This window comes from Candidatus Methylomirabilota bacterium (assembly GCA_036001065.1).
Classification (GTDB): domain Bacteria; phylum Methylomirabilota; class Methylomirabilia; order Rokubacteriales; family CSP1-6; genus MNEF01.
Window position 1 is genome coordinate 1 of the sequence record DASYUQ010000167.1, and the last position, 47,197, is coordinate 47,197.

Sequence of the window (47,197 nt, forward strand, 5' to 3'; positions counted from 1 at the left end):
CAGCGCCACGGCGATCGCGCCCAATCTCCCGGGGCTCTCGGCGGGGACGGTGGACGTCCAGGTTTATTTACAGACGGGGGCCGCGAGCTTCAGTCTCCTCGGCGGTAACCTCACGCTCACGGTGCGGTGAGGCGCGACAGCACAGATCGGGGCCCTTTCCCCCGGCTAGTGCCGTTCCAACTATTCGCGCCTAGGAAGGCACCGTGTACGTCGTTCGTGGACAGATTTAGTATCAACAAGTTGGAACGGCACTAGGAGCTTACGGCCGACCACTCTCCCCGACGAACGGGAGCGCGCGGTCGCCCCGCCTTCAGGAAGCGAACAACACCGACGTCGCGCCCGTGCCGGGCGGAGCCGACGTGACGCATTCCGCGCGCTCGGTGCCGCCGGCGGCGGAGGCGCCGGTCACGGTGACCGACGCCACGAAGAACCAAGGGGCCCGCGACGCCGAGCTACTTGGCCTTTGCCGCCCAGTCGGGCCGGTACTCGATCCCGACCAGCTTCATCTCGTGCAGCTTCTCGCCCCAGAGCGCCTTCTGCTTCTCCAGACCGCGGCGCTCGGTGATCTTGTCCCACTCGCGCGCGGCGGTGTCGAGAGCCTCCTTGGGCGACTTGCGCTTGGCCAGCGCCTCGGTGATCTCGAACGAGAGCTTGCGCTGGTACTCGTTGGCGCCGGGGATCACCGGGTCGGGCACCACGTGGGGGAAGCTCTTCTCGATGGCATCCAGGTACTCGTCGGCGCCCGGGAAGGCCTTCCGGAACTTCTCGGAGCGGAGGTGGGAGATCCGCCAGGGATCCATGATCGTCTTGGGGTCCATCACGATCTTGAGGCTCTGGTCCGGGTGCGAGATGAACTCCAGGACCTTCATGGTGGCTTCCTTCTTCTGGGAGTAGACGGAAACCGCCATGGCCCGGCCGGGGGTGAGGGGCGGCCGGTGGATGATCTTGCCGTCGATCTCGGCGCCGGGCACGATCCCGAAGCCGGCCTTCCCGATGATCACCGACTCGGCGGGGTTGCCGACGCGCTTGCCGGTGCTCGTCCACGAGTAGAGCATCGGCACCTCGCCCTTGATGAGCATCGTCTTGGGCTCTTCCGATTCGAAGAGGAGCACGCCGGGGGGATAGTACGGCATCGTCCGCACCATCTCCTCCAGCGCCCGGACGGCGGCGGGGCCGTTGATGAGCGGCTTCATGCTGGCGTCGAAGTACATGCCCCCGTACGAGAAGAACCGGGCGCGCCACCAGTGATAGGAGTACCCGCTGCCGCTCGGCTTGTAGGAGGCGCCGGCGCCGAAGAGCTTGCTGTCGCTGCCGTCCCACCCCCAGCCGTGGAAGAACTCCGCGGCATCGTCCCACTGCCGCCAAGTCTTGGGCGGCCGCAGCTCGTAGCCATACTTGGACTTGAACTTCGACCTGTTCTGGGGCCGCTCGAAGGCGACCTTGTTATAGAAGAGCATGTGGATGTCGCCGTCGTACGGCATGCTGACGATCTTCCCGTTGTGCCGGAGCATCAGCTTCTTGTACACGTCCGGGATATCGTCCATGACGAACTCGAGCTTGAGCTTCTGGATCCAGGGCTCCAGCGGCTCGAAGTGGCGCCCGTAGTCCGGCATGTTCGAGGGGCCGAACATGATGAGGTCCCAGGGGCTCTGGCCGCTGTTGAACTCCAGCAGGGTCTTGGCCACGAAGGCGTCGAGCGGGATCACCTCGGTCTCGATCTTGATCCCGAGCTTGTCGTAGAGGTCCTTCTCGACGAGCGAGAGCGAGTACTTCACGTACTCGGCGTTCACCACCGCCCGGATGGTGGTCCCTTCGTAGGGTCGCGCCGCCCCCACGTCGCGCACCGGGAGCACCCCGAGCGCGATAAGGCCGACCAGCGCGCTGGCCACCAACGCCATGGGCAAGAATCGTCTCATGTGAGCCCCCTTTCTTCTCCGACCGCTAGCCCTTCGTCCCGCCGAGCGCCAGCCCTTTGACCAGATATCGCTGCAGCAGGAAGGCCACCGCGAACGCCGGCAGGACGCCCAGCACCACCGAGGCCGACGCCTCGCCGTAGAACGTGTCGGTGCCCCCGCTGGTGAACGTCGTCACCAGCACCATCATGGTCTTGGTCTCGATCCCGGTCAGCACCACTGCGAACAGGAACTCGTTCCAGGTCGCGATGAAGGCGAAGAGGGCCACCACCGCCAGCCCGGGCGCGACGATGGGGACGACGACTGTGAGCAGGGCGCGCAGGCGCGAGCAGCCGTCGATCAGCGCCGCCTCCTCGATCTCGATGGGGAAATCGCGCAGGAACCCCACCATCAGCCACACCGCGAAGGGAATGTAGACGACCGTGTAGACGGTGACCAGGCCCAGGTAGCTGTTGGTGAGCCCGAGCACCTTGTACATGAGGTACACGGGGATGATGAGGGCGATGGCCGGCAGCATGCGCAGCACCAGCAGGACCACGCTGAGGAAGTCGCCGCCGAACCGCCAGCGGGCGATGCTGTAGGCCGTCGGCAGGCTGACCACCAGCGCGGCGAACATGCTGAGCGAGGAGATCAGGAGGCTGTTGGTGAAGTAGCGCGCGCCGCTCGAGTGGGTGAAGAGCCGCTGGTAGTGGGCCAGTGACGGCTCGGCGGGAATCCACACCGGCGGGTAGGCGAAGAAGTCCTCGTTGCCCTTGAGCGAGGTGGTCACGATCCAGAAGAAGGGACCGAGGAAGAAGACGAGGGCCAGGGCCAGGCCGAGGTACGTCAGCCCACTCGCCGCCCAGCGTTGGACGCGATAGCGGTTTACCCGCTGCGCGGAGACTGCCGAGGTCGTGGCAGCGACGGTGCTCATAGGTCGGAGGGGGCGACTTCACAGGCGCGCCCCCCGGGCGCGACGGCCCCCTCCCAGGCCTCCCCCAGCCCAGGTTGCGCCGGCGACGCCGGCGCTCGAGGAAGGGCGCGGGACTCTTGGATTGACACAGGATGTCTCATGCCGCCCTCGCCTCGCGGTGGCGCTGGACTCTGAGGAAGATCAGGGTCAGGATGAGCACCCCCAGGACGATCAGGTACGACAGCGCCGAGGCGTAGCTCATCCGAAAGTCGTTGAAGCCCACCAGGTAGGTGTTGAAGGCCAGCGTCTCGGTGGACCCGCCCGGCCCCCCGTAGGTGAGGATGAAGATCAGGCCGAAGAGCTTGGTCAGGTCGATCATCCGGATCATCACCGCCACGGCCATGGTGAACTTGAGCAGCGGCAGCGTGATGAACCAGAAGCTCTGCCAGGGCGTGGCCCCGTCCGCCTTGCCGGCGTCGTAGAGCTCCTGGGGGATCGACTGTAAGCCGGCGAGCAGGACGAGCATCATGAACGGCGTGTTGTGCCAGATCTCGACCAGCACCACCGCCACCGTGGCGATGAACGGCGAGGAGAACCAGTCGAAGTAGACGTCGATGATGCCGGCCTGCCGTCCAAGGTTGTTGATGGCGCCGTATTTCACGCCGAACATCATCCGCCAGGCCATGGCCGCCATGACCGGCGAGACCATCGGGGGGATGGCCAGGAGCGCGGTGAGGATCGGGCGGGCGCGGATAGGACGGTTGAGGAGGAGCGCGATTCCGAGCCCGAAGAGCAGCTCGAGCGCGAGCGATGGGGCGATGATGACCGCGGTGTTCCAGACCGAACCCCAGAACCGCGCGTCGCGGAACAGGGCCTCCGTGTAGTTCCGGAGGCCGACGAACTCGTAGTCGGGGCCGACCGAGAGGTCGAAGTTCTGCAGCGAGAGATAGAAGGCGTACAGCAGGGGGAAGACGATGACCAGCGCGATCAGAAACAGCGACGGCGAGGCGAACGCCAGCGGCTCCCACTGCTTGCGCTTCAGGGCGAAGGCGGATCCCCGCATGAGCCTCCCTCGGGGCGGCTTCGGGCCCCGCTCGGACGGTGCCGGGAGCAGACCACACGCGCCCGAGACCTGTCAAGCAAGGTCCCGGTTCTCACCCCGTCCAGGCGTACGTGCGCGCGGCCTTCTCGTTCAGCTCCGTCCCCCAGCCCGGAGCGGTGGGGATCTTCATGTGGCCGTCCTTGATCTCCGGCAGCGCCGTGAAGAGCTCGTCGCGGAGGGGGACCGCGTCGGGATCGCTCTCCATGATCTGCACGTTCGAGACGGCGGCGCACAGGTTCAGGTTCTGGAACGCCCTCGTCGGTGCGGATCGCGCAGAAGAGCCAGGGGCGCGGCGGCTTGAAGCCGGTGTCGACGGCGAACGTCTCGATGTGCGTGACCTTCACGCGGAACCTCCGGTGGTGCCGGGAGAACACCATAGGCGCCGGGGCGTGTCAAGGCTTCCTGAACTGGAGGGAGTGCCCTTCGGCGAGCGGTCCATGGGGCTCGAGCGATGTATGTTACGATGTATGCGCAATGGCCCGAATGATCCGCAAGCAAGTTTACATCGTGGCTCACCATGACCGCGTGCTCAAGGAGCGGGCCCGTCAGGACGGCGTCACCGAGGCCGAACTGATCCGTCGAAGCCTCGACCGGCTCGCCGCGGGCCCTGGCCCGGCCCCGGACCCGACGGCGTGGCAGGCGGTCGTGCGGTACGTCGCCCGGCGGCGGAAGCCGGCCAGCCGGGTCACGAGGCGGCGCTGGACGCGGAGCCAGCTCCATGATCGCTGAGGTCCTCATCGACACCAACGTGCTGGTGTACGCCTACGACGGCCGCGAGCCACGGAAGCAGGCCCGGGCGCTGGAGACGCTGGGGCCTCTGGTCGCGACCGGTCGGGGCGTCCTCTCCGCGCAGGTGCTGGGCGAGTGGTACCGTGCCGTCACCCGGAAGCTGCGTCCAGCGCTGAGCTCGGCCGATGCCGCCTCGCAGGCGGCCGCGCTGCTGCGCGCGTGGCGGGTGTTCCCGGTGACGCCGCTCGTCGTCCTCGAGGCCACGCGTGGAGCCCGGGACCACCGCCTGGACTACTGGGATGCCCAGATCTGGGCGACGGCTCGTCTCAACCAGGTCTCTGTGGTGCTCAGCGAGGACTTCGCGGACGGGCGGACCCTCGAAGGTGTGCGGTTCCGCGATCCATTCGCCCGATCTTTCACGTCCGCTGAACTGGGGATCTGACGAAGCCCGGCGCCAGCCGGTGATCTGGACGATCGGGCACGGCACGCGGTCGCTCGACGAGCTCGTCGAGCTGCTGCGCGCCCACGGCGTGACGCAGCTGGTGGACGTCCGCACCATCCCGCGCTCCCGGCGCAATCCGCAGTTCAACCGGGAGACGCTTCCCGAGAGTCTCGGCGCCGCCGGCATCGCGTACGCGCACATGCCGGGGCTGGGCGGGCTGCGCCGCCCGCGTCCCGATTCGGTCAACGGGGGGTGGCGGAACCAGGGCTTTAGGGGCTACGCCGACTACATGCAGACGCCCGAGTTCGCGAAGAACCTGGAAGCGCTCGTCGCCCTGAGCCGTCGCCGGTCCACCGCCATCATGTGCGCGGAGACGGTGCCCTGGCGCTGCCACCGCTCCCTCGTCGCGGACGCGCTGACGGTGCGCGGCCTTCCCGTCGAGCACATCGTGAGCGCCGGGCCGGCCGCGCCCCACGCGCTCACGGCCTGGGCGCAGGTGGAGGGCACGACCCTCACGTATCCGGCGAGCGGTCGCCCGCCGGCCTAGCGCCTCTTTCCTTTGGCCGGCGCCCGGAGTACAAGTTGGGCCCGGCGACTCCGCCGGGAGGAGACCACCGACGTGGCCGGACTGCTGACCGTTGCCGAGCCCCAGGCGCCCGCCGTGGCGACGCGCAGCCGGATGCTCTTCGTGGATGCGCTGCGTGGCGTCGCGCTGATCCTGATGGTGATCAACCACACGTCGCGCTGGTGGATGGACGTCTCCATGGGCTGGGGGCGCTATTACCTGGTCTACGGATCGGTGACGCTGCCGGCGGCGATCTTCCTGTTCCTGGTCGGCTTCTGCCTGCCCATCTCCTTCGGCCACCTGACAGCGGCCGAGCGCTCCGCCCCCTGGCCGGTCCTCGGCAAGTACGTCGGACGGGGTCTGGTGATCATCCTGAACGGCCTTCTCCTGAATCTCCTGGTCTTCCCGGAAGACCCGATCTGGAGCGGCGGCGTGTTACAGACGATCGGCCTCAGCATCATCGTGCTGGCGCCGGCCCTCTGGCTCGGACGCTTCCCGGCGGCACGCTACGGGCTGCTGGCGGTGGCCGCGCTGTTCTATCTCTCGTTCGTCTGGGCGTACGCCGACCTGAGCGCGTGGCTCACCCACCATCCGCTGGTCGCCAAGATCTGGTTCCTCGACTTCGCGCCGTGGCCGTGGATCAGCATGGCGCTGATCGGCCTCGTCGCCGGCTGGCGGTGGCTCGAGGCGCGCGGGCGCGGCGAGCGGGAGGAGCGGCGGTATTTCTGGATCGTCGGCCTGGTGGGCCTCGCCTGCGTCGCCGCCTTCTTCGCCTACGACTGGTGGATGCAGACGAGCCCGCGCGTCTCGTTCAGGCGCGATTTCCTCCTCAACCGTCACTGGATCCCCCGGGGCGCCACCACCCTCTGGGTGCTGGGCATGCTGGGCGGCCTGCTGGCGGCGACGTACTGGCTAATGGAGGTGAAGAAGCGCCCGCTCGCGTGGCTGGTGGTCCTCGGCCAGACCGCGCTGATGCTCTACTTCGTCCATCAACTCATCGTGCTGACCCTGATCAATCAGTACCTGGGTCTGCGCTTCAACCACTGGGGGCTCTACTGGCTGGCCAATGCCGCTCTGATGGTCGCGCTGGTGTACCTGGGCCAGGCCTGGCTGGAGATCAAGCGCGTCGCTCGCCGGCTCCGGCGGTGACCGCGGAGGAGGAGACGATGGCAGGGCTGGAGGGCAACGAACAACCTAGGGAGTCTCGGGCACCACCTGCGGCGGGCGGCGCTCGGGCGCGCGAGCGTCCGAGAGAGCACCCTCATGCCCTGGCCGTTCACGATCTCGCACTCGTGGGTCGTTCGGCTCGTCGGCATCGCCCGCATCTTGGCGACCGTGAGCGCGTGCCGGAAGGTATCGCCCAGCTGCTTCGTTTGCCCGCATCAAATGCGTGTGCGCGCGCCTCCAGGCGCGCGCGAGCCCGTCGAATGGGAGAATTCTTGCGCCGGTCCTCGCGGTGGATGAATAGACCGTCGCTTTTGGCGACCACGACCGCGAGACCGCGTCACGCCGTGCAATTCTGACGCCTGTGGATAACTGTGAAAATGTGGACAAGATGTGGGTGCGTGTTACGCGGAGGTTGCCCGCCGCGTCGTCTTGCCGCACTCGCTCGGCCCCAGCAGGGTCAGGATCGCCCCCTTCTCCACGCCGAAGGTGACCCGCGCGGCCAACCCCGGGCTTACGACACCGCACCGACGCTGGGGAGCTGCCTCCAGAGGGCGGAGAGACGGTCCAGCGCCGGTCCCGGGAGCGGACCTTTCGCCACGCAGGCGGCGGCGTACTCGAGATGCTCGAGGCTCGAGTATCCGAGCAACACCGTGGAGATCCCCTCGGTGCCCACGGCCAGGCGCAGCGACGCCTCCACCAGGCTCTCCACGTGTCCTTCCCGCACGAGCGCGCCGAGCATCTGCGCGCGCCGCACGTCGCTGGCGTAGTCGGGCCCCGAGGCGATCGGCTCCACCTTGGGCGCCGCGATCGGGTGGCGGGCGGGGGAGCCGCTCAGCGCGCCAGCCGCGGCCACGCGGATGGCGATCACTCCCATCCCCTGCGCCTTCGTGCGCCGGAGGAGACCGCGGAAGTCCTGGGCCGGGAACCCCGCGGGCACCTCCAGGCCGGCGCTGGGATTGAGCAGGTTGTAGCAGACCTGCGCCGTGTCCAGCACGCCCGCATCGATCACGCGGTGCAAGGCCTCGGTCTCCCCGAGCGCGGTGATGCCGTAGAAGCGGATCTTGCCCTGCTGCCGGAGCTTGTCGAGCGCGGGGACGACGGCGCCCAGCAACATCCGAGCGTCGATGTCGCCGTCACGTCGCTCGAGCACGATGCGGTTGTGGAGCTGCAGGAGGTCGACCCCCTCGAGACCGAGCCGCTGGAGACTCGCCTCCAGCGAGCGGGCGACGGCGCCGGCGATGTTCTCGACGGGCCCGGGATCCAGGCGGAACTTGGTGCCCACGTACACGGGAGCCTTCACGGCCTTGAGCGCCTGGCCCAGGTGACGCTCGGACAAGCCGTCGCCGTACGAGGGGGCGGTGTCGAAGTAGTTGATGCCGAGCTCGACCGCCCGGGCGACGGCGCGCTCCCGTTCCGCGGGCGTGCCGCGAACCATGAGCCCGCCGACGTTGCCGCAGCCGAAGCCCAGCGCCGAGACCTTGAGGCCCGTCTTTCCGAGAGTTCGATAGTCCATCGCCATCGTCCCTAAGGCTGGAGCAGACCGATCTCGCGCAGGTACCGCCGCACGCCCGGGTGGATCAGCTCGGGGCGCGGCGCCGCCGCCACCGTGTTGGCGGCCGTCGTCTCGCGCGCCTGGGGCAAACGCGCGGCCAGCGCCGCCTGGCCGCGGTGGAGCGCCCGCGCCAGCCGGTGCGCGAGCTCGTCCGGCAGCGTGGGGCGCGCCATGATGAAGCTCCAGGATCCCACCGACACGATCGGCGTGTCCTGACCCGGATAGGAGCCGGCCGGAACCGTCATCACCTTGAGGAAGGGGTGCCTGGCCTGGATGCGCTTGATGCCGTCCGCGTCCGGCGCGATGAAGCGCGCGCCGGCGGGCCCACGGGCGACCAGCGCGAACCCCGGCCAGCCGACGCCGGCGCCCCACAGCGCCGTGACGCGCCCGTCCATCACCAGCTTCGGTCCGTCGGCCGCCTGGTCCAGGAACACCGCCTGGAAGTCCCGCTGCTGGTCGAGGCCGAGCCCGTCCAGGACGTACCGCGCGAGGATGACGAGCCCCGAGCCGCGGGCGCCGAAGGCGACGGGCTGGCCCGTGAGGTTCCCGATCGTGCGCGCCGGCGAGTCGCCGCGAACGACGAACATGCCCGGCGAGGAGTACATGGCGGCGAGGATCAGGAGGTTCGCCGGCGGCCGGCCGATGCTGCTCAGAGCCTCGTGGGCCACCTCGCCCTGCACGAGGGCGATGTCGAGCTGCCCAGCCTCCAGGAGCGGCACGTTCTCGGTGCTCCCCTTGGTGTGGCGTGTCTGGACGTCCAGCGTGGGATCGATCTCGTTGATGCTCGCGGCCACGGCGTTGCCGTACACGGGAAAGCCGCCGCCCGGCGTGGCGGTCCCGAGGCTGACGACGTCCTTCTGGGCCTGAGCGGCGGTGGCGCTCATCTGGCGTACCGTATCACACCACGCCGCCGCCGGGCTCGTCAGCGGCGCGAGGGCCGTCACGCGAGCGTCATCGTCAGGGCCTCGTAGCGCCGGTCCCGGATGTGCCCGGTCAGGCCCCACGACTCCGCGAACCTGATCGCCTCCTCGAACTCCGCGTGCGTGTACGGCTCGAAGAACAGCAGCTCGCCCAGGCCGAAGGTACCGTAGTCGTAGTCGCCGCGCAGCTCCGGCGGCACGTTGCGCACCCACAGGTGCAGATGCTTGCCGGGATGGGCCCGCAGCTCGTCGTCGGCCCGCCGGAGCGCGCGGAAGTACGCCGTGAGGATGCCTGGCTCGAGCCGCTCGTGGACCCAGAAGAGCGTCTTGAACTCCGCCAGCGCCAGCTTGCGCAGCCCGCGTATCTCGGCGATCGGGATCTCGGGGTCCAGCAGCGTGGCGGCCTCGAGCTCGCCGGCCAGCAGCCCCAGCAGGCGGCGTCCCGGCCCGCCGTAGTTGTGGATGACGATCTGATCGCGGGGCAGGACCTTCTCCAGCGTCTGCAGCGTGGTGAAGTGGCTGCCGGCCATGATGCCCACGCCCACCGGAACGCCGCGCAGATCGCTGAGCCGCGCCCGCGCCGATCCCGGCCGCACGTAGATCCCGAAGCGCGCCACGCCGTACACGTCAGGCACGAACTTGCCCATGCCGGCGCCGGCGTTGCAGACGCTTCCCCAGTGACACGCAGAGTTGGCGACCAGGGTGCCCTCGACGAAGGGCTTGTCTTGCGGCCGGGTCTTGTAGGCGTCGCCCCGGTGCCCGCTCACGCGGTGCATGACGTCGTCGAGCAGCTCGGGCTCGAGCCCCTCGGCCTCGAAGTAGCCCTCCTCCAGCGCGATCCACTCCTGGAGCCGCATGAAGTGCGGAACGATCTTGACCCGCGTGCGTTCGGCCTGCCGCGTCATGGCGTGCCCTCCTGAGCCGCGCCAGATCTTATCCTAGTGCCGTTCCGGCACTAGGCGGGGGTTCCCGCGCGGCGGCAAGACGTCGGCCCCAAGAGGTGAGGTGAGCACGAGTGCCTGAGCCGAAGAGTTCCGAACGACCACCCGTCGCGCTGATCACGGGCGCGGGTCGCGGGATCGGGCGCGCGACGGCCGAGGCCTTCGCCCGCGAGGGCTACGCCGTCTCCCTCGCCGAGCTGCGTCCGACGCTGGGCCTGCGCACCGAGCGGGCGCTCCGGAGGGCCGGCGCGACCGCGATGTTCCTTCGAACCGATGTCGCCGATCCCGTGTCGGTCCAGCGGACGGTGCGCGCGGTACTCCGCCGCTGGGGCCGGCTCGACTGTGTGGTGAACAACGCGGGAGTGCTGCGAGCCGGGCCGCTGGCGACCCTACCGCTGCGTGCGCTCGAGCGGACGCTCGCCGTGAACCTTCGCGGTCCCCTGGTCGTCAGCCGTGCGGCGCTTCCCGCGATGCTCCGCCAAGGCACCGGCGCCATCGTCAACGTCGCCTCGCTCCTCGGCAAGACCGGGATGGCCGACTTCGCCGTGTACTGCGCCAGCAAGTTCGGCGTCGTCGGGTTCACCGAGGCGCTCGCCGAAGAGCTCGCCGGCACCGGCGTGCGCGTCTGGGCCGTGTGCCCGGGGCTGGTGGACACCGAGATGGCTCGCCGAGCCGTCGGCGTCAGCGGCCGTCAGCGGGCGGGGCTGATCAGGCCCGAGTCGGTCGCGCGCGTGATCGTTGATCTCGCGACGGGCCACCGGCGCGCCCCCAGGGGCGCAGCGGTCGATGTCACCCGCTGATGAGCTCTTCGCCACCGGGCCAAACTGAGCCCAGGACAGACGCCTGGGCAGGCCCTCACACGGTCTCACGCGACAGAGGCAAGGGCTAACCGGAGCGTTCGGCGTATCGCGTCAGCGCGGGTCTGGAACTGATGCTGGATTAGGGGTTCCAGACGTGTAAAATGTGGGCTCTGATGAAAAGACCGGTCGCCACGAAGCCTAAGGTGGTGCCGCTCTGGCGCGCCCGGGCGCACCGCCCCCCAACCGGCGGATGTGCCAAGTGCGGCAGCACCTACGTCGCGCGCGAGCCGGCGTTCATCCACTGCCGCTTCTGCGGCAGCCTGAGCCGCATCCCGAACGGATCGCTGCTCGACCAGGAGGTCTTCGAGATCCGCTCCGGTCTTCGCCTCGCATCCTAGTCGCCCCCCGACCCCGCACTTCCGTCCGCGGCCCCTTTGACCATGCCGTCGTCTGCCGCCTAGTGCCGTTCCAACTATTCGCGCCTAGGAAGGCACCGTGTACGTCGTTCGTGGACAGATTTAGTATCAACAAGTTGGAACGGCACTAGACTTACCGCATCCATGATCGATTCCATCCATCACCTTCGAGGCGATGCAAACGGGCGGCGGGACGAAAATCTCCTGAGGCGTCAGGATCATCAGAGCGGAGGCGAACATGCGCATTGCATTCATCGGACTGGGAAACATGGGTGGGCCGATGGCCCTGAACTTGATGAAGGCCGGCCACAGCCTCGTCGTTCACGACGTCCGCAAGGAGACGGCGGCGCCTCACCTGGAGCGCGGCGCCACGTGGGCCGACAGCCCGCGGGCCGCCGCGCAGGATGTCGAGCTGATCCTGACGTCGCTCCCGGGCCCCCCGGAGGTGGAAGCCGTCGCGCTCGGGGAAAACGGCATCATCCACGGCGCCGCACCGGGGGCCGTTTACGCCGATCTCTCCACCGGGTCGCCGAGCCTCATCCGCCGCATTCATGCTCTCTTCAAGGCGAAAGGCGTCCACATGCTCGACGCGCCGGTGAGCGGCGGCGTGTGGGGCGCCCGGAGTGGCAAGCTGCAGGTGATGGTCGGCGGCGACGAGAAGCTCTTCCGGCAGATCAAGCCCGCTCTGGAGGCGATCGGCGACAAGGTCGGCCTGATGGGCGGCATCGGCTGCGGGACGATCGCCAAGCTCGTCCACAACATGATCGGGATCTGCACGCGGCAGGTGGTCGCCGAGGCTTTCACCCTGGGCGTCAAGGCCGGGGTGCGTCCGGAGGCGCTGCTGGCCGCCGTCAAGGGCGGGTCGTTCGGTCAGGGACTGCTGCTCACGCAGGTGCTGCCCGAGATCGTCTTCAAGGGCGACTTCGATACCGTCCGCTTCGCGCTGCGCCTGGCCCGCAAGGACCTGGGGCTCGCGACCGAGCTGGCCCGGGAGTGCAACGTGCCGATGGAGATGGCGGCGCTGGCCGAGCAGACTCTGGTGGAGGCCCTGGCCCGTGGCTGGGGCGACAAAGACTTCTCGGCGCCCTTCATGATTCAGGAGGAGCGGGCCGGCGTCCGAGTGCGCACGTAGGACTCACGTTACCGGCTGCCCTCAGATAAGCCACGGGTCGTCGCTCGGCGTCTCCGGCAGTTGGATGGGCGGAGGCTCGGCAGGCTCCACGGACAGAATCGCGAGGTCGAGCTGCTCCAGCTTTTCACGAAGCTCGCCCAGGGCTCCGTCGATTTTGTCGTCGGGCAGGAGCATCGCCTGCGTCTCGACGGTCGCCTGGATCTTGATCCGCCTGAAGGTAGGCATAGTAGGCATCGGGAAACCTCCCCTCCGAATGGGGGAGTCGCATATTCGATGCCTAACCCCTCGGCGGCAGATTGATGGCAATTCAAGGCCTTGCCGGACAAGATCCCATGCGGCGTGCCAGAAAGGCCCAGCGTTCGATGCCATCCCGGCTCTCGGCCGCGTGCCTCCCAGCCGGGTCAGCGGTTTCTGAGCCGCGGGTTCAGCGCGTCGTTGAGGCCTTCGCCCAGGAGGTTGATCGCGAGCACCGTCATCAAGATGGCGACGCCGGGGATCGTGCAGAGCCACCAGGCGCTCCGGAGAAACGTCCGCCCGGCGCCGATCATGAAGCCCCAGCTCATCGTGTTCGGGTCGCCCAGCCCCAGGAAAGAGAGCGCGGACTCGATCAGGATCGCCGTGGCGACGATGAGCGAGCCGGTGACGACGATGGGCGAGAGGCAGTTGGGCAGGATGTGGCGGAAGATCACCCGCGCGTCGCTCATGCCCAGGCCCACACACGCCTGCACGAACTCGCGGCTGCGCATGCCGAGGAACTCGCCGCGGACGAGGCGGGCCACCGGCGGCCAACTCACCACCGCGATGGCGATGACGATGCTCTTGATCGAGGGCGTGATGATCGCCACCAGCAGGATCGCGAAGAGGAACGTGGGGATGGTCTGGAAGAACTCCGTCGCCCGCATGAGGACGTCGTCGACCGAGCCCCCGTAGTAGCCGGCGCAGCCCCCGATCAGTGTGCCGAGGAGGACGGCGACGGCCGTGGCCAGCACGCCGATCATCAGCGACGTCCGCGCGCCGTGCGCGATGCCCGCCGCCACGTCGCGCCCGAGCTGGTCGGTGCCGAAGAGGCGCTCGCCGAAGGGCGCCAGGAAGGGTCGGTCGACCTGGCGGAAGGGGCTTCCCGGGAAGGCGACCGGGGCTGCCGCCGCCACCAGGACGATGAGCGCCAGGAGCGCCGTCCCGAAGATGGCGGCACGGCTCCGCGCGAAGCGGCGCCCGAACGCTCTCATCGCCGCGCTCCCGCCTTCATCCGAGGTGGATCCGCGGATCGAGAAGCGTGTAGGTGAAGTCCACCGCGAGGTTGACGGCGATCACCAGGCAGGTCGAGAGGAGGAAGATCCCCATCAACAGATTGAGGTCGCGGGCGAAGAGCGACTGGAACGCCAGCAGGCCGAGGCCCGGCCAGGCGAAGACCGACTCCACGACGATCGAGCCGCCCAGCAGGCTCCCCACCTGCACGCCGGCCATGGTGACCACCGGGAGGATCGCGTTGCGCAGCACGTGGGCCAGGACGATCCGCCGCTCGCTGAGCCCCTTGGCCCGCGCCGTCGCCACGTAGTCCATCCCCGCCTGCTCCAGGATCGCCGCGCGCATCAGCCGCGTGTAGAGCGCCATGTAGAAGAGCGAGAGCGTGAGCGCCGGTAGCACCAGGTGGTGCGCGATGTCGAGGACGCGCCGCCAGCCCCCGTAGAACGCCGCCACCGTCTCCATCCCGCTGGTGGGAAACCAGCCGAGCCTGAGCGAGAAGACCACGATCAGCATCAGGCCGATCCAGAAGAGCGGTGTCGCGTAGGAGACCAGGGCCAGGACGGAGATGAGCGTGTCGCGCCAGCTGTGCACGCGCACCGTCGCCAGGAGCCCCAGCCCGATGCCGGCGCTCACCGAGAGCACGAGCGCGACGCCCATCAGCAGGAGCGTCGGCCCGAGGCGCGCCAGGATGAGGTCGAGCACCGGCATGCTGTGGCGGAAGGAGAAGCCGAGGTTCAGCGTGAGGACGTTCGTCACGTAGAGGACGAGCTGGGTGCCGAGCGGCCGGTCGAGGCCGAAGCGCGCGCGGAGCTGGGCCATGTACTCCGGCGAGGCGGAGCCGGCCTCGCCGGCCAGCACATCGGCGGCGTCGCCGGGCGCCAGGTGGAGCATGAAGAAGTTCAGGACGACGATCGTGAGCAGGACCGGTACCGCCTGCAACAGGCGCCGCAGGAGGTAGCTGGCGCGGCCGCGCCCCGCGCTCATGCGCCGGGCCGCGGCGCGGGGAGGGCAGGGGGTGGCTCGACCACGAGGCCGGCGGCCATTTGTCGTGTCGCGGCTGGGCTCCATCTGGGGGGCAGGGGCGTGTGCTCGGGCGGCGGGAACGGGTCTCGCCACCCCTTGTTATCCCCGCGCCGCGGCCCCCCGCCCGGGCCACCGGTCATGCTCGGCGTGCCGCTTCTACTTGTCGAGGTACGCCCGATCGAACGTGGTGTAGATGCCGAGCGGACTGACAATGAGGTCCTTGAACTGCTTGTGGTACACGGTGACGAAGTGGAGCTCGTGCACCCACACGATCGGCGCCGCCTCCACCACGAGCTGCTGGAACTCCTTGTAGAGCGCGGCGCGCTTCTTGGGGTTCTGCTCGACCGTCGCCTGGTCCATGAGCTGGTCCGTCCGCGGCGACGACCAGCGGGTCAGGTTCACGAAGACCGTACCCGGCCGGATCTGGTTCGAGTGGTAGAGACGGTGGACGCCGATGACCGGGTCGGCCAGGCCCTGGATCCAGTTGTTGGTGAGCTGGAAGTCGTAGTCGGTGTAGAGGCGGCGCAGCCAGGTGGGCACGTCCTCGTAGCGGAGCGTGGCCTTGATCCCGATCTCGGCCAGCACCTGCTGGACATATTCGCCGAAGCGCTGCCACTCCTCGCCGTAGGGCGTGAGATCGTGGACGATCTCGAAGCGGACGCCGCCGGGGCCGCGCTTGAATCCGGCCTCGTCCAGGAGCTTGTTGGCGACCTCGATCCCGTTGGGCACGTGGTAGCTCTTCACCTCGGGCGTATAGAGGCCGGTGACGGCGAAGTTCGAGCTGATGGGACCGGTGGCCGGCTTGCCGAAGCCGAACCAGACGTTGTCGATGACGAACTGGCGGCTGATCGCGTAGGAGACGGCCTGGCGGACCTTCAGGTTGTCGAAAGGCGCGCGCCTGGTGTTGAAGTCGAGCTCGACGATGGGCGAGGACATCTCGTAGCCGCGCGTGGTGGCCGCGATGTGGGGCAACTTCTCCAGCGTCCGCACGTCGCTGTAGGGGATGGCGCCGAAGCCGCCGAGGTGGGCCTCGCCCTTCTCGATGGCCGCCGTCCGCGTCGCGGAGTCGGCCACGAAGCGGGCGACGATCCGGTCGAGATAGGGCCGCCCCTTCCGCCAATAGTCGGGGTTGCGGTCGAGCCGCATGTACTGCCCGCGCTGCCACTCGACGAACTTGAAGGGCCCGGTGCCGATGGGGGCGTTGGCGTACTTGCTGCTCTTGACGTCGGTGCCCTCGAACAGGTGCCGGGGGACGATCGGCGACTCGTAGCCCGAGAGCGCCATCATCAGGTAGGGCGCGGGATTCTGGAGCTTGAAGACGGCGGTGTGCTCGTCGGGCGTGTCGATGTCGGTGACGTCGCGGAAGGTGAGGGCTCCGCGCGGATGGACCTTCCGGAGCACCTCCAGCACGCTGAACTTCACGTCCGCGCTGGTGAAGGGCTTGCCGTCGTGGAAGCGTATGCCCTTCTGGAGCTTGAAGGTGATGGTCTTGCCGTCGCCGCCGACCTTCCAGGACTCCGCCAGGCCGGGGATGGGCTTCAGATTGAAGTCGTACTCGAGCAGCCCCTCGTATACTTTCGTCGCCACCTGGCCGATCGGGCCGGAGGTCGAGAGGTAGGCGGCCAGCGTGGGCGGCTCGGGCTGCACCAGCATGACGAGGGTGCCGCCGTGCTTCTGGGCCGAGGCGGCGTCGGGCAGGAGGAGGAGCCCCGCGACCGCTGTCAGCAGGGACGCTCGGACCAGTCGGGCGAACATCATGTCGGCACCTCCATCAGGCGATTGTTGCCCGGCGACGCAGGCGTGATATTAGGTCAGCGCGGAGGGCCGGCGCAATGGAGACGACGGAGGGCGAAAGGGCAGGAGGACGGGGCATGACGACCGAGGGCTGGTTCGACGCCGTCACCACCGAGCTGCACGCGCGGAGCCCCTTCCGGCGCTCCGAGTACTTCAAGCGCTTCGCGGACGGCGCGCTGACGCGCGAGCAGGTCTGGGGCCACATCGGGCAGCACTATCTGCTCGTCGCCTGGTTTCCGCGGATCTTCAGCGGCATTCATGCCCGCTGCGACGACCTCGAGGTCCGGAAGGATTGCTCCCGGCACCTCCTGGTCGAAGACTTGGGTTTCTTTCACGGGCAGGTGGGCGGCACGCCCGATCACGACGAGCTCTTCCGGCGCATCGGCGACGACCTCGGGTACGGGCGCGACGTGTACGACCGCCTCGTCCCCGTCCCCGAGATGGCGGCGATCCTCGAGTTCTTCCGGCGCCTGGCCCAGGAGGTCCCCTGGAGCGCGGCGCTGTGCGCCACCGCGTTCCTCGAGGAGGAGGTCGTCGAGATCTCGCGCACGGTCGGCCGCGCCCTCGTGCAGCATTACGGCTGCCGGCCGGAGTGGGGCGGCCTGAACTACGCGGTCCACGAGGCGGTCGAGATGGAAGAGTCCGGCGAGACGACGAAGACGATCCTCGCCCATCTCCGGACCCCGGCGGACCGCGAGGCCGCCGAGAGCGCGATGCGCGAGATGCACCGCCTGCTCGAGGCCTATGCCGAAGGGCTCGCCCGGCGCCATCTATAGGGCTGAGGGCGGGGGAGGGGCGAGGCTAGTGCCGTTCCAACTATTCGCGCCTAGGAAGGCACCGTGTACGTCGTTCGTGGACAGATTTAGTATCAACAAGTTGGAACGGCACTAGACGCGGATCAGCTGTAGACGCCGTACTCGACGCGATGGAGAACCTGGCACGGCGGGAATCGTCTCACCGCGACGAACGAATGCCAAACGATAGCGAACGCCAGCCGGGCTGCGTGGCATTGCGGGGACTCTCCAGATCGCCAGCTCAACGATGCTACCCTCCTCGTCGATCACCTTCTGGCCGGCCCCTCGGGTCCCATCGAGCGCGCGGCACCGAGTGCCACTTGACGTGGACCCTCTTTGGGCCAATCCTCTGGCGCACCAAGCGACTCGCGTGACATCCCACCCTCGGCGCCCGGCCCGGGGCAGGGGAGGACAACATGGGCCCACATCGTCGCGTCGTCCTGGTGCTCGTAGCCGCCCTGCTGACCCTGGCCCCCGGGGCTGCCGGCCAGACGGTCCCTGCCGGCGAGGTGGTCATCGCCTGGCATGTCACCATCGCCCCGGCCTGGTTCGACCCGTCCACCGCCCCGCCCCAGATCACCCCCTTCGGGATGCTGTATGCCCTCCACGATGCCCTGGTCCGCCCGCTGCCGGGACAGAAGGTGGGCAACAGCCTGGCGGAGTCGTGGACGGAGAGCCCGGACGGGCGCGTGTACGAGTTCAAGCTGCGCCGCGGGCTCAAGTTTCACAACGGCGATCCTGTCACCGCCGAGGACGTGAAGTTCAGTTTCGAGCGTTACCAGGGGGCGGGGGCGAAGGAACTGCGATCGCGTGTCCAGCGGGTGGAGATCGTCGACCCTCTGACGGCGCGCTTCCATCTGAAGGAGCCCTGGCCGGACTTCATGACCTTCTACGGGACCACGGCCACGGCCGCCGGGATCGTCGTGCCCAAGAAGTACCTCACGCAGGTCGGGGACGACGGCTTCAGGAAGCATCCGATTGGCGCTGGCCCTTACCGCTTCGTGAGCCACAAGCCCGGCATCGAGGTGGTGCTGGAGGCCTACACGGGGTACTGGCGGAAGGTGCCCAACGTCAAGCGGCTCATCCTGAAATCCGTCCCCGAAACAACCACGCGCGTGGCGATGCTAAAGAACGGCGAGGCCGACCTCGCCAACGCCCTGGACGGCGAGGATGCCGAGAACGCGAGACGGGACCCGCGCCTCCAGCTGATGCCCTCCAAGCATGCGTCCATGTACTGGATCGAGTTCGCCGACCAGTGGGATCCCAAGTCCCCGTGGCACGACAAGCGCCTGCGGCTCGCGGTCAATTACGCACTGGATCGCCAAGCGATCAACGAGGCCGCCTGTCTCGGTTTCTGCCCGCCGGCCGGGGTCATCGTGCCCCGCGTCATGGACTACGCTCTCCAGGCCGCGCCCCTACCCTACGACCCGCGGAAGGCGAAGCAACTGCTCGCGGAGGCCGGCTATCCGAACGGTCTCGACGCCGGGGACTTCGTGCCGATTCCCCCGTTCTTCGCGGTGGCAGAGGCGGCGGTGAACTACCTGAACGCCGTGGGGATCCGGGTGAAGATGCGGCCGATGGAGCGCGCGGCCTTTTACGCCGCCTGGCGTGAGAAGAAGCTGCGCGGGCTGTTCCTCGTTGCCGCGGGGAACTCCGGCAATGCGGCGAGCCGCGTCGAGGCGTTCATGTACTCCAAGGGAAGCTACGCCTACGGGGGCTATCCCGACATCGACGACCTGTTCCAGCAGCAGGCCCGGGAGCGGGATCCGGCCAAGCGCGAAGCCTTGCTCTATCGCATCCAGCAGCTCACGATCGAGCGGGTGATGTTCGCGCCGATCATGGATTACCGCACCCTGAGAGGAGTCGGGCCGCGGCTGGCCGAGCCCGCGCTGGACTCGGTGCATTTGTTCCCCTACCCGGCGTACGAGGACATGCGGCTCAAGGGCCAGTAATGGACTTCGGGATCTTCATGGAGTTCGAGGGGGCACGCCGCGGAGCCCCCCAGAGAAAGCGCGACCGTACTTCGGGGAGGTGTCAGATGGCGCCACGAATCCGACGTCAAGGAACGCTTGTCACCTTCGTTCTCCTCCTCGTCCTGGTCGCCGCGGTGGTCGTTGCCACCCGAGCCGCGGTTCAGGCAGCGGAGACCCCGCGCCGGGGCGGCGTCCTGCTGGCCGTCCTCGGCGCCGACGCGCCGAGCCTCGACCCCCACCAGGAGAGCACCTTCGCCAACATCCAGCTGGTGGCGCCGCTCTACAGCCTCCTGCTGCAGATCGACCCCTACAACTACCCGAAGATCATCGGCGACGCGGCCTCCGAGTGGAAGATCGCGCCCGACGGGCTGACCTACACGTTCAAGATCCGTCAGGGCGTCAAGTTCCACGACGGCTCGCCGCTGACGGCCGCCGACGTCAAGGCGACCTACGACAAGATCGTCTTCCCGCCGCAGGGCGTCCGGAGCATCCGGAAGAACGCATACTCGGCGGTCGAGCGGATCGAGGCCCCCGATCCCAGCACCGCGGTGTTCAAGCTGAAGTTCCCGTCGGCCTCGCTCCTGGACAACCTGGCCTCGCCGTGGAACGTCATCTTCCCGAAGAAGTACCTGGACAAGGACCCGAACTACTTCAAGACGAACGTCGTGGGCTCCGGGCCGTTCAAGCTGAAGAACTACACGCGCGGCGCCGCGTTCGAGGGGGTGCGCAACCCCGACTACTTCGTCAAGGACCGGCCCTACCTCGACGGCTACAAGTTCTTCATCAGCCCGGAGACGTCTGTGCGCGCGGCGGCCATCCGGTCCGGGCGCGCCTACGTCGAGTTCCGCGACCTGCCCAACGCCGAGGTGGAGGCGATCAAGAAGCAGCTCGGCGACAAGGTCGTCGTCCAGCAGACGCCCATGGTCGGCCAGTTCGGGATCACGATGAACAACACGGTGAAGCCGTTCACCGACCCTCGCGTGCGCAAGGCCCTCACGCTCGGCTTCGACCGCTACACGGCCGGCAAGGTGCTCTACCAGCTCACGGGCCTCCGGGACCCCGGGGCCCTGATGCGTCCGGGCACGGAGTGGGCGATGCCGCCGGCCGAGCTCGAGAAGTTCCCGGGCTTCTGGCGAGACGCCGAGAAGAGCCGGGCCGAAGCCAGGCGGCTCCTGGCCGAGGCGGGCTACCCCAACGGCTTCAAGACCGTGCTCAAGAACCGCAACGTGAAGCTGCCCTACCAGGACCTCGCGGTGTTCGTGATCCAGGAGTGGCGGAAGATCGGGATCGAGGTCGACAACCGGCCGATCGAGACCGCCGCCTGGTTCTCCGATCTAAGAGAGGCGAACTTCGAGCTGATCATCGGCCCCACCGTCGAGTTCATGGACGACCCCGACCAGTTCCTCAATCGCTACACCACGGGGGCCCCACAGAACTACGGCCGGTTCTCCGACCCGGCGATCGACGACCTGTTCTCGCGTCAGGCGAGGACCCTCGACCCCGCCGAGCGCAAGAAGCTGGTCAACGAGCTGCAGAAGATCGTCCTCGAGAACGCGTACTACATGCCGGGCCTCTGGTGGACGCGGAACGTCGTGCACTGGGCGAAGGTGAAGAACTACGTGGCCCCGCCCAGCCACTACACGAACCAGAAGCTCCAGGACGTCTGGCTGGCGGAGGACTGAGCGGCGGGGAGGCGACCGCGCCATGCGAACGTACGTCGCCAAGCGACTCCTCTTGGTCGTTCCCACGCTGCTCGGGGCCGCCTCCCTGGTGTTCCTGATCATGCGGGTCATCCCCGGGGACGTGGCGCTCCTGGTCCTGGGCGGCGACCAGGCGGGCCACATCGATTCGAAGCAGCTCGCGGCCGTGCGCCAGCAGCTCGGGCTGGACCAGCCACTGCTGGTGCAGTTCGGCACGTGGCTCTGGGGGGTGCTTCGCCTCGATTTCGGCACCTCGCTGTGGACGGGGCAGCCGGTGGTCGAGGAGCTGCTCATTCGTCTGCCGCTGAGTCTCCAGCTCGCGCTCATGGCGACGATGATCTCCGTGCTCATCGCGATCCCCTTCGGCATGCTCGCCGCCGTCCGCCAGGACACCTGGGTCGATTACCTCATCCGCGTGATCAGCCTCGGGGGGCTGGCCATCCCGTCGTTCTGGGTGGGGATCCTGTGCATCCTGTTCCTCGTCATCTACTTCGGCTGGGGGCCGCCGCTGGAGTACACCCCGCCCTGGGTCGATCCCTGGGCGAACTTCTCGCAGATGGTCTGGCCGGTCGTCACCGTCGGCTATCGGTACGCCGCCGTCACCACCCGCATGACGCGGTCCACGGTGCTCGAGGTGCTGCGGGAGGACTACATCCGCACCGCCTGGGCCAAGGGGCTGCGGGAGCGGGCCGTCGTCATCCGCCACGCGCTGAAGAACGCGATGCTCCCGGTGATCACGCTGATCGGGACGGAGTTCGCCTTCCTCATCGGCGGCCTCGTCGTCACCGAGACGGTGTTCACGCTGAACGGCGTGGGGCGGTTCGTGGTGGACGCCGTCGCCCACCGCGATTACCCCGTCGTGCAGGCCCTGGTGTTCCTCATCGCGTTCGGCTTCGTGATCGTGAACCTCCTCGTCGACCTGACCTACGCGTGGTTCGATCCACGGATCCGGTACCGGTAGAGGTCAATCGTAAGATGGCCGTACATCTCCGCGCACTCCCTGAACTCGGCACCGTTCTAGCGCCAGCGTTGCCGGCGCAACGATTGGAGTTGGTCGCCTGCGCGGCGGCGGGGCCCAGCCCGCGGCCGCCGCTCGGCTCCCGTTATCCTGGGGGGAGGGTTCGGAAGGGGGGCGAAGCCCCCCTCCGAGTGTGATGGCGACCACCGTCCTGACCCACACGGCGGCCTCGGTCCCCCTGGCGCCGCGGCTCACCATCGGTCAGGAGGGGGTGAAGTTCATCCGGACGAAGCCGCTCGGCGCCGTCGGAGCCCTGATCATTTTGATGATGATGGGCGTGGCCGCCTTCGCGGAAGTCCTGGCGCCGTTCGACCCGTACCGGGCCGACTACGGGCTGCAGTTCGCGCGGCCGACCGCGGAGCACTGGTTCGGCACCGACGAGTTCGGCCGCGACGTGCTGAGCCGGATCATGTACGGCGCGCGGATCGCGCTCTTCGTCGGCTTCATCGCGTCGTTCGCGGGCTGCACACTGGGCCTTCTGCTGGGTGTGGTCAGCGCGTACTGGGGCGGGAGGGTGGATCTCCTCCTCGAGCGACTGATGGACATCCTGCTGGCGTTCCCGCAGCTGATCCTCGCGCTGGCCATCGCCTCGATCCTGGGACCGGCGGTCGAGAACGTGGTGATCGCGATCTCCATTCCCATCATCCCGCGCGCGGCGCGGGTGGTGCGGGCCACCGCGCTCGCGGTGAAGGAGAACCCGTATGTTGAGGCCGTCCAGGCCCTGGGCGCCTCGCGGCGCCGCGTCGTCCTCCAGCACATCGTCCCCAACGTCATGGCCCCCTATCTGATCATGCTGACCGCGCAGCTGGGGGGCGCCATCCTGGCCGAGGCGGCCCTGAGCTACCTGGGCCTGGGCACGGCGGAGCCGACGCCCTCGTGGGGGCTGATGCTCTCCGGCTCCGCCCCGTCGTACGCCGAGAAGGCCCCGTGGATCGCCCTGTTCCCCGGCATCGCGATCAGCCTGGGGGTGTTCGGCTTCAACCTCTTCGGCGATTCCTTGCGAGACGCGCTCGACCCGAAGTTGCGGAAGGGATGAGCGGCAAGTGGAGGAGAACATGGACCCCCATCGACGCATCGTAATGGTGCTCATGGCAGCCGTGCTGATCCTGGGCGTGGCCCAAGAAGTCGCCGCTCAGCCGGCCCCTGCGGGAGAGGCGGTGATGGCCTGGCATGTCACCATCGCCCCCACCTGGTTCGACCCGTCCACCGCTCCGCCGCAGATCACGCCCTTCGGGATCCTCTATGCCCTCCACGACGCTCTGGTCCGCCCGCTGCCGGGGCAGAAGATGGGCAACAGCCTGGCGGAGTCGTGGACGGAGAGCCCGGACGGGCGCGTGTACGAGTTCAAGCTGCGCCGCGGACTCAAGTTCCACAACGGCGACCCCGTCACCGCCGAGGACGCGAAGTTCAGCTTCGAGCGCTACCAGGGGGCGGGCGCCAAGGAGCTGCGCGCGCGCGTCCAGCGGGTCGAGGTCCTCGATCCCCTCACGGTGCGCTTCCATCTGAAGGAGCCCTGGCCGGACTTCATGACCTTCTACGGGACCACGGCCACGGCCGCCGGGATCGTCGTCCCCAAGAAATATATGGAGCAGGTCGGTGACGACGGCTTCCGGAAGCATCCCATCGGCGCCGGCCCGTACAAGTTCGTGAGCCATACGCCCGGCGTGGACGTGGTGCTGGAGGCCTACACGGGGTACTGGCGGCGTGTGCCTAATGTCAAGCGGCTGATCATGAAGAGCGTCGCCGAAGGCACCACCCGCCTGGCGATGCTGAAGAAGGGAGAGGCGGACATCGGCTATGCCTTCGATGGCCCCGAGGCGGAGGACGTGAAGCGGGACCCGCGCCTGACGCTCGTCCCCTCGCGGCACGCGTCCATCTATTGGATCGAGTTCGCCGACCAGTGGGATCCCAAGTCCCCCTGGAACGATAAGCGCCTGCGCCTGGCGGTCAATTACGCGCTGAATCGCCAGGCGATCAACGAGGCCGCTTGTGTGGGCCTGTGCCCGCCGGCCGGCGTCATCGTGCCCCGCGTCATGGACTTCGCCTTGCAGGCCGAGCCTTGGCCCTACGACCCCCAAAAGGCCAAGCGGCTGCTCGCCGAGGCCGGCTATCCCAATGGCTTCGACGCCGGGGACTTCGTGCCGATTCCCCCGTTCTTCACGGTGGCGGAGGCCGCGGTGAACTATCTGAACGCGGTGGGGATCCGGGTGAAGATGCGGCCGGTGGAGCGCGCGACCTTCTACGCCGCCTGGCGGGAGAAAAAGCTCCGCGGGCTGTTCCTCACCGCCGTGGGGAACTCGGGCAACGCCGCCAGCCGCGTCGAAGCCTTCATTTACTCCAAGGGCAGCTACGCCTACGGGGGCTATCCCGACATCGACGAGTTGTTCCTGCAGCAGGCGCGGGAGCGGGATCCGGCCAGGCGCGAAGCCCTGCTCCATCGCATCCAGCAGCTCACCATCGACCGGGCGATGTTCGCGCCCATCATGGACCTGCGCGCCCTCATGGGAGTGGGGCCGCGCGTGACCGAGCACACGATCACCTCGATCCCCATGAGCCCGTTCCCCTCCTATGAGGACATGAGGCTCAAGGGGCCCTAGGCGAGTTCGACCACGGTCGACCTGGAGTAAAACCGTCTTTTGATGCTCTTGCACAGGAAGCCCGTCATGCGCTAATCTCCGGACGCTGCCAGGCCATGATGCATCGGTTGACGCTCCTTCAAAAGTTCTCGCTGCTCAGTTTTTTGTGCATTCTCGCGACGACGGTGGCCGTTTGCGTTCCCGGTGTTTTGGTTCTCGGGCGTTACCTCGTGGAGCACGACGCGGCCGTCGTCGGCGCGCTGGCCCGTCTCCTCCTCACGCGCAGCGTCCCCGCCGAAGCCTTCACGCAATCGCCGGCGCCGGATCCCGCGCTCTTCGAAGCGGCCCTGGCGGAGTTCGCCCGCTCGGAACACGTCGCACGTCTCGTCGTGTACGACTCCGAGCGCCGCGTGCTCTGGTCGGATGATGCCTCGCTGATCGGTCGCCGGTTCTCCGGGAACGACGAGGTGGCCGCCGCGTTGCGAGGCGAGATCACCGCGCACATCATCCGCCCTGGCAAGGAGGAGCACCAGGGGACGCTCCGCTTGTTGGAGCGGCTGGAGGAGATCTACGTCCCGGTGCGTTACCAGCGGGATGGACCCGTTATCGGCGTGCTGGAGATCTACCGTGACCCGCCGGCGTTCTTCGCCGCTCTGGATCGTGGGCAGGCCATCGTATGGATCCTGGGCGGAGCCGGCGGCCTCGTTCTCTATCTGGCGCTCTTCATGATCGTGCGGAACGCCTCTCGCGCCCAGGCGCGGCTGGAAGAAGAACTGGCCGCGTACGCGCGGGTGCTCGAGGCCCGGGTGCAGAAGCGAACGCAAGACCTCTCCCGGAAGACCCAGGCTCTCTCGACCCTGTACGCGATCTCCAGCACGCTCGGTCAAAGCTTCGAGATCCGGGAAATCCTGCAACGCGCCCTGGACGAGCTGCTCGCCGCCGGAGGCTTCGACGGCGGCTGGATCCACCTGCTGCCCGGCCAGGCCGGTGACGCTCCCCTCGTCGTCAGCCGGGACGTCTCTGACGATGTCATTCAGCGATTCGGCGCGGGGGCGGCTGCGGTGGCGACGTCGGGGCAGGCCCGGGTCATCGACGCCAACGCGGGGGCCGACGCCGACGAGCGCGGGGGCGCGCGGGCGGATGCGCTTCGCGCGATCTTGGTGGTGCCGATCTGCGTCGGGGACCAGCCGTCGGGAACCCTTAACCTGGCCGGTCGTGCTCTCCATCGCTTCACGTCCGATGACGTCCAGCTCTTCTCCACCCTGGCCCGCCAGATCGGCGCCGCGATCGGGAACGCCCGACTGTACGCGGCGGCCCGTGAGCGGGAGCGCGAAGCGCGAATCCTTTACGAAACCACCCGGCACTTCGGCGAGCAGACCGACCTCGACTCGCTGCTCACCGCCATCGTCGAGGGCGCCGTCACCATCACGCGGGGGTCGTACGGCGGCGTCGGATTTCCGGACGGCGAGGACATCGTCATCCGACGGCTCGTGACCCGCCGCGAGCAGGGCCCCACCGTGATCCGACATAAGATTTCTCAGAGTCTGGCCGGCTTCACCTATGTGTCGGGACAACCTCAGATGGCGAACGACCCCCTCCAGGACCCGCGCCTCAATCGCGAGGTGGCGCGGGCGCTCGGCCTGCGCAGCATTGTCTGCAGCCCGCTGCAGATCCGGGGGCGGGTCATCGGGGTCCTCTTCGTCTGCAACAAGGAGTCGGGGCCTTTTACCGAGCAGGACCTGGTCCTCCTGACCGCGTTCGCGAATCACGCCGCCCTGGCCCTGGAGGACGCGCGGCTGCGGGCGAAAACGCTCCGGCGCGAGCGGGAGGCGTTCATCCTCTACTGCACCAGCGCGCGGCTGCACGCCCAGAGGGACCTGGACGCCCTGCTCACCACGATCGTGGAGGGGGCCATCGAGATCGCCAACGCCACCGCCGGCGGCGTCGCCGAGCGCATGGGAGACGAGATGGTCATGCGGACCGTCGTGGGCCTGCCCCTTCTTCCCGGCGAGACGGAGATCCGGCTGCCCGCGAAGGGCAGCGTGGCCGGCCTGACCTACGACACGGGGGAGCCGGTCATCGTCAACTCCATCAGCGACGACCCGCGCGAGGAGGCCATAGGAGAGATGTCCGCGCAGCGTGGGCTGCGTAATTTCGTCTGCGTCCCCCTCAAGAGCAAGAACGCCACCCTCGGCGTGATCAAGGTGTGCAACAAACGCGAGGAGGCCCCCTTCACGGACGACGACGTGCGGCTGCTCACCACCTTCGCCACCCACGCCGCCATGGCCATCGACAACGCCCGGCTGTTTCAGGAGACGAAGACCACCAAGGAGTATCTGGAGAACCTGATCGAGAGCTCGGTGGACGGCATTGTCACGCTGAGCCCCGGGGGGGCCGTCACCTTCATGAGCCAGGGCGCCCGGCGGATGTTCGGCTACCGGGAGGAGGACGTCCTGAGCACCTCCGCCCGCGTGTACTGGGTCAGGGGCGCCCGCGACTTCCGCGCGTTCCGCCGGCTCCTGGCCGACCGGGGTCGCCTGCAGAGCTACGAGACGGAGCTGCGCACCGCGGCGGGCGGGGTGCTGGCGGTGAACATCTCGGCGTCGCTGCTGCGGAACCCGGCCGGCGAGGTGACCGGGATTCTCGCCGTCGTCAAGGACGTCACGTCCCTGCGGGAGCTCCATGAGCAGATCGTTCGCTCGGAGCGCCTGGCCTCCGCCGGTCTGCTGGCCGCCGGCGTGGCCCACGAGGTGGGAAACCCTCTGACCTGCATCTCCTCCCTCAGCCAGGTTCTGCTCGCGCGCTCCTCCGATCCGGCCATCCAGCGGGGGCTCGAAGACATCCAGGTTCACGTCGGGCGCATCGAAAAAATCGTCCAGGACCTGGCCCACCTGACGCGGCCCGCGCCCCTCAGGATCCGGGAGAGTTCGCTCCCGGAGATCGTCGAGAGCGCGGTGCACCTGGCGCGCCACAACCCTGCCGCTCGCGCCATGAAGATCGAGGCCACTTCCGATCCCGATCTGCCACCCGTCCACGTGGCATCGGATCAACTCCTTCAGGTCTTCCTGAACATCATCCTGAATGCCGCCGACGCCGGCGGTGACCTCAAGATTCGTACCGTCTGGGCCGGCGACGCCGCCCGGGTCATCTTCGAGGACACCGGTCGCGGCATGGGCGCCGAGGAGCTCCGCCGGCTCTTCGATCCCTTCTACTCGACCAAGGACTCGGAAAAGCACATGGGTCTGGGGCTGTTCGTCAGTCACGAGATCGTTCGTCAGCACGGGGGAACCCTCCTGGGGGAGAGCCGACCCGGATCTGGCTCCACGGTGACCGTCACGCTCCCGGTGGAGCGCCTACCGGCGCTGTCGGAGAGATCCCTATGAGCGCTTCCGTCCTGGTCGTTGACGATGAAAAGACCATTTGCGAAACCCTCGCCTGGTGTCTCCAGCAGGAGGGCCATCGGGTCGGCACGGCCGGCAGCGGGGAAGAGGCTCTGCGCCTCATGGAGACCGAGGAGTTCGACGTCATCATCACCGACATCATCATGCCCGGCATCGGCGGTCTCGAGGTGCTGCAGAAGGCCCGCGAGCTCAACCCCCGGGCGGTGGTCATCCTGGTCACGGCCTACGCCACGGTGGAGACGGCGGTGCGGGCGTTGCGCGAGGGAGCGTCCGACTACGTCCTCAAGCCCTTCAAGCTGGACGATCTCAAGTTCCGGGTCCAGCGCCTGCTGGAGTACCGCACGGCGTTCCAGGAGAGCGGTCTCTTCCGGCGCACCGTCGAGCACGCGGTGCCCGAAAAGAGCCTGCTGGGGGAGAGCGCGGCGATGCGCGGTGTGCGGGCCCAGGTGGCCAAGATCAGCCCGACGCCCAGCAATGTCCTCATCACCGGGGAGAGCGGAACGGGCAAGGAGCTGGCCGCCCGCGCCCTCCACGCGGCCAGCCCTCGCCACGCGCAGCCTTTCGTTCCCATCAACTGCGGGGCGATTCCGGAGGCCCTGCTCGAGAGTCAACTGTTCGGGCATTTGCGAGGGGCCTTCACCACCGCGGTGCAGGCCAGTCCGGGCCTGTTCGCCGCGGCCGATCGTGGCACGATCTTCCTCGACGAGATCGGGGACCTGCCGCTCCATTTACAGGTAAAGCTCCTGCGGGTGATCGAGGAGAAGCAGGTCTGGGCCGTCGGCAGCACCAAGCCCGTCCTGATCGACGTCCGAATCATCGCCAGCACGAATCGAGATCTCGTCAAGGCGATCGAGGGCGGGGGGTTCCGGGAAGACCTCTTCTACCGCCTGAACGTCGTCCACATCGCCCTGCCTCCCCTCCGGGAACGGCGGGAGGACATCCCGATCCTTGTCGAGCACTTCATCCACGCCCTGAACTTGAAGCTGTCCACGAAATTCCTGGGCGTGGACCGGGACGTCCTCGGCGTCCTGATGAACCATCCCTGGAAGGGCAACGTTCGGGAGCTGGAGCACGTGCTGGAAAGCGCGATGATCCTCGGCGAGGGCGAGGTGGTGTCGGTGCGCGATCTCCCGCACTACCTGGTGACGGCCACCGAGGGGTCCACCGTGAGCTGCGCGCTCCGGGACGTGACCCGCCGCGTCGAGCGCCAGCACATTCTCGCCGTTCTCGCCCAGACCCAGTTCGACAAGAAGGAGGCGGCTCGGCTGCTGGGCATCAGCCTGGCCTCACTCTATCGCAAGATCGGCGAGCTCGCGATTCAGACGAACGAGAATTAGCCACAGTCCCTTTCTCAGTCCTTAGAATTCCACCGCCTCGGCCACACCCTGCCTGCCCGGTAGCGCGATCTCCCGCACTACCTCGTGACTGCGACCGAAGAAGAGACGGCTCGGTTTTCAGCCGCTCTTCCTGACCGACACTGATAAGGCCGATCTGGTGGACGGATGCGACGCCTCAGGCCAACCTCCTGCAGACGCTCACGTAGTCTCGCTGCTCTTGGCAAGCGGCCGGAAACCGCAGCGCTCGCGACCGCGGGCGCTGCGGTATGTTTCCGGCGGTCCGCGCGCGCTTCTCACCTTCGAGAAGGAGCCGCGCGTGTTTCTCACAGACGGGAATGTCACCAGGCGGCTGATGCTCCAGCGCCCACGTAACTCCCCGTTTTCGCGTCAACCCCATCTTTCGGAGACCGTGGCACGCTCACTGCTGCTACCCGGTCCCCTAAGCGCTCGCCAGCCGTTGCTGAGCCAAGCGATCACACAAAGGGAGTCTTTCTGGGCAAACGCGCCTGACATGCGTTTGGTGTGGCTGGGGACGCGTGGCGTTCGGGAGTCATAAGCGTGCTTGAGATCGGTGAGAGGACGCTCGCGTTGCTCACGGGGACGAGGGCGGCCAGACTCAGTCAGCGTGAAAAGGAGACAGCGCGATGCTGATTCGCCGGAGCAACAAGCTCGCAGAGATCGCCAGAAGAAATCGCCAGGAGATCGTCAAGGCGCGGCTGAGCCGGCGCGACCTGTTCAAGATGGGGATCATCACGAGCTCGGGCTACCTGGTGCACAAGAGCGGCCTGAGTGCCTGGGCGAGCTGTAATGCAGGCGAATGCGAGCCGGGCTGCAGCCCGCCCACTCTGGCCTTCATGGACCCCCTGCCGTTCCCGCCGATCTTGCCGGAACGCGACCCGGCGACCGACCCAGGGTTCACGTTCTCGCCGCCGACTGCGGTGCCCAATCGCAACATCAACCCGGCGACGGGTATTCCGTTCGAAGGTCGCACGCAGGTCCATCAGTTCCGCGACCGGTTCCCCGCCGAGAAGTTCCACATCACCCGCATGCGGCCCAACTTCAACACCAGGTTCAGCGACAATGCGACGAACCTTGCCCGAATCGGGCCTAATCTTACGTGGGGGTTCAACCTGGGCGGCGCGGCGTCCTCTGACGTCGGGCTCTCGCCTGGCCCCTTGATCGTGGCCCGCTATGGGGACCCGACCTTGGTCCGCCGTTTCAACGAGCTCTCCTTTGATACCAGGGGCTTCGGGGTGCCCGAGGTCTCGACGCACTTTCACAACTTCCACTCCGGGCCGGACAGCGATGGCGGCCCCTGTGACCCGGGCACGGGGGGGTTCAGCACGGACCCGCTGCAACAAGGGCGGTTCTTCTTCATCGGGCAGTTCTACGACTATTACCAGACAATGCAGCAGGCCGGGTTCGATACGCCTCAGTTCAATGGCCTCAACGTAGGCGGGACATTCGGGGACATCAGGGAGACCCTGACCACGACGTGGTTCCACGACCACCGCGTCGACCACACGGCCGAGAACGTCTACAAGGGCCTGGCCGGGATGGAATTCCTGTTCAACGCCTTCGACACCGGCGATGAGACGACGGGGTTCCGGCTGCCCAGCTTCTTCCCGTACCCGCGGTTCGACCTTCCGTTGATCTTTGCCGACAAGCTGTTCACCCCGGAAGGGGAGCTCTGCTTCGACACCTTCGGGTTCGACGGCCTCGTCGGAGACAAGTTCCTCGTCAACGGGAAGCTCCAGCCGTTCATGAACGTCGAGCGGCGCCGGTACCGCTTCCGTCTGCTGGACGCCGGGCCGTCCCGGTTCTACCAGTTCTTCCTCACCAACCCCGCCAGCCTGAGCCAGCAGATCCCGTACTGGGCCATCACGACGACCGACGGCAACTTCCTGACCGACCCCATCCGGGTCCAGAGCGTGCGCCTGAGCGTCGCCGAACGGGTGGACATCATCATCGACTTCGAAGAGATCTTCCAGGCCACCAAGGGGGCCCGAACGATTCGCCTGGAGAACCGCCTGGAGCAGGTGAACGGGCGGGCGCCCACGGACAAGATCCTCCCCGCCGGCCAGGGGAACTTCTTGTTGGAGTTCCGGATCGTCGGCAACACCCCGGCGCCGGACAATAGCAAGAGTCCGCAGCAAATGATCGACGATGCTCGAGCCGCCGGCAAAGCTTGCACGTTCTTTCCGATTTGCATCCCGCCGCGGCCGACCGACAACGCCCCCGACCAGGAAGACAGGATCCGGGTCACGCGCACGTTCCGATTCGAGCGGGGCAACGGGCAGTGGCAGATCAACGGGCAGTTCGTCGATTGCACGCGGTTTCGGTTCGCGGTCCAGCGGAACACGGCCGAGCGGTGGATTTTACAGAACAACTCCGGCGGCTGGCAGCATCCCATTCACATCCACATGGAGGAGTTCCAGACCGTCCGGCGCAACAACCGGATCATCCAGCTCGGCGACATCGAGTTCGGCCGGAAGGACGTCCTCCGGCTGGGGTTCAACGAGCAGGTCGAGCTGCTCTTCCGGTTCCGCGACTTCCGGGGCGGCTACCCCATGCACTGTCACAACACGGTCCACGAGGACCACGCCATGATGCTGCTGTTCAATGTTGCCGATGAGGGGGACACCATCCCCATACCGTGAGGAAAGAGCCGAACAATCGGGAGAGGGACGGTAGCGAGATTGCAGACCGAGAAGAGGAGAAGAAAGTCATGCCAGCGATGACACGGCGGGTGGGATTGACCACGCTGGGTTTGGCGACCGTCGTCGCCGGCGTCGCGGCGCGGTCGGAGAGTAAGAGTCCAGAAAACCGGGGCCAGGAGCCCGTGCGACAAAAACTATCTCCACGGGAGCGGATCCAGCAACATCACCTGCCCAACGTCGAGGTCATCACCCACGAGGGTAAGAAGGTCCGTTTCTATGACGACCTGGTCAAGGACAAAAAGGTCGCCATCAACTTCATGTACACGAAATGCACCGACGGCACGTGCCCGATCACCACGGCGAACCTCGTCAGGGTTCAGAAGTTGCTCAAAGATAGGGTGGGGCGCGACATCTTCTTTTACTCCGTGACGCTCACGCCGGAGCACGACACCCCGGAGGTGCTGAAGCGATACACCAAGGCTTACGGCGTGGGGCCGGGATGGTTGTTCCTGACCGGCAAGCCCGACGACATCGAGCGGTTGCGGCGAGCTCTCGGCTTTGCCTATAAAGATCCCGCCGAAGATGCCGACAAGACGAACCATGTCGGTATGGTGCGGTTCGGCACCGAGCCGCTGATGATCTGGGGGGCTGCGCCGGGAATGGCGAACCCCGAACATCTGCTGCGAGTCCTGCTCTGGGAGATGGACAGGCCGCTGCCCGGCCAAGGGCGTCCGTCCCCGGTGGTGTGAGCGACCGTATCCGGGATAATCTCATTCGTGAGGTAGAGGGATGGGCGCGAAGCGTCGAGCCGCGGGGACCGATGGCGTGAAGGGAGAAGCGAATATGAGAAGGAAGCTCCTGACAAGCAAAGGCTTGTTGATTGCGCTGCTGCTCGTGGCGCTGGCGGCGTCGGCGCCGACAGGTGCCGGGGCTCAAACCACGCTGAGGGAAATTCCTCTCGACACGAGCTCGTCCTCCACGACCATGGCCACGGCCGTGGACGTCGCGGCGGCGACGACTGGCGGCAGGGGGGGTCCTGAGTCCGTCGCCTTCGATGGCACCTTCGTCTGGGTGGCGCGGCAATTCGCCGACAGCGTGACGAGGGTGCGGGCGAGCGATGGCGTCATTGCGGGGACGGTCGCCGTCGGCCAGCGCCCCGTCGCGGTCAGGTTCGACGCGTCCGGGGTGTGGGTCGCCAACCTTGTGGGCAACACGGTGACGAAGCTGCGGGCCAGCGACGGCGCGGTCCTCGGCACGTTCGCGGTCGGCGCCGGCCCGGGAGGCATCGCGGTCGACGGCGGCGGCGGCGTCTGGGTGGCGAACCGTAACGACGGCACCGTGACGAAGCTGCGGGCGACCAACGGAAGCAAGCTCGGGACCTTCGCCGTCGGCAAGCGGCCGCTGGGCATGGCGTCGGATGGCCCCAATGTCTGGGTGGCGAATAACCAGAGCAAGACGGTGATGAAGCTGCGGGCGAGCGACGGCGTCGTCCTCGCCACCATTCCCGTCGGCGACGGTCCTTTCGGGGTGGCCTTCGACGGCGCGAACATCTGGGTCACGAACTTCTTCGACGGCACCGTGACGAAGCTGCGGGCGAGCGACGGGCTCCAGCTCGGCGTCTTCCCTGTGGGCGACGGGGCCGCCGGCGTCACCTACGACGGCGTGAGCGTCTGGGTGGCGTGCAACGGCACCAACACGGTCGTGAGGCTCAGCCCGAGCACCGGCGCCGTGCTCGCGACCCACCGGGTGGCGATTGGCCCCTTCGGGGTCGTCTGGGACGGCGCGGCGATCTGGGTGGCCAACTTCGGCAGCGATTCGCTCTCGACGTCACGGTAGCCCGGAACCCGGCGTCCCACCGGCTCCGTACCGTGAGAGGAGGTCGCCGCCGATACTGAGCGCGTGGACGACGCGCCTCCTCGTCAGTCGGGGGCCCGCCAGATGCGAGCGGCATCTGGCGGGCCCCGGCGCGTTTCCTGCCAGCGACTCCCTGACGCCGGTCAGATCGCCTTCGAGGAGCAGCGTGACGACTTCACGAACGGCATCTTCCTGTTCAGCGGCGGCGAGTTCATCACCATCGTCGACGACAGCGGGCCGGTGAGCTTCGCCTTCAACCCGCAGCTGAACAACGCCGGAGTGGTCACCTTCACCGCCTTCCTCGACAGTGGCGAGTCGGGCGTGTTCACCGGTAGCGGGGGGCCGCTGGCGACGGTGGCCGACAGCTCGGGTCCGTTCAGCTTCTTCGACTTTTTCGGTCCCTCGATCAACGACAGCGGAGTCGTGGCCTTCGGCGCCTCGCTCGACACCGGCGAGTCGGGCATTTTCGTGGGGCCGGATCCGGTCGCCGACCGGGTGATCGTGACGGGAGACAGGCTGGGCGGCTCGACCGTCACCGGCGCCTTCATCTGCAGCGAGGGCCTGAACAACGTGGGTCAGATCGTCTTCCTGGCCCAACTGGACGACGGCCGGACCGCGATCGTCGTCGCGACGCCGACCGGCGTAGAGCGCTAGCACCTCGAGCCGATGCGCGCGGGACAAGCCGGACGGAGTGCGCATGCGCCAGAGTAGAATCAGATCGCGCATTGTTTATCAGCGGAGGGTCATCATGTTTCACTTGCGCCTTTGCCGCCTCCTGGTGGTGAGCATGCTGGAACTGAGCCTGATGGTCTCGCCGTCATGGGCCCAGGTCGCACCTAGTTTTCGAGGTCTGGGGCAGTTTGCGAGCGGAATCCCGTCGAGTTTTGCCTACGACGTATCCGGGGACGGCTCGATCGTCGTCGGCGATCTGTGGCTCAACAACGGCGAACATCACGCCTTCCGCTGGGGCGCCGCCGAGGGGGTGCAACTCCTCCCCAACGACGCCGTCGCCGAGGCGGCCTCGTTCGACGGCTCGGTGATCGTCGGGCAGGCGTACTGGCCTGACACTGACAGCCAGGCCGCCTTCCGCTGGACGGCAGGGGAGGGGATGCAGAGGTTGCCGCTGCTCGACGCGCACGACGTCTCGGCGGATGGCAACGTGGTGGTGGCTTTCGCCTTGCGGTGGACGGCGCCGGGCACTGTAGAGAATCTCGGCGGCGGCCATGTCCTTTCCGCTGAGGGCGTCTCGGCGGAGGGTCAGGTGGTGGTGGGATGGTTCGTGACCGACATCGTCGACCGATTCGGCAACCAGGTGCATGCCTTCCGGTGGACTCCTGCGACGGGCATCAAGGACCTGGGCACGCTGCGCGACGGCACCGAAAGTATCGCCGAGGGCATTTCCGCCAACGGCTCGGTCGTGGTCGGTCAGGCGCGGGACAAAGACATGTTCTGGCATGCCTTCCGCTGGACCGCCACCACGGGGATGCAGGATCTGAGGACGCTCGGGGGAACGATGAGCGCCGCCTCCGCCACGTCAGCCGACGGTTCGGTGATCGTGGGGAGGTCGCTCATCACCAGTGCGCTCGGGTCGGAGCGCGCCTTCCGCTGGACGACCAAGAATCAGATGCAGGACCTCAGGCGTGAGTTGCTGAACGCCGGTGTGACGGCGGTGCAGAACTGGGTCTTGATCACGGCCACCAGTGTTTCCGCCGACGGCACCGTGATCGTGGGCTACGGGCGGAACCCCAACAAGCAGTGGGAGGCGTTTCGCGCCGTCCTGCCCGTCCCTCGGTGACGGTGGCGTCTCCGCCGACGCGGCAGGGGTAACAGCCCGCGGGTAAGCGCTTCCACGCCGGCGTGATCCTGTATCTCGGCCGCCGCGTCGTGCCGTTCGGAAAGAACCTCCACGCGGTGCCGATGGCGGCGCTGTGGGAGTGGTGAGGCCTCCCTATCTCTCTAGGCGACCCAGTCGGCCAGGAAGACGTTGAGCTCGCGCGGCGCCGCCGCGTTGCGGCTGCCGCAGAAGACGAGCCGGCTCCCGTCCCGGGAGAACATCGGGAACGAGGCGAAGCCGTCCGCGTAGGTCACCCGCTCGAGCCCGGAGCCGTCCACGTTGACGAGGTAGAGCGCGAACGAGCGTCCCCCAGGGTCGTGGATGTTGGTCGAGAAGATGATCTGCTGAGAGTTCGGGTGCATGAAGGGGGCGAAGCTGGCGGCGCCGAGGCGCGTGACCTGCGTGACCCCGGTGCCGTCCGCCTTCATCAGGAAGATCTCCAGCCGCCGAGGTCGCACGAGCGTCAGCCGGAGCAGCGCCCGGTATTCCTCCAGCTCGGTCCTGGCCTCGGGGCGCCCGGCCCGGAAGACGATGAAGCGCCCGTCCCAGGAAAAGAAGGGGCCGCCGTCGTAACCGGGCCGGTCGGTGAGGCGCCGCGCGTTCGAGCCGTCGGCGTCCATGAGATAGAGATCGAGGTCGCCCTGCCGCAACGACGTGAAGACGATACGGCGGCCGTCGGGCGACACGGCGCCCTCGGCGTCGTAGCCTTCGTTGTCGGTCAGCCGCGTGAGATTCCCGCCGGGCTTGAGACTTTTCTCCTCGAGGTCTGCGGAGAAGATGTCGTAGCTGGGATAGATCGGCCACACGTAGCCGCCCGAGCGGTCGGGCGTCGGCGGGCACTCGGACCCGGCCAGATGGGTGGAGGCGTAGATGATCCGCTTGCCGTCGGGGAAGAAGAACGCGCAGGTCGTGCGCCCCTTGCCGGTGGAGACCAGCCGCACGTCGCTCCCGTCGTCGCGCATGGTGAAGATCTGATCGCACCCGAAGGGGGGGCGGGTGGACTGGAAGACGAGGCGCGTGCCGGTCCAGTCGAAGTACGCCTCGGCGTTCTGTCCGCCGAAGGTGAGCTGGTGGAGGTTGGCCAGCCGCCGTTCGCGCGGGTCGGTCGTCGGGACTGCCTGCGCCCGCGCGAGGCGCGCCCGGACGGACTCGACGAGCGCGGAGGCCGCGCCCGCGAGCCCCAGCTTGAGCACGGCCCTCCGGTCGAGGGCCCAGCGCAGCACTACCGGCGCTCCTCGAGCACCGCGTGGACTTGCTGCTCCCGTCCATCGCGGACGACGACGACCTCCACGCGATCGCCCGGCCGCCGGCTGCGCAGGGCGAACGTCAGGTCGTCCAGCGTCTTCACCTCCACGCCCGCGAACCTCACGATGATGTCGCCGGCCCGGACCCCAGCCTTGTCGGCCGGGCTGCCCGGGCGCACGCCGGTGATCCTCACGCCCGGCCGCTCCGCCTCTCCGAAGTCGGGGACCACGCCGAAGACGGGGCCATAGCCGCCGCCGCGGCCGCTCCTCGCCGGCGCCTCGATCTTCACGTAAGCCGGCGGGCTCGGCTGGGCGGCGACGGCGGCCACGACGCGGGCGGCAAAGGCGGTGACGGCCTCGAGCCCCTTGGGGTTGAGCTTCTCCCACGTATCCGTCGGGCGGTGATAGTCGCCGTGGGCGCCCGTGAAGACGAAGAGCACCGGCGCGCCCGACGTGTAGAAGGCGGTGTGGTCGGAGGGCGCGAAGGGGTCGCCGCGAAGCTCGGGCGTCAACCCGAGCCCCTGGGCGGCGTCGGCGACCACCTGGCGGAGCCCGCTCCCGCTGTCGACGCCGCCGACGTAGAGCTTGCCGTCGCGCAGGCGCCCCACCATGTCGAGATTCACCATCAGGACGGTCTTGTCCAGGCCTACCGCCGGATGCTTCACGTAGTGCGTGGAGCCGAGAAGGCCCATCTCCTCGCCGGCGAAGGCGACGAAGACGAGCGTGCGGGGCGCCCCGCCGGCCGCCGCGAAGGCTCTGGCGAGCCCCATCACCGCCGCGGTGCCCGAGGCGTTGTCGTCGGCGCCCGGGTGGACCACGCCGATCTGATCGGGAGCCAGCGAGCCCTCGCCCCCGCGGCCGAGATGGTCATAGTGGGCGCCGATCACGATCGCTTCCTGGCGGAGGTTGGGATCGGTTCCCAGCAGGATCCCCACCACGTTGGCCGTCGTGCCGCGCTCGCGGACGAGGCTCATCTGTAAACGGACTTTCACGCCGGCCAGCGCGAACGAGCGCGGCGTCAGGCTCTGGTCGATCGCGGCCGCGAGGTCGGCGAGGTGCTTGCCCGACGGCGCCAGCAGCGCATCCGCTACCGCGCGGGTGACGGAGGCGGCGAGGATGCCCCACGGCTGGCTCACGCCGCGGAGCGGCGGGAGCTCGTCACGCTCTCCCGCTGGGTGGCGCACCAAGAGAATCGCCCGCGCCCCGTGCTCGCGGGCGTTGATGATCTTGTGCCGGCGCTCGGAGTAGTGGTACGCGTCCGGGCGCCGGAACGGGCTCCCGGGATCCCGCGCGCGCGGCTCCTGCGTCATCGCGACGACGACCTTGCCGCGCACGTCGGGGCCGGCGTAGTCGTCGTAGTGCAGCTCGGGGGCGGTGATGCCGTACCCGACGAAGACGATTTCGCCCGTCGCGTCGCCGTCGTCGGACACCGCCAGCGGGATGAAGTCGCGGCCGACGGCCAGCGACCTGAGCTTGGAATCGGGGGCGGGCTTGGGGTCAGCGGCGGGCTTTGGGTCGAGGACGGTCAGCGCGTTGACCGCGCCGAGCCGCGTTCCCGTGGGCACCTGGAACGATTGCAGGTAGCTTCCCGTATCGCCGCCGGGCCGGAGCCCCGCCTCCTGGAAGACGCGGCCGATGTGGCGCGCCGCCCGGTCCGCTCCCGGCGTCCCCGAGGCCCGCCCCTCCATCTCCGGCGCCGACAGGACGCGGACCTGATCGATGAGCCAGTCGGGGGCGGGAACGGTGGGGGCAGCGGCGTGAGTGAGGCCAGAGGCCGGCGCGAGGAAGGCCAGCACGATGAGAACGGCGAGCAACAGGAGGGAAGCGCGGCGCATGTCTCAGCCATTCTAGCACTGCCTGATGATGCTATCATTGTGATAGCATCCTGGTTCGGAGGACGTCATGCCCCAGCTCTTGGTTCGTGATCTCGACGACCGCACCATCAGGCGGCTGAAAGCCCGGGCACGACACCACGGCCGCTCGCTGCAGAAAGAGGCGAAGACCGTGCTCGAAGAGGCGGCGGCGTCTCTCACGATGGCCGAAGCCCGGCGCCTGGCGGAGCGATGGCGGCGCCGCCTCGGCCGGCGACGATTCGGCGACAGTGCTGCACTCGTCCGCGCGGACCGCCGGCGGTGACGCGCCTCGTCGTCGATGCGAGCGTTGCCGTCAAATGGTTTCTTCCCGAAGAGCATTCCATTAACGCCCACCGATTGCTCAGCGAGGACTACCAGCTGCTGGCACCGGATCTCTTGTGGGTAGAGGTGGGGAACGCGCTTTGGAAAAGGCACCGCCGGGGCCAGCTGGCGCGGGGTGACGCGCGGGGCATTCTCCGCGACCTGCGCCGGCTGCCCCTGGCCATTCATCCCTCAGGCCCGCTGATCGGAATGGCGCTGGATCTTGCGATCCGCCGGGGCCAGACCGTGTACGACAGCCTGTACCTTGCCGTCGCCATCGCACGGCGATGCGCCATGGTGACGGCCGACGATAACCTGTATCAAGTCGTGAAGGATGGTCCGCTTTCGCGCCACCTCGTGTGGGTGGAAGATATCTGACCATCGAGATCATGCGTTGGGTGGGAGAGGAGCTTTCGCGCGACACCTATACGTCAACGTGATGGACCAGGACTACCCCGCCTGGAAGGTCACGACCGAGCCGAAGCTCCGCGACATCAACCGCCACGTTGAAAGGGACGAGATGGAGGCGGCGTACGCCCACGCGCACGCCGCGGGGCTCTGGCGCTTCGATCGGCGCTGGCGCTCGGGCGTCGATCGCCTCTGGACGCGCCTCTGCGAGGGACAGCCCTGGCTCTGACGTAGCTCTCTCCGCCAAGATCGCCGGCATGCCGAAACTTCTGGGTGCCGTGTCAGATCGCCCCACCCGCGTAGCACGAACCCTTGGATATCGAGTCGTTAGCCGTGGCACGTCCCTTGAACGACGCTCGTCACGGATGACCAGCACGCCTCGAGCGTTTGAGGAAGGGTCCGACAACCACGTGCAGACGGTCGTGCTCACCCTCAAGTGAGCCCCCAACCGTCTCGGGAGCTCCGGTCACCGGCGCGTCGCCCGCAACGGCTCCACCGAGCAGCCGTGCTGGCCGCCGCAATGCTCCTTACGCTCGGCTGCGCCAGCCACGGCCGGCCGGCCGCCATCGACCCGACAGGGAAGGACTTCGCCGCGCTGCTCGACTCCGACCAGGCACGACTCCTGCTCGCCGATCTCCTGGCGCGAGGGTCCGCCGATCCGCGCCTCGCCGCCCTGGCCCCGCCCGTCGTCAGCGCCGATCTCGTCCCAGACCGGCCAAGTCCGACGCTCGATCCGGGTTGGCTCCCCGACCAGGCGTGGCTTCGCGAGCGGGCGCTGGAGGTCTCCACGGACTTCGCGGCCCTCGCCTTCGCCCATGCGGTAGGGGCGGACGAGAGAAGCCGCGCCGTGCAGGCCGCCTTCGATCGCTCGCTGCACGACGGGGCAGCCCGCTCCGAGGAGGTCCTGCGTCAGCCCGGAGCCTTCCCGTACACGGTGCTGTTCGCACCCTCCTGGCTCTACCGTAGCCACCCCGCCAACGGAGCCGACTTCGCGCGCCAGCGCCGGCTTCTCGATCGGCTGGGGATCGCCAGCCGGCTGATCGCGACCGCCGAGAGTGGCTCGGTCGAGGACAACGCCGCGGCGGTTGCCGCCGCCGTGCGCGAGGCGGGGCAACGGCGGGAAGCCGTGATCCTGGTCAGCGCCAGCAAGTCGGGGGCGGAAGTCGCGCTGGCGCTCTCTCGCCTGCTCACGCCGGCAGAGGCGGCCAGCGTCGCCGGCTGGCTGAACGTGGCGGGCGCGCTGCACGGCACGCCGCTCGCAGACGCCGCCCTGCGCCCGCCCGCCTCGTGGATCGCCCGCTTCGCCTTCTGGGTCACCGGCTGGAACTGGGCCGGGCTGACCTCCATGGCGACGGGGCCGAGCCGGAGGCGCTTGGAGGGCGCCCGCCTGCCGGACTCGATCGCCGTCATCAACCTGGTGGCCGTACCCGTCTCTGGCAGCGTCGGCGCCAAGGTCGTCTTGGGCTACAAGATCCTCCGTAGTCGCGGCCCGAACGATGGCGTGGTACTGCTGACGGACACCGTCTGGCCGGGGGGAGCCAATATCGTCGCTCTCGGCGCCGATCACCTGTTCGCCGCCGGGCAGGAAGACGCGCACGGCATGGCCCTGTTGCGGGCGACGGAGTTTGCCGTGCGGCTCCACGGCGCCAGGTCCGATCTCCGGCCGAGGGCCGAGAGGTCGGGGACGCCAGCAGAAGGCGACAGCGGCGGGGACCTCGACCCGCCGCGGCCGCAGGAGTTGGCCCCAATCCGAAAATAGATCGAGCAGTCGGCGATGGTACGATAAGGCGCGCTGAGATCCACTGGTATGAAACGCCTGGCCGCACGTTATGTCCTGTGTCTCGACGACTGCGGCTACCCCGAGTCCCTCGCGGTAGGTAAGGTCTATCACCGACTCGCGGATCGAGAAGGCGCCCGCAGCGGCCTCATCAGGGTCGTGGACGAAACCGGCGAGGATTACCTCTCCTCCGCGAAAGCCAAGGTGCTGTAGTCCGCCGTCGCGTCGCCCTCGAGCTCGGCGCCCTCGCGGTCCTCGCGACGCTCTTCCTCGTGCTGGTCCCGGAGCGGCCGATCTTCGTCGATCTCGGGCTCGCGTTGCTGGCCCTGGGCCTGGTCGCGCTGACCGCGAGAGACACGCGCGAGCGTGTCTGGGGCGCGCCGTTCCTGTCGGCGGCCGACCGCGTCCGCCATTCGACGCGTCATCTCCTGATCGGCACGGCCGCGGTCGCGCTGCTCTTCGCTGCCTGGCGGATCGCGCTCGGCGGGCAACTCCTGAAGCCGACCCTCTTCGCGGCGCTCGTCGCCTTCGTGCCGTGGGCGCTCCTCCAGCAAGCGCTCTTCCAGTTCTACCTGCTCGGGCGCGTGCGTGCGCTCCTGCCGGGCTCGCCGCGCCTCGTCGTGGCGTCGGTCAACGGGCTCTTCTTCGGCGCCGTGCACTTGCCGGCGTGGGACCTGACGCTGGTGACCATCGTCGCCGGCAGCGTGTGGAGTTGGTACTACCTTCGCGATCGCTCCCTCCTCCCCATCGCGCTCTCCCACGCCGTGCTGGGAGCGACCTACTTCTACTGGGTCCACGGCCAGGACCTCGTGCAGCGATGGCTCGGCGCGCTGTGAGACTACTCAGCCGCTACGCGGACCTCGCTGACACTCCTCTTCCCAGATTCGGTGGCATCGGCCGTGGAACCTGAAGATCCGGCCGTCCGGGAATCGGTAGGCGACCTGCGCGCCCAGCTCATCGCATGCCGCGCACCTGGCCACGCCGATGGCGGTATCCGCGTTGATGTGCCCCGTCGGCGACTTCGGCCAGCCTGGCTCCGTCGTGAGTGGGGCTATCGCGCGCGGCAAGGTGCCGGCGTCGAGCCGTTCACGGATCCTCTGGGTGACGGTGTTCTTATCCATGTTGCGTTCCCTCGATCCTCGGCTTGTCGCGTTTCGTCATCCTGCGCACGAGCTCATTGATGCGGCGGACGGCGGTTCGAACGCTGGCGGCGGCTTCATTGGTCGCGTCGCCGGGCGCGGGCGTCGCCGGGCGATCGGCGCCGCCGAGGAGCACCCCGAGTGGGTTGTTGATCTTGTCGCCGAGGTAATCGCTCAGCTCCTTCAACCGATTCAGCTCCGCCATCGGCACCGCGACGTCGGTGCGCTCGGCGAGCGCGTGGCGTTCGGCGTCGAGCCGGGTGAGGATCTCGTCGAGCGCGTGCACGTTGGACGAGATGGTGTCGCGTACGCCCGCGTGCCGTTCCGCGTCGAGCGACGAAAGCACGACCTGGTGATAGCGGCGCGCGAACTCCAGGTCGTCGCGCAGCCGCACGAGGGCCTCCCGGTACTCTGTGCTGACGACGCGATTGACGAGCGCGTCGATCTCCTTCGCCACCTGGTCGGGCGGCACGTGCTTGGCGTCGAGGTAGGCCGTGGCCCCGAGGTCCATGCCCAGCTCCTGAGCCCGGTCTCCGATGAAGACGCTGCTGTAAAAGATGAACGGTAGGCGCGCCCAGCGTCCGTCGCGGCGGAGAGCGCGACACAACTGGAAGCCGTCCATCCTCGGCATCTTGACGTCCGACACGACGGCCGCCACCGCCTGGCCCTCCAGGAGCTCGAGGGCGGCCGCGCCGTTGGGCGCCGTAAGGACTTCGTGGCCGGCCTTGCCGAGGAGGGCTGTCAGCAGACGTCGACGGGCCAGGGAATCATCGACGACGAGAACGCGCATGATTTGATCGTCCTCTAACGCGCACCGCCGAGTCAAACTTTCCCGTGCGCCGCTTTCACCAATGCCGATCACGGCTTACGCGCTCCAAAGCTCCCGGAGCCTCGCCCAAGGGTTCGCTCACCTCCTGGTCGACTCGCGACATTCGTGCGACTATCGGCCGCGTCGCATCCCCTCAAACGCCCCAGGGAGGCTGCCATGGACTTCGGCGTGGTGATGTTCCCGACCGACTACGCGATCCGTCCCGACCAGCTCGGCCGGGCCCTGGAGGAGCGAGGCTTCGAGTCGGTCTGGTTCCCGGAGCATACGCACATCCCGGCGAGCCGCCGCAGCCCGTGGCCGGGAGGCGCCAACCTGCCCAAGGAGTACTGGTCCGGGTACGATCCGTTCGTCGCCCTCACCGTCGCCGCGACGGCCACCACCCGGCTCCGCCTGGGAACCGGGATCTGCCTGGTGGTCGAGCGCGACCCCATCATCACCGCGAAGGAAGTGGCCAGCGTCGATCGGCTCTCCGGCGGCCGGTTCCTCTTCGGCATCGGCGGCGGCTGGAACGCCGAGGAGATGGAGAACCACGGCACCGAGTTCAAGAAGCGGTGGCGGGTGCTGCGCGAGCGGGTCTCGGCGATGAAGGAGATCTGGACCAAGGAAGAAGCGGAGTTCCACGGCGAGTTCGTGAGGTTCGACAAGATCTGGTCGCACCCGAAGCCCGTGCAGAAGCCCCACCCGCCGATCATCATGGGCGGCGACGGGCCCACGACCTTCGACCGTGTCATCGAGTTCGCCGACGGCTGGATGCCGATCGCCCGTCCCGGCCGGAACCCCGCCGAGAAGATCCCGGCGCTCCGTCAGCGAGCCGAGAAGGCGGGCCGGGACCCCAAGTCGATCTCGGTGACGATCTTCTTCGCCAGGCCGGATCGGGCCACCGTCGATGCGCTGCGGGCCGCGGGGGTCGATCGGGCCATCTTCGGCGTCCCGTCGGAGGGCCGCGAGAAGGTCCTGCCGCTGCTGGACTCCTACATGCCGCTCTTGCGGTGAATAGCGGTTGGCGTCAGTGGCCATGAGCCATCAGTGGCGGACGCGAATAGTCCGGTTGACGTCGGTTGCGCTCTTCGTTCTCGCCTGGCAGGCGGCCAGCGCCTTGAACGTGCGACAGCAGTACCTGAACCCGATCCTCTTTCCCTCGCCGCTGGACATGATCCGGGCGGCGTACGACGAGGCCGTCCAGGGCATCCTGTGGCGCGACATCGCGGCGAGTCTGGCCCGCGTCTTCCAGGGGTTCGCGATAGGCGCGGTCGTCGCGGTTCCCCTCGGCTGCGCCACCGGCTACTTTCGGCGGCTGGAGGACTGGGTGGACCCGATCGTGGAGCTGTTCCGCCCGATCCCCCCGCTGGCGCTCCTTCCCCTGTTCATCATCTGGCTGGGGATCGGCGAGGTGTCCAAAGTTCTCTTAATCGCCTTCGCCACGTTCTTCCCGATCTTCCTCAATACCACTGAGGGCGTGAAATCCACGGACCCCCTGCATCTTCGCGCCGCTCTCTCCCTGGGGGCGAACCGCTGGCAGATCTTCACGAACGTCGCGGCGTGGTCGGCCCTGCCCGGGATCATCGTCGGGCTCCGGCTCGGCTTCGCCCTGGGATTTTTCGTGCTGGTCGCCGCGGAGCTGATCGCCGCGGACAGCGGCCTCGGCTATCGCATCCAGGAATCGAGGAACTATTTCCTCGTTGACCGGATGTTCGTGGGGGCTGCGGTGATCGGAGTCCTCGGATTCGGTTTCAATCTGGCCCTGCGGCGCCTGGAGGACCTCCTCCTCCGCTGGCGGAGCACGATCGTCCAGGCCCAGATCTAGGGGTGCCGGGTTAAAGAGGCGCGCCAACGGCGCAGCATGGGCGTGCCGAATGTTGGGGGCTTGGGGGCCATTTCGGGGCCCCCATGTGACTAAATGGCCCACAAGCTGGAGGTCATCGGGGTCCGGAAAGTCTTCCAACCGGAGGACGGGCGGGCGCCGGTCGTGGCCCTGGAACGCTTCGACCTCGCCGTGGAGGACGGTGAGTTCGTGTGTCTGCTGGGTCCGAGCGGCTGCGGCAAGTCCACGCTCCTGAACATCGTGGCCGGCTTCCTCAGGCCCACCGAGGGCCGGGTGAGCCTCGATGGGACAGAGGTGAGAGGCCCGGGGCGGGATCGAGGCGTCGTCTTTCAGGAGCACGCGCTCTTCCCGTGGTTCCGGGTGGGGCAGAACGTCGAGTTCGGCTTGAAGATGGCGGGGGTGCCACGAAGAGACCGCGCGCGGATCGCCGACCGGTACCTGGACCTGGTCGGCCTCCGGCCGTTTCGCCGGGCATTCCCCAAGGAGCTCTCCGGTGGGATGAAGCAGCGGGTCGCGATCGCCCGGGCCCTCGCCAACGATCCGAAAATTCTCCTGATGGACGAACCGTTCGGCGCGCTGGACGCTCAGACCCGCCGGCTCATGCAGGACGAGCTCACCAAGATCTGGGCGGCCACCGGCAAGACCATCCTCTTCGTGACCCACGCGATCGAGGAATCGCTCCTGCTGGCCGATCGGGTCGTGGTGATGTCGCCGCGGCCGGGTGGCGTCAAGGCGGTGCTGGCCGTCCCGCTGGCCCGGCCCCGTTCGGACGTGGCGCGCGACTTCGTCGCCCTGAAGGCCGAGATCCAGGAACTCTTACGGGACGGTTAGGGGGAGGGGACCATGGAATACCGAAGGCACGACCGGCGGAGCATGCTGCGGGCAGGAGCCCTGACGGGGCTTCTCGCGGTGGGCGTTCTCTCTACCGGGCTCGCCGCGGCCGCGGCGCCCGAACGGAAGAGCCTCGACGTCCACACGGCGCGTGACGCGCAGCTCGCGTCCCAGCTCGTGATCGGCCAGACGAAGGGCTTCTTCCGTGAGCACGGGCTCGAGGTCCAGATCAAGTACTTCACGGCGGGCTCGGAGATCCCGCCGGGCATGGCCGCCGGCAGCATCGTGATGGCCTCGGCCGGCGCGCCGAACGCGATCTCGCTGGCCGCCAGCAACTTCCCGATGCGGGTCATCGCCCAGATCGCGGACATCGCCGGAGCCCAGGGAGTCGTCGTCCGTGCCCAGGCCGGGATCCGAGTCCCCAAGGACCTCGAGGGTAAGCGCATGGGGATCGTAAAGGCGGGGCCGGCGCTCGACCTGTTCGGCCGGTTCAGTCGGACCTACGGCGTCGACCAGAGCAAGATCACGATGGCCAACATGCTGCCGCCGGACCTGCTCACCGCGTTCGTCAAGGGCGACATCGACGCCTATGCCGTCTGGGAGCCCTATCTCACGCGGGGTGAGCAAGTCGGCGGCAAGCTCCTGCACACCGGGACCCAGTCGTACATCCCCGGCGCGGAGGGGCCCAAGCGGATCTTCTCGATGGCCTGCGTGCTCTTCACGCTCGAGAGCTTTCTCAAGGAGAACCCCAACACCACCGTCGCCCTGCTCCGTGGTCTGAGACAGGCGCAGCAGTTCCTGGACGACCCGGCCAACGCCGAGGCGGTCCTCGACATCCTCAGCGCGCCGTTGAACATCCCGAAGGCCGATCTCCGGAAGATCATGGGACGAAACCGATACCAGCTCCAGATCGATCAGGCGCTGCTGGACTCCATGGATGGTCAGACGGAGTTTTTGCACAGCATCGGGTTCCTTCGCGGCGCGCCCAAGGCCCGGACCTACGTGGAGCCACGCTTCCTTCGCGAGGTCGACCCGGCGCTGGTGAAGATCGACTAACCCCGATCCGAAATAAGCTCGCAGGTGAAAGCGGCACATGGCCGCGAACATGGGCGGTGTTCAGGAGATGGTTCGACCGCAGCCAGCGTCTCTATAGGAGGACGTGGGTGCGCACGTACCCACGCTGGCCACGG

Annotated in this window: 43 protein-coding genes and 1 pseudogene; 30 read left to right on the forward strand and 14 right to left on the reverse strand. The window is 67.9% G+C overall.

Annotated features, from left to right (window positions below; all coding sequences use genetic code 11):
• Window positions 1-452 precede the first annotated feature (452 nt).
• The 4 genes and pseudogenes from VGV13_16030 to VGV13_16045 form a co-directional block, all read right to left on the reverse strand.
• Complete coding sequence (locus VGV13_16030) at window positions 453-1,916, reverse strand: extracellular solute-binding protein (protein HEV8642600.1); 1,464 nt, start codon at window positions 1,914-1,916, stop codon at window positions 453-455.
• A 25-nt stretch (window positions 1,917-1,941) separates the two neighbouring features.
• The gene (locus VGV13_16035; protein HEV8642601.1) at window positions 1,942-2,826 is read right to left on the reverse strand and encodes a carbohydrate ABC transporter permease; all 885 of its coding nucleotides are present in this window, start codon (window positions 2,824-2,826) and stop codon (window positions 1,942-1,944) included.
• 136 nt (window positions 2,827-2,962) lie between these two features.
• Window positions 2,963-3,868, reverse strand: coding sequence for a sugar ABC transporter permease (locus VGV13_16040; protein HEV8642602.1), 906 nt, complete (start codon window positions 3,866-3,868; stop codon window positions 2,963-2,965).
• 91 nt (window positions 3,869-3,959) lie between these two features.
• Window positions 3,960-4,157 (reverse strand): annotated as a pseudogene (locus VGV13_16045) (enolase C-terminal domain-like protein).
• Window positions 4,158-4,381: 224 nt separating this feature from the next.
• Here VGV13_16045 and VGV13_16050 point away from each other — a divergent pair.
• From VGV13_16050 to VGV13_16065, 4 genes are all read left to right on the forward strand, one after another.
• Window positions 4,382-4,636, forward strand: a complete 255-nt coding sequence (locus VGV13_16050; GenBank protein ID HEV8642603.1) for a hypothetical protein — start codon at window positions 4,382-4,384, stop codon at window positions 4,634-4,636.
• Window positions 4,626-5,078 carry a PIN domain-containing protein gene (locus VGV13_16055; protein HEV8642604.1) on the forward strand — a complete coding sequence of 151 codons (453 nt, stop codon included), beginning with the start codon at window positions 4,626-4,628 and terminating at the stop codon, window positions 5,076-5,078. The genes VGV13_16050 and VGV13_16055 overlap by 11 nt, the downstream gene beginning before the upstream one ends.
• A gap of 19 nt (window positions 5,079-5,097) precedes the next feature.
• Window positions 5,098-5,625: a DUF488 domain-containing protein gene (locus VGV13_16060; protein HEV8642605.1), complete on the forward strand. Its 528-nt coding sequence runs from the start codon at window positions 5,098-5,100 to the stop codon at window positions 5,623-5,625.
• A 72-nt stretch (window positions 5,626-5,697) separates the two neighbouring features.
• Window positions 5,698-6,792, forward strand: a complete 1,095-nt coding sequence (locus VGV13_16065; protein HEV8642606.1) for a heparan-alpha-glucosaminide N-acetyltransferase domain-containing protein — start codon at window positions 5,698-5,700, stop codon at window positions 6,790-6,792.
• A 529-nt stretch (window positions 6,793-7,321) separates the two neighbouring features.
• Here VGV13_16065 and VGV13_16070 read toward each other — a convergent pair.
• The 3 genes from VGV13_16070 to VGV13_16080 are packed head-to-tail and all read right to left on the reverse strand — an operon-like array spanning window position 7,322 to window position 10,187.
• Window positions 7,322-8,323 carry an aldo/keto reductase gene (locus VGV13_16070; GenBank protein HEV8642607.1) on the reverse strand — a complete coding sequence of 334 codons (1,002 nt, stop codon included), beginning with the start codon at window positions 8,321-8,323 and terminating at the stop codon, window positions 7,322-7,324.
• 11 nt (window positions 8,324-8,334) lie between these two features.
• Window positions 8,335-9,246 carry a TAXI family TRAP transporter solute-binding subunit gene (locus VGV13_16075; protein HEV8642608.1) on the reverse strand — a complete coding sequence of 304 codons (912 nt, stop codon included), beginning with the start codon at window positions 9,244-9,246 and terminating at the stop codon, window positions 8,335-8,337.
• Between the two features lie 56 nt (window positions 9,247-9,302).
• On the reverse strand, window positions 9,303-10,187 hold the full coding sequence (locus VGV13_16080) for a hypothetical protein (GenBank protein ID HEV8642609.1): 885 nt from the start codon (window positions 10,185-10,187) through the stop codon (window positions 9,303-9,305).
• A 110-nt stretch (window positions 10,188-10,297) separates the two neighbouring features.
• Between VGV13_16080 and VGV13_16085 the strand changes: the two genes are divergently transcribed.
• The 3 genes from VGV13_16085 to VGV13_16095 all read left to right on the forward strand — a co-directional run bounded on the left by VGV13_16085 (window position 10,298) and on the right by VGV13_16095 (window position 12,571).
• On the forward strand, window positions 10,298-11,023 hold the full coding sequence (locus VGV13_16085; GenBank protein HEV8642610.1) for an SDR family oxidoreductase: 726 nt from the start codon (window positions 10,298-10,300) through the stop codon (window positions 11,021-11,023).
• 173 nt (window positions 11,024-11,196) lie between these two features.
• Complete coding sequence (locus VGV13_16090) at window positions 11,197-11,421, forward strand: hypothetical protein (protein HEV8642611.1); 225 nt, start codon at window positions 11,197-11,199, stop codon at window positions 11,419-11,421.
• Window positions 11,422-11,677: 256 nt separating this feature from the next.
• Window positions 11,678-12,571: an NAD(P)-dependent oxidoreductase gene (locus tag VGV13_16095; protein HEV8642612.1), complete on the forward strand. Its 894-nt coding sequence runs from the start codon at window positions 11,678-11,680 to the stop codon at window positions 12,569-12,571.
• Between the two features lie 21 nt (window positions 12,572-12,592).
• On the opposite strand, the gene VGV13_16100 is transcribed toward VGV13_16095, so the two are convergent.
• From VGV13_16100 to VGV13_16115, 4 genes are all read right to left on the reverse strand, one after another.
• On the reverse strand, window positions 12,593-12,796 hold the full coding sequence (locus VGV13_16100; protein HEV8642613.1) for a hypothetical protein: 204 nt from the start codon (window positions 12,794-12,796) through the stop codon (window positions 12,593-12,595).
• A gap of 176 nt (window positions 12,797-12,972) precedes the next feature.
• Window positions 12,973-13,800: an ABC transporter permease gene (locus VGV13_16105; GenBank protein ID HEV8642614.1), complete on the reverse strand. Its 828-nt coding sequence runs from the start codon at window positions 13,798-13,800 to the stop codon at window positions 12,973-12,975.
• Window positions 13,801-13,816: 16 nt separating this feature from the next.
• Window positions 13,817-14,803 (reverse strand): ABC transporter permease, encoded by a 987-nt coding sequence (locus tag VGV13_16110; protein ID HEV8642615.1) that lies wholly within the window; start codon window positions 14,801-14,803, stop codon window positions 13,817-13,819.
• Between the two features lie 195 nt (window positions 14,804-14,998).
• Window positions 14,999-16,600 (reverse strand): ABC transporter substrate-binding protein, encoded by a 1,602-nt coding sequence (locus tag VGV13_16115; protein HEV8642616.1) that lies wholly within the window; start codon window positions 16,598-16,600, stop codon window positions 14,999-15,001.
• A 113-nt stretch (window positions 16,601-16,713) separates the two neighbouring features.
• On the opposite strand from VGV13_16115, the gene VGV13_16120 reads away from it, so the two are divergent.
• From VGV13_16120 to VGV13_16180, 13 genes are all read left to right on the forward strand, one after another.
• Complete coding sequence (locus VGV13_16120; GenBank protein HEV8642617.1) at window positions 16,714-17,412, forward strand: iron-containing redox enzyme family protein; 699 nt, start codon at window positions 16,714-16,716, stop codon at window positions 17,410-17,412.
• Between the two features lie 434 nt (window positions 17,413-17,846).
• Window positions 17,847-19,382, forward strand: coding sequence for an ABC transporter substrate-binding protein (locus tag VGV13_16125; protein ID HEV8642618.1), 1,536 nt, complete (start codon window positions 17,847-17,849; stop codon window positions 19,380-19,382).
• Window positions 19,383-19,468: 86 nt separating this feature from the next.
• Window positions 19,469-21,085, forward strand: coding sequence for an ABC transporter substrate-binding protein (locus tag VGV13_16130; protein HEV8642619.1), 1,617 nt, complete (start codon window positions 19,469-19,471; stop codon window positions 21,083-21,085).
• 22 nt (window positions 21,086-21,107) lie between these two features.
• Window positions 21,108-22,064 (forward strand): ABC transporter permease, encoded by a 957-nt coding sequence (locus VGV13_16135; GenBank protein ID HEV8642620.1) that lies wholly within the window; start codon window positions 21,108-21,110, stop codon window positions 22,062-22,064.
• 193 nt (window positions 22,065-22,257) lie between these two features.
• The gene (locus tag VGV13_16140; protein ID HEV8642621.1) at window positions 22,258-23,157 is read left to right on the forward strand and encodes an ABC transporter permease; all 900 of its coding nucleotides are present in this window, start codon (window positions 22,258-22,260) and stop codon (window positions 23,155-23,157) included.
• A 19-nt stretch (window positions 23,158-23,176) separates the two neighbouring features.
• Entirely contained in the window at window positions 23,177-24,718 is a 1,542-nt protein-coding gene (locus VGV13_16145) for an ABC transporter substrate-binding protein (GenBank protein HEV8642622.1), read from the forward strand.
• A 107-nt stretch (window positions 24,719-24,825) separates the two neighbouring features.
• Window positions 24,826-28,080, forward strand: coding sequence for a GAF domain-containing protein (locus tag VGV13_16150; protein ID HEV8642623.1), 3,255 nt, complete (start codon window positions 24,826-24,828; stop codon window positions 28,078-28,080).
• A complete protein-coding gene (locus VGV13_16155; GenBank protein ID HEV8642624.1) occupies window positions 28,077-29,435 on the forward strand; it encodes a sigma-54 dependent transcriptional regulator in 1,359 nt (452 codons plus the stop codon). The genes VGV13_16150 and VGV13_16155 overlap by 4 nt, the downstream gene beginning before the upstream one ends.
• Before the next feature lie 644 nt (window positions 29,436-30,079).
• Complete coding sequence (locus VGV13_16160; GenBank protein ID HEV8642625.1) at window positions 30,080-32,095, forward strand: multicopper oxidase domain-containing protein; 2,016 nt, start codon at window positions 30,080-30,082, stop codon at window positions 32,093-32,095.
• Window positions 32,096-32,163: 68 nt separating this feature from the next.
• A complete protein-coding gene (locus VGV13_16165) occupies window positions 32,164-32,844 on the forward strand; it encodes an SCO family protein (protein HEV8642626.1) in 681 nt (226 codons plus the stop codon).
• 94 nt (window positions 32,845-32,938) lie between these two features.
• Window positions 32,939-33,931 carry a YncE family protein gene (locus VGV13_16170; protein HEV8642627.1) on the forward strand — a complete coding sequence of 331 codons (993 nt, stop codon included), beginning with the start codon at window positions 32,939-32,941 and terminating at the stop codon, window positions 33,929-33,931.
• Window positions 33,932-34,033: 102 nt separating this feature from the next.
• Window positions 34,034-34,603 (forward strand): choice-of-anchor tandem repeat NxxGxxAF-containing protein, encoded by a 570-nt coding sequence (locus VGV13_16175; GenBank protein ID HEV8642628.1) that lies wholly within the window; start codon window positions 34,034-34,036, stop codon window positions 34,601-34,603.
• 94 nt (window positions 34,604-34,697) lie between these two features.
• Window positions 34,698-35,744, forward strand: coding sequence for a PEP-CTERM sorting domain-containing protein (locus VGV13_16180; GenBank protein ID HEV8642629.1), 1,047 nt, complete (start codon window positions 34,698-34,700; stop codon window positions 35,742-35,744).
• A gap of 161 nt (window positions 35,745-35,905) precedes the next feature.
• Here the strand turns inward: VGV13_16180 and VGV13_16185 are convergent, their stop codons facing one another.
• Window positions 35,906-37,006 (reverse strand): hypothetical protein, encoded by a 1,101-nt coding sequence (locus VGV13_16185; protein ID HEV8642630.1) that lies wholly within the window; start codon window positions 37,004-37,006, stop codon window positions 35,906-35,908.
• The gene (locus tag VGV13_16190) at window positions 37,006-38,862 is read right to left on the reverse strand and encodes a M20/M25/M40 family metallo-hydrolase (protein HEV8642631.1); all 1,857 of its coding nucleotides are present in this window, start codon (window positions 38,860-38,862) and stop codon (window positions 37,006-37,008) included. Before VGV13_16190 ends, VGV13_16185 begins: the two co-directional genes overlap by 1 nt.
• A 67-nt stretch (window positions 38,863-38,929) precedes the next feature.
• Here VGV13_16190 and VGV13_16195 point away from each other — a divergent pair, with 67 nt between their 5' ends.
• The 6 genes from VGV13_16195 (at window position 38,930) to VGV13_16220 (ending at window position 42,222) form a co-directional block, all read left to right on the forward strand.
• On the forward strand, window positions 38,930-39,163 hold the full coding sequence (locus tag VGV13_16195; protein HEV8642632.1) for a hypothetical protein: 234 nt from the start codon (window positions 38,930-38,932) through the stop codon (window positions 39,161-39,163).
• Window positions 39,160-39,579, forward strand: coding sequence for a type II toxin-antitoxin system VapC family toxin (locus tag VGV13_16200; GenBank protein ID HEV8642633.1), 420 nt, complete (start codon window positions 39,160-39,162; stop codon window positions 39,577-39,579). The genes VGV13_16195 and VGV13_16200 overlap by 4 nt, the downstream gene beginning before the upstream one ends.
• Window positions 39,580-39,640: 61 nt before the next feature.
• Entirely contained in the window at window positions 39,641-39,838 is a 198-nt protein-coding gene (locus VGV13_16205; GenBank protein ID HEV8642634.1) for a hypothetical protein, read from the forward strand.
• Window positions 39,839-40,114: 276 nt separating this feature from the next.
• Window positions 40,115-41,368 carry a hypothetical protein gene (locus VGV13_16210; protein ID HEV8642635.1) on the forward strand — a complete coding sequence of 418 codons (1,254 nt, stop codon included), beginning with the start codon at window positions 40,115-40,117 and terminating at the stop codon, window positions 41,366-41,368.
• A 48-nt stretch (window positions 41,369-41,416) separates the two neighbouring features.
• Window positions 41,417-41,599: a hypothetical protein gene (locus tag VGV13_16215; GenBank protein HEV8642636.1), complete on the forward strand. Its 183-nt coding sequence runs from the start codon at window positions 41,417-41,419 to the stop codon at window positions 41,597-41,599.
• Window positions 41,600-41,658: 59 nt separating this feature from the next.
• Window positions 41,659-42,222 (forward strand): CPBP family intramembrane glutamic endopeptidase, encoded by a 564-nt coding sequence (locus VGV13_16220; protein HEV8642637.1) that lies wholly within the window; start codon window positions 41,659-41,661, stop codon window positions 42,220-42,222.
• Between the two features lie 277 nt (window positions 42,223-42,499).
• Here VGV13_16220 and VGV13_16225 read toward each other — a convergent pair whose 3' ends face one another.
• Window positions 42,500-43,315 (reverse strand): response regulator, encoded by an 816-nt coding sequence (locus VGV13_16225; GenBank protein ID HEV8642638.1) that lies wholly within the window; start codon window positions 43,313-43,315, stop codon window positions 42,500-42,502.
• A gap of 195 nt (window positions 43,316-43,510) precedes the next feature.
• On the opposite strand from VGV13_16225, the gene VGV13_16230 reads away from it, so the two are divergent.
• The 4 genes from VGV13_16230 to VGV13_16245 all read left to right on the forward strand — a co-directional run bounded on the left by VGV13_16230 (window position 43,511) and on the right by VGV13_16245 (window position 47,063).
• The gene (locus tag VGV13_16230) at window positions 43,511-44,347 is read left to right on the forward strand and encodes an LLM class F420-dependent oxidoreductase (GenBank protein ID HEV8642639.1); all 837 of its coding nucleotides are present in this window, start codon (window positions 43,511-43,513) and stop codon (window positions 44,345-44,347) included.
• A gap of 55 nt (window positions 44,348-44,402) precedes the next feature.
• On the forward strand, window positions 44,403-45,158 hold the full coding sequence (locus VGV13_16235; GenBank protein ID HEV8642640.1) for an ABC transporter permease: 756 nt from the start codon (window positions 44,403-44,405) through the stop codon (window positions 45,156-45,158).
• Between the two features lie 93 nt (window positions 45,159-45,251).
• Window positions 45,252-46,007 carry an ABC transporter ATP-binding protein gene (locus VGV13_16240; protein HEV8642641.1) on the forward strand — a complete coding sequence of 252 codons (756 nt, stop codon included), beginning with the start codon at window positions 45,252-45,254 and terminating at the stop codon, window positions 46,005-46,007.
• Between the two features lie 12 nt (window positions 46,008-46,019).
• Window positions 46,020-47,063, forward strand: coding sequence for an ABC transporter substrate-binding protein (locus tag VGV13_16245; GenBank protein HEV8642642.1), 1,044 nt, complete (start codon window positions 46,020-46,022; stop codon window positions 47,061-47,063).
• Window positions 47,064-47,197: the final 134 nt, after the last annotated feature.

Coding starts and splice junctions, on each gene's coding strand:
- VGV13_16030 (HEV8642600.1), bottom strand. CDS start 1,916: ATGAGACGATTCTTGCCCATGGCGTTGGTGGCCAGCGCGCTGGTCGGC.
- VGV13_16035 (HEV8642601.1), bottom strand. CDS start 2,826: ATGAGCACCGTCGCTGCCACGACCTCGGCAGTCTCCGCGCAGCGGGTA.
- VGV13_16040 (HEV8642602.1), bottom strand. CDS start 3,868: ATGCGGGGATCCGCCTTCGCCCTGAAGCGCAAGCAGTGGGAGCCGCTG.
- VGV13_16050 (HEV8642603.1), top strand. CDS start 4,382: ATGGCCCGAATGATCCGCAAGCAAGTTTACATCGTGGCTCACCATGAC.
- VGV13_16055 (HEV8642604.1), top strand. CDS start 4,626: ATGATCGCTGAGGTCCTCATCGACACCAACGTGCTGGTGTACGCCTAC.
- VGV13_16070 (HEV8642607.1), bottom strand. CDS start 8,323: ATGGACTATCGAACTCTCGGAAAGACGGGCCTCAAGGTCTCGGCGCTG.
- VGV13_16075 (HEV8642608.1), bottom strand. CDS start 9,246: ATGAGCGCCACCGCCGCTCAGGCCCAGAAGGACGTCGTCAGCCTCGGG.
- VGV13_16080 (HEV8642609.1), bottom strand. CDS start 10,187: ATGACGCGGCAGGCCGAACGCACGCGGGTCAAGATCGTTCCGCACTTC.
- VGV13_16090 (HEV8642611.1), top strand. CDS start 11,197: ATGAAAAGACCGGTCGCCACGAAGCCTAAGGTGGTGCCGCTCTGGCGC.
- VGV13_16095 (HEV8642612.1), top strand. CDS start 11,678: ATGCGCATTGCATTCATCGGACTGGGAAACATGGGTGGGCCGATGGCC.
- VGV13_16100 (HEV8642613.1), bottom strand. CDS start 12,796: ATGCCTACCTTCAGGCGGATCAAGATCCAGGCGACCGTCGAGACGCAG.
- VGV13_16105 (HEV8642614.1), bottom strand. CDS start 13,800: ATGAGAGCGTTCGGGCGCCGCTTCGCGCGGAGCCGTGCCGCCATCTTC.
- VGV13_16110 (HEV8642615.1), bottom strand. CDS start 14,803: ATGAGCGCGGGGCGCGGCCGCGCCAGCTACCTCCTGCGGCGCCTGTTG.
- VGV13_16115 (HEV8642616.1), bottom strand. CDS start 16,600: ATGATGTTCGCCCGACTGGTCCGAGCGTCCCTGCTGACAGCGGTCGCG.
- VGV13_16120 (HEV8642617.1), top strand. CDS start 16,714: ATGACGACCGAGGGCTGGTTCGACGCCGTCACCACCGAGCTGCACGCG.
- VGV13_16125 (HEV8642618.1), top strand. CDS start 17,847: ATGGGCCCACATCGTCGCGTCGTCCTGGTGCTCGTAGCCGCCCTGCTG.
- VGV13_16130 (HEV8642619.1), top strand. CDS start 19,469: ATGGCGCCACGAATCCGACGTCAAGGAACGCTTGTCACCTTCGTTCTC.
- VGV13_16135 (HEV8642620.1), top strand. CDS start 21,108: ATGCGAACGTACGTCGCCAAGCGACTCCTCTTGGTCGTTCCCACGCTG.
- VGV13_16140 (HEV8642621.1), top strand. CDS start 22,258: ATGGCGACCACCGTCCTGACCCACACGGCGGCCTCGGTCCCCCTGGCG.
- VGV13_16145 (HEV8642622.1), top strand. CDS start 23,177: ATGGACCCCCATCGACGCATCGTAATGGTGCTCATGGCAGCCGTGCTG.
- VGV13_16155 (HEV8642624.1), top strand. CDS start 28,077: ATGAGCGCTTCCGTCCTGGTCGTTGACGATGAAAAGACCATTTGCGAA.
- VGV13_16160 (HEV8642625.1), top strand. CDS start 30,080: ATGCTGATTCGCCGGAGCAACAAGCTCGCAGAGATCGCCAGAAGAAAT.
- VGV13_16165 (HEV8642626.1), top strand. CDS start 32,164: ATGCCAGCGATGACACGGCGGGTGGGATTGACCACGCTGGGTTTGGCG.
- VGV13_16170 (HEV8642627.1), top strand. CDS start 32,939: ATGAGAAGGAAGCTCCTGACAAGCAAAGGCTTGTTGATTGCGCTGCTG.
- VGV13_16175 (HEV8642628.1), top strand. CDS start 34,034: ATGCGAGCGGCATCTGGCGGGCCCCGGCGCGTTTCCTGCCAGCGACTC.
- VGV13_16180 (HEV8642629.1), top strand. CDS start 34,698: ATGTTTCACTTGCGCCTTTGCCGCCTCCTGGTGGTGAGCATGCTGGAA.
- VGV13_16190 (HEV8642631.1), bottom strand. CDS start 38,862: ATGCGCCGCGCTTCCCTCCTGTTGCTCGCCGTTCTCATCGTGCTGGCC.
- VGV13_16195 (HEV8642632.1), top strand. CDS start 38,930: ATGCCCCAGCTCTTGGTTCGTGATCTCGACGACCGCACCATCAGGCGG.
- VGV13_16205 (HEV8642634.1), top strand. CDS start 39,641: ATGGACCAGGACTACCCCGCCTGGAAGGTCACGACCGAGCCGAAGCTC.
- VGV13_16215 (HEV8642636.1), top strand. CDS start 41,417: ATGAAACGCCTGGCCGCACGTTATGTCCTGTGTCTCGACGACTGCGGC.
- VGV13_16225 (HEV8642638.1), bottom strand. CDS start 43,315: ATGCGCGTTCTCGTCGTCGATGATTCCCTGGCCCGTCGACGTCTGCTG.
- VGV13_16230 (HEV8642639.1), top strand. CDS start 43,511: ATGGACTTCGGCGTGGTGATGTTCCCGACCGACTACGCGATCCGTCCC.
- VGV13_16240 (HEV8642641.1), top strand. CDS start 45,252: ATGGCCCACAAGCTGGAGGTCATCGGGGTCCGGAAAGTCTTCCAACCG.
- VGV13_16245 (HEV8642642.1), top strand. CDS start 46,020: ATGGAATACCGAAGGCACGACCGGCGGAGCATGCTGCGGGCAGGAGCC.